At 66.1% G+C, this 40949-nt stretch carries 36 protein-coding genes and 2 tRNA genes; 18 read left to right on the top strand and 20 right to left on the bottom strand.

Annotated elements, in window-relative coordinates:
• Positions 1-773 precede the first annotated feature (773 nt).
• From ABE487_RS15675 to ABE487_RS15660, 4 genes are all read left to right on the top strand, one after another.
• Positions 774-2054 carry an NAD(P)/FAD-dependent oxidoreductase gene (locus ABE487_RS15675; RefSeq protein WP_346452602.1) on the top strand — a complete coding sequence of 427 codons (1281 nt, stop codon included), beginning with the start codon at positions 774-776 and terminating at the stop codon, positions 2052-2054.
• A gap of 57 nt (positions 2055-2111) precedes the next feature.
• Positions 2112-3752 carry an acyl-CoA dehydrogenase family protein gene (locus ABE487_RS15670; RefSeq protein WP_346452601.1) on the top strand — a complete coding sequence of 547 codons (1641 nt, stop codon included), beginning with the start codon at positions 2112-2114 and terminating at the stop codon, positions 3750-3752.
• Positions 3753-3924: 172 nt separating this feature from the next.
• Positions 3925-4224 (top strand): metalloregulator ArsR/SmtB family transcription factor, encoded by a 300-nt coding sequence (locus ABE487_RS15665; protein ID WP_337245790.1) that lies wholly within the window; start codon positions 3925-3927, stop codon positions 4222-4224.
• A 26-nt stretch (positions 4225-4250) separates the two neighbouring features.
• Entirely contained in the window at positions 4251-5726 is a 1476-nt protein-coding gene (locus tag ABE487_RS15660; RefSeq protein ID WP_346452600.1) for a DUF2867 domain-containing protein, read from the top strand.
• On the opposite strand, the gene ABE487_RS15655 is transcribed toward ABE487_RS15660, so the two are convergent.
• From ABE487_RS15655 to ABE487_RS15640, 4 genes are read right to left on the bottom strand one after another with little or no spacing between them, the layout of a single operon-like run.
• Positions 5690-7444, bottom strand: coding sequence for an ABC transporter transmembrane domain-containing protein (locus tag ABE487_RS15655; protein ID WP_346452916.1), 1755 nt, complete (start codon positions 7442-7444; stop codon positions 5690-5692). The genes ABE487_RS15660 and ABE487_RS15655 overlap by 37 nt on opposite strands.
• A gap of 23 nt (positions 7445-7467) precedes the next feature.
• Positions 7468-8058: a YigZ family protein gene (locus tag ABE487_RS15650; RefSeq protein WP_346445509.1), complete on the bottom strand. Its 591-nt coding sequence runs from the start codon at positions 8056-8058 to the stop codon at positions 7468-7470.
• Positions 8059-8065: 7 nt separating this feature from the next.
• Positions 8066-8953, bottom strand: a complete 888-nt coding sequence (locus ABE487_RS15645; RefSeq protein WP_346452599.1) for a hypothetical protein — start codon at positions 8951-8953, stop codon at positions 8066-8068.
• Positions 8950-9516 (bottom strand): RNA polymerase sigma factor, encoded by a 567-nt coding sequence (locus ABE487_RS15640; protein WP_346445511.1) that lies wholly within the window; start codon positions 9514-9516, stop codon positions 8950-8952. The genes ABE487_RS15645 and ABE487_RS15640 overlap by 4 nt, the downstream gene beginning before the upstream one ends.
• 193 nt (positions 9517-9709) lie before the next feature.
• On the opposite strand from ABE487_RS15640, the gene ABE487_RS15635 reads away from it, so the two are divergent.
• A complete protein-coding gene (locus ABE487_RS15635; RefSeq protein WP_346449497.1) occupies positions 9710-12592 on the top strand; it encodes an EAL domain-containing protein in 2883 nt (960 codons plus the stop codon).
• Positions 12593-12605: 13 nt separating this feature from the next.
• Here ABE487_RS15635 and ABE487_RS15630 read toward each other — a convergent pair whose 3' ends face one another.
• Positions 12606-13859: a TIGR03862 family flavoprotein gene (locus ABE487_RS15630; protein ID WP_346452598.1), complete on the bottom strand. Its 1254-nt coding sequence runs from the start codon at positions 13857-13859 to the stop codon at positions 12606-12608.
• A gap of 93 nt (positions 13860-13952) precedes the next feature.
• Here ABE487_RS15630 and ABE487_RS15625 point away from each other — a divergent pair, with 93 nt between their 5' ends.
• Positions 13953-14216 (top strand): DksA/TraR family C4-type zinc finger protein, encoded by a 264-nt coding sequence (locus ABE487_RS15625; protein WP_346449500.1) that lies wholly within the window; start codon positions 13953-13955, stop codon positions 14214-14216.
• Positions 14217-14296: 80 nt separating this feature from the next.
• Complete coding sequence (locus ABE487_RS15620; protein ID WP_346452597.1) at positions 14297-14644, top strand: RidA family protein; 348 nt, start codon at positions 14297-14299, stop codon at positions 14642-14644.
• Positions 14645-14744: 100 nt separating this feature from the next.
• On the opposite strand, the gene ABE487_RS15615 is transcribed toward ABE487_RS15620, so the two are convergent.
• From ABE487_RS15615 to ABE487_RS15590, 6 genes are all read right to left on the bottom strand, one after another.
• On the bottom strand, positions 14745-15362 hold the full coding sequence (locus ABE487_RS15615) for a mechanosensitive ion channel family protein (RefSeq protein WP_346452605.1): 618 nt from the start codon (positions 15360-15362) through the stop codon (positions 14745-14747).
• Positions 15363-15545: 183 nt separating this feature from the next.
• On the bottom strand, positions 15546-16901 hold the full coding sequence (locus ABE487_RS15610; RefSeq protein WP_346452596.1) for a HEPN domain-containing protein: 1356 nt from the start codon (positions 16899-16901) through the stop codon (positions 15546-15548).
• A 575-nt stretch (positions 16902-17476) separates the two neighbouring features.
• Entirely contained in the window at positions 17477-17797 is a 321-nt protein-coding gene (locus ABE487_RS15605) for a hypothetical protein (RefSeq protein ID WP_346452595.1), read from the bottom strand.
• 341 nt (positions 17798-18138) lie between these two features.
• Positions 18139-18747: a hypothetical protein gene (locus ABE487_RS15600; protein ID WP_346452594.1), complete on the bottom strand. Its 609-nt coding sequence runs from the start codon at positions 18745-18747 to the stop codon at positions 18139-18141.
• Positions 18748-19316: 569 nt separating this feature from the next.
• Positions 19317-19391, bottom strand: a tRNA-Val gene (locus tag ABE487_RS15595).
• A gap of 156 nt (positions 19392-19547) precedes the next feature.
• A complete protein-coding gene (locus tag ABE487_RS15590) occupies positions 19548-19820 on the bottom strand; it encodes a polyhydroxyalkanoic acid system family protein (protein ID WP_346445517.1) in 273 nt (90 codons plus the stop codon).
• Positions 19821-19924: 104 nt separating this feature from the next.
• On the opposite strand from ABE487_RS15590, the gene ABE487_RS15585 reads away from it, so the two are divergent.
• Positions 19925-20728, top strand: coding sequence for an FHA domain-containing protein (locus ABE487_RS15585; protein ID WP_346452593.1), 804 nt, complete (start codon positions 19925-19927; stop codon positions 20726-20728).
• Between the two features lie 32 nt (positions 20729-20760).
• Complete coding sequence (locus tag ABE487_RS15580) at positions 20761-20994, top strand: hypothetical protein (protein WP_346452592.1); 234 nt, start codon at positions 20761-20763, stop codon at positions 20992-20994.
• 22 nt (positions 20995-21016) lie between these two features.
• Here the strand turns inward: ABE487_RS15580 and ABE487_RS15575 are convergent, their stop codons facing one another.
• Together ABE487_RS15575 and msrP are read right to left on the bottom strand one after the other, a co-directional pair.
• Positions 21017-21607, bottom strand: coding sequence for a protein-methionine-sulfoxide reductase heme-binding subunit MsrQ (locus ABE487_RS15575; protein ID WP_346452604.1), 591 nt, complete (start codon positions 21605-21607; stop codon positions 21017-21019).
• A 59-nt stretch (positions 21608-21666) separates the two neighbouring features.
• A complete protein-coding gene (msrP, locus tag ABE487_RS15570) occupies positions 21667-22632 on the bottom strand; it encodes a protein-methionine-sulfoxide reductase catalytic subunit MsrP (protein WP_346452591.1) in 966 nt (321 codons plus the stop codon).
• Between the two features lie 131 nt (positions 22633-22763).
• Here msrP and serC point away from each other — a divergent pair, with 131 nt between their 5' ends.
• The 3 genes from serC to aroA all read left to right on the top strand — a co-directional run bounded on the left by serC (position 22764) and on the right by aroA (position 26446).
• Entirely contained in the window at positions 22764-23864 is a 1101-nt protein-coding gene (gene serC / locus ABE487_RS15565) for a phosphoserine transaminase (protein ID WP_346452590.1), read from the top strand.
• Between the two features lie 141 nt (positions 23865-24005).
• Positions 24006-25127 (top strand): prephenate dehydratase, encoded by a 1122-nt coding sequence (gene pheA, locus ABE487_RS15560; protein ID WP_346445522.1) that lies wholly within the window; start codon positions 24006-24008, stop codon positions 25125-25127.
• Positions 25124-26446 carry a 3-phosphoshikimate 1-carboxyvinyltransferase gene (gene aroA / locus ABE487_RS15555; protein ID WP_346452589.1) on the top strand — a complete coding sequence of 441 codons (1323 nt, stop codon included), beginning with the start codon at positions 25124-25126 and terminating at the stop codon, positions 26444-26446. Before pheA ends, aroA begins: the two co-directional genes overlap by 4 nt.
• A gap of 82 nt (positions 26447-26528) precedes the next feature.
• Here the strand turns inward: aroA and ABE487_RS15550 are convergent, their stop codons facing one another.
• Positions 26529-27101: a TonB family protein gene (locus tag ABE487_RS15550; protein WP_346445524.1), complete on the bottom strand. Its 573-nt coding sequence runs from the start codon at positions 27099-27101 to the stop codon at positions 26529-26531.
• A 76-nt stretch (positions 27102-27177) separates the two neighbouring features.
• Positions 27178-27828, bottom strand: a complete 651-nt coding sequence (locus ABE487_RS15545; RefSeq protein WP_346452588.1) for a TonB family protein — start codon at positions 27826-27828, stop codon at positions 27178-27180.
• A gap of 118 nt (positions 27829-27946) precedes the next feature.
• Here ABE487_RS15545 and serS point away from each other — a divergent pair, with 118 nt between their 5' ends.
• From serS to ABE487_RS15520, 5 genes are all read left to right on the top strand, one after another.
• The gene (gene serS, locus ABE487_RS15540) at positions 27947-29227 is read left to right on the top strand and encodes a serine--tRNA ligase (protein WP_346452587.1); all 1281 of its coding nucleotides are present in this window, start codon (positions 27947-27949) and stop codon (positions 29225-29227) included.
• A gap of 134 nt (positions 29228-29361) precedes the next feature.
• Entirely contained in the window at positions 29362-30363 is a 1002-nt protein-coding gene (locus tag ABE487_RS15535; RefSeq protein WP_346452586.1) for a LysR family transcriptional regulator, read from the top strand.
• Between the two features lie 82 nt (positions 30364-30445).
• Positions 30446-30535, top strand: a tRNA-Ser gene (locus tag ABE487_RS15530).
• A gap of 84 nt (positions 30536-30619) precedes the next feature.
• On the top strand, positions 30620-31612 hold the full coding sequence (locus ABE487_RS15525; RefSeq protein WP_346452585.1) for a DUF6538 domain-containing protein: 993 nt from the start codon (positions 30620-30622) through the stop codon (positions 31610-31612).
• Entirely contained in the window at positions 31503-31760 is a 258-nt protein-coding gene (locus tag ABE487_RS15520) for an H-NS histone family protein (RefSeq protein WP_346452603.1), read from the top strand. Before ABE487_RS15525 ends, ABE487_RS15520 begins: the two co-directional genes overlap by 110 nt.
• Before the next feature lie 308 nt (positions 31761-32068).
• Here ABE487_RS15520 and ABE487_RS15515 read toward each other — a convergent pair whose 3' ends face one another.
• The 4 genes from ABE487_RS15515 to ABE487_RS15500 all read right to left on the bottom strand — a co-directional run bounded on the left by ABE487_RS15515 (position 32069) and on the right by ABE487_RS15500 (position 39381).
• Entirely contained in the window at positions 32069-32491 is a 423-nt protein-coding gene (locus ABE487_RS15515) for a DUF4279 domain-containing protein (RefSeq protein WP_346452584.1), read from the bottom strand.
• 3 nt (positions 32492-32494) lie between these two features.
• A complete protein-coding gene (locus tag ABE487_RS15510) occupies positions 32495-33376 on the bottom strand; it encodes an RHS repeat-associated core domain-containing protein (RefSeq protein ID WP_346452583.1) in 882 nt (293 codons plus the stop codon).
• Between the two features lie 2 nt (positions 33377-33378).
• The gene (locus tag ABE487_RS15505) at positions 33379-37236 is read right to left on the bottom strand and encodes a hypothetical protein (protein WP_346452582.1); all 3858 of its coding nucleotides are present in this window, start codon (positions 37234-37236) and stop codon (positions 33379-33381) included.
• A 234-nt stretch (positions 37237-37470) separates the two neighbouring features.
• Complete coding sequence (locus ABE487_RS15500; RefSeq protein ID WP_346452581.1) at positions 37471-39381, bottom strand: hypothetical protein; 1911 nt, start codon at positions 39379-39381, stop codon at positions 37471-37473.
• A 548-nt stretch (positions 39382-39929) separates the two neighbouring features.
• Here ABE487_RS15500 and ABE487_RS15495 point away from each other — a divergent pair.
• Positions 39930-40163: a hypothetical protein gene (locus ABE487_RS15495; RefSeq protein ID WP_346452580.1), complete on the top strand. Its 234-nt coding sequence runs from the start codon at positions 39930-39932 to the stop codon at positions 40161-40163.
• A gap of 298 nt (positions 40164-40461) precedes the next feature.
• Here ABE487_RS15495 and ABE487_RS15490 read toward each other — a convergent pair.
• A partial coding sequence (locus ABE487_RS15490) for an LA2681 family HEPN domain-containing protein (RefSeq protein ID WP_346452579.1) occupies positions 40462-40949 on the bottom strand: 488 nt, incomplete at its 5' end.

Genomic DNA, 40949 nt, shown 5'->3' with positions numbered 1-40949 from the left:
CAGCCTCTTGATCGTCTTCCGGTCGAACATCCCCTCACCCTTGCGCCCTGGAATCAGGCATCAAGCGTAACGGTGGCTGGCAAAGGACTCCCCGCTAATCTGCGAAGAACCCTTTTTTTGAAGTCGGGGGAGCTTGCGTCTGCTCGCTTTATCAGGCCGCCTTCTCCGGCGCGCGTCACGCCGGCCGGGGACTGCTCCCCGGCTCGGTCAGCCCGCTCCGCGGTCCGGCCCGGCGAAGCGCGCCGGGCGTTCGTGTGGGCTGCGCGGCATGCCGCGCGAGCAGCCCGCACTCACCCATGGCTGACTCGCCGCCGCGGGCCATCCCTGGCCCGCTATCGCAATCCCCGACCAGCACGACGCACTGAGGCCGACAGCGCGCGCCTTCTTCAAGCAGGCGACTCCGTATCCAACCGAAGTCGGGTTGCCAATGTCCGCAGCAGCGGACTGACGGTCGGTGGCCGCGTCGAGCGCGCCAGGGACGGCGCGCGCCCGAGTCAAGGCAGGGTGAGCATGGATGGCGTGCGCGGCACTGCCGCGCATCTATGCGAACGCCACGCGTGCTTCGCGTGGCCGGACCGCGAAGCGGCCTTGCCGAGGGAAGAGCGGCTTCCGGCCGGCAGGCCGTTGTCCATCCGAAGTCAAGCGCGCCTTCGACTTTTAAGACAAGTACTTCGTGTGCGCTCGCGCGAAAGGCAGACAAGTGGCGCGTGGTCTGTGAGCCCATCGGTCGTATGCTGTCGCGCCGCGATCGCCCCAGTCGTGTCATGACCGTGATGTCCGTATCCCCGCGCCGACCACTGCGCATCGCCATCGTCGGCTACGGCACCGCCGGCCAGGCGTCTGCTGTGCTGCTCGCGCGCGACGGCCACCGGGTCGAGGTCTACGAGCGCGCGCCGGCGCCCGGGCCGGTGGGTGCCGGCTTCCTGCTGCAGCCCAGCGGCCTGCAGGTGCTCTGGCGCATGGGCCTGTTGCCGCAGGTGCTCGGCCATGGTGCACGCGTGGATCGCCTGTTTGGCGAAACGCCCTGCGGCCGCGCGGTCATGGACATCCGCTACGCCGGGCTCGACCCGCGCCTGTACGGCCTGGGCATGCAGCGCGGCGCGCTGTTCGAACTGCTCGACCAGGCCTGGGGCGAGCGCACCGCATTGCATCCCGGCGTTACGGTCGCCGGCCCGGACGAGGCCGACGACCGCTGGCTGGTCGACGCGACCGGGCAGCGCCATGGGCCGTTCGACCTGGTCGTCGTCGCCGACGGCGCGGCGTCCCGGCTGCGTGCCCTGATCGGCGGTGTGCGCCACGATCGGGTCTATCCGTGGGGTGCGCTGTGGTGCCTGCTGGCCGCACGCGACTGGCCATTCGCCAACGCGTTGCGCCAGCGCTATGTCGCCGCGCGTCGGATGGTCGGCCTGCTGCCGGTCGGCGGGCGGCCCGGCGATCCCGAGCCGCGGTTGAGCTTCTTCTGGAGCCTGCCGATCGCCGGATTCGACGATTGGCAGGCGACCGCGCTCGATCGTTGGCACGACGAGGTCGCCGCCATCTGGCCCGAGGCGGCGGCCTTGCTCGACGCGACCACGACGCATGCCCAACTGGCGCGCGCGAGCTATCGCGACGTCGTGCTACGACGCTGGCATCGTGGCCGCTGGGTGCTGCTCGGCGACGCGGCGCATGCGATGAGCCCGCAGCTGGGGCAGGGCGTGAACATGGCGCTGCTCGATGCCGAGGCGCTGCGCGACGCGTTGCGCTCGCACGCCCCCGCCGACGCACTGCCGGTCTACCAGCAACTGCGCGCGCGGCACGTCGGGATCTACCAATTCTGGAGCCGGTGGCTGACCCCGATCTTCCAGTCCGACCGCGATCTCATCGCGCGGGCGCGCGATGTGGCGTTCCTGCCGATGGGGCGGATGCCCGGTGGACGCGGGCACATGCTGCGCGTGCTCAGCGGCACCCAGCGCGGCGCCTTCGGCGCGCTTGCGTTGGCGCCAGACTTCGTCGAAGCCTTGCAGGCGCCGGTTGACGCGTTCGACGGGGCTGCGGTCGGGTCGTCGATGGCCTGACCGGCGCGCCTGGCATGGGCGAGAATCGGCGCAGGTCCGAGGATGGAGACGCGCGCCATGGCCACAGACGCCACCCACGAGGTCGACAACCAGCCGCCGGAGTTCGCGCCGCGCGACCTCTGGCACGACGATGTCGCGCTGCGCGAGGCCGTGGCCCGCGAAGGTGGCGACGCTTTCGCCGATCGACTGGCGGGATATGGCGTCCTCGCCGGCGATGCGCTCTACGCAGCAGGCTTCGACGCCAACCGCGATCGGCCGCGGCTGCGCACGCACGACCGTTTCGGTCACCGCATCGACCGCGTCGAGTTCCACCCCGCCTACCACCAGCTGATGGAGGCCGCGATCGGTCATGGCGTCGCCGGCCTGTCGTGGGCGCAATCGGTGCCCGGCGCGCACGTGGCGCGCGCGGCGCTGGCGTATCTGCATCACCAGGCCGATGCAGGCACCAGTTGCCCGCTGACGATGACCCACGCCGCGGTCCCGGTGCTGCGTCGCGAGCCACGCCTGCGCGCCTGGGCCGACAAGGTCGCGACGATGCGCTACGACGCCCGCGATGTGCCGGTCGAGGACAAGGCCGGCGTCACGCTCGGCATGGGCATGACCGAGAAGCAGGGCGGCAGCGATGTGCGCAGCAACACCACGCGGGCGACCCCGACGAGCGACGAGGGGGCGTATACGCTGCGCGGCCACAAGTGGTTCTTCTCGGCGCCGATGTCCGACGGCTTTCTGGTGCTGGCGCAGGCCGGCGCCGGGCCGAGCTGCTTCCTCATGCCCAGACGCCTGCCGGGCGGCGAGCGCAACGACTTCCGGCTGATGCGGCTTAAGGACAAGCTCGGCGATTGGAGCAACGCCTCGGCCGAGATCGAGTTCCATCGCGCCTGGGCGCTGCGGGTCGGCGAGGAGGGCCGCGGCGTGGCGACGATCCTGGAAATGGTGATGCTGACCCGGCTCGATTGCATGCTCGCCGCCGCCGCGCAGATGCGCATGGCGCTCGCCCAGGCGCTGCATCACGCCCGCCACCGGCGTGCGTTCGGCCGCGCGCTCGCCGAGCAGCCGCTGATGCGCAACGTGCTCGCCGATCTTGCGATCGAAGCCGAGGCGGCGGTCGCCCTGGCGCTGCGTGTGGCCGGCGCAGTCGATGCTGCGCCGCGCGACCCGGCGCAGGCGGCCTTCGCGCGTGTGGCCACAGCGATCGGCAAGTACTGGCTGTGCCGACGCGCGCCGGCGTTCGTCAACGAGGCGCAGGAATGCCTCGGTGGTGCGGGCTACATCGAGGAATCGATCCTGCCGCGCCTGTACCGGCAGGCACCGCTGAACTCGATCTGGGAGGGCAGCGGCAACCTGCAATGCCTGGACGTGCTGCGCGCGCTCGCACGCGAACCCAAGGTCATGGCGGCGCTGCAGGCGCAGATCGAGGCCGCACGCGGCACGGATGCGGCGTTCGACGCTGCGGCAGACCGTCTTGCCGACCAGCTCGCCGACGCGGCGCGTGCCCCGCAGGACGCCGAACCGCAGGCACGGCGGCTGGTCGAGGCGACCGCGCTGGTCCTGCAGGGAGCGGTGTTGCTGCGCGCGAACAGTCCCGTCGCCCCGGCATTCTGCGCCAGCCGGCTGGCCAGCGCCCATGCGCTGGCGCTCGGCACGCTCGAGCGCGGAATCGATCTCGACGCGCCGCTGGCGCGCGTGCTGCCGGACTGACCCGGCAAGATCAAATGGGACGTGGCGCTGGTGCTCGCGCGTCTCATGGTGTCCCCGGCCATGCCAGGGTGGGGCACGACCGCGGGCAGGTGGCCCTGGGGCATCCCCCAGGGTTGACGACGGTCGTCGATTGGTTCATTAATTAAGTAATTCGTTAACTGATTGGGTCGCTATGGACCGTGTCTTCGAAGCACTGGCCTCGACGCCGCGCCGACAAATCCTTGCCTACCTCCACGCTGGCGAGCTGACCGCCGGCGAGATCGCCGAGCGGTTCGACTTCAGCAAGCCCGCGCTGTCGGGGCATCTGCGCATCCTTGAGCAGGCCGGACTGATCGCCCGCGAGAAACGTGGCCAGTTCGTGCATTTCAGGCTCGTGCCCGAGCGCCTGGCCAACACCGTCTTCGCCTGGGCGTCGGAGCTGTGCCCGGTGGCGCGTCCGCTCAAGCGCGAGCGCCGCAAGGCCGCGGACTGACGCATCTATCCGACAGGAACCTGACGATGCTGCATACGACCGAGGTTTCCGAGACGTTTCCCGGCGTCCACCTGCCGTCGCATAGCGGCGGCCTGCCGGTCGAGGTCACGCTGATCGCGCAATTGGCACCCGGCCAGGGCGATCCGCTGATCGCCGATGCCGCCCGGCGCCAGCGCGGGCATCCAGGCTTCGTCGACGCGCACGACGAACCCTCGTCGCGGATCGGCGCGATGGATCTGGCGCGCGGCGATCCGTCCTCGCTCTACACCTTCAGCGTCGGCCCGGGCGGCCATCCCTTCCACCGTCACGCCGGCAACCGCATGTTCACCGCGGTCTCGGGCAGCGCCGGCGCGCAACTGCGGTTCTCGACCGCATCGCAGGCGCAGCTCGACGCCGATCCGGCCGCGTTCGTGCGTGCGTTGCATCTGGTCGACATTCCGCCGGACTGCCTGTTCACCGTGCGCTTCGGCGGCGGCACCTGGCACCAGTTCGTCTCGCGCAGTCCGGCGCTGCCGCACCCGGCGCTGTTCGCGCTGTCCTGCCATCCCGATGAACTGTCGGGCGAACTGCCGGCCGACGTGCGCCGGCGCGTGCTCGACAACGCCGCCGATATTCCCTCGCTGACCGAACTGCTGCCGCCGGCGGTGCAGGCGCTGCTCGACGCGGCGTTGCGCGCGCCGGCGCGTATTGCGACGACCTCGTTGTCGCTGCACGTGCCGCCGACGTCGCTGGCGGCGCGTGTGTGCGCCGGGGTCCGGGCTTGGACGGGACGCCTGCGTCGGCGGCTGCCGGCGCGGCGCGCCAGCGGGTTCCGAACCGAAAACGTCGGCCGCCGCCAGGTCGACCGAATCGTCCCGCCGCCCGGTTCGCTGCTGCAGGCGCAGCTGCCGGGCGCCGGGCACGAGGACGCGGTGGCGGTCTGCCTGGAGGCTGGGGAGTGCGCCGACGCGCGGCCGGCGACGGCGATGGCCGCGCTGCTCGAAGGATTCGACGCCAATCCGCCGTCCGGTGTGACGCAGCTGATGGCGTTTCGCAACATGCTCGTGCGTCCGTTCGGCCTGCGGACCTCGCCGCTGGGCTGCCCGGCGTCGTCGCTGCTGTCGGACGAGGCGCCGGGCCGCTTCGCCGGGCGTTTCCCGGTGCTGGCCGAACGCGCATCCACCGATGGCGACTGCGTGGAGGTCGTGCTCGGTGCCGACGACCGGCACCTCGCGTTCCGCACCTGCATTCGCGTCGAGGCGTTGCCCGGCGGTGGCCTGCGCTGCGCGATGGCGACGCGTGTGCGCACGCGCAACTGGTTCGGGCGCTTCTACCTGGCGACGATCCGGCACGTGCACATGGCCTACATCGCGCCGGCGATGCTGCAACTGGCGGTCGATCACGCGGTCCGGGGGCTGGGCGTCGGTGCCGCCGCCGGGGGCACGAGTGCGCGGCCCCGCGGGCCGGGCACAGTCGCCGCGCAGCCTCAGTCGATGAACTGCAGTTTGGCCAGTTCCGCGTAGAGGCCGCCCTGGGCCAGCAGTTCGGCGTGCGTGCCCTGGGCGACGATCCGCCCACGGTCGAGCACGACGATGCGATCGGCCTTGAGGATCGTCGCCAGCCGATGCGCGATGACCAGCGTGGTGCGGCCCTGCATCAGGCGGGCGAGCGCGTGCTGCACCGCATGCTCGCTTTGCGCGTCGAGCGCCGAGGTCGCTTCGTCGAGCAGCAGGATCGGTGCGTCGCGCAGCAGCGCGCGGGCGATCGCGATCCGCTGCTGCTGGCCGCCCGACAGGCGCGCGCCGCGTTCGCCGAGCTGGGCGTCGTAGCCTTCGGGCAGGTCGACGATGAACTCGTGCGCCTCGGCCGCGCGCGCCGCGGCCTCGACCTCGGCGTCGGTCGCGTCGAGCCGGCCGTAGCGGATGTTGTCGCGGGCACTGGCGGCGAAGATCGTCGGGTGCTGCGGGACCATCGCGATCAGCTCGCGCAGTGCCGCGGGATCGAGCGTGCGCAGGTCCGCGCCGTCGATCGACAACGCGCCGGTCTCCGGGTCGTGGAAGCGCAGCAGCAGCGACAGCACCGTGCTCTTGCCCGCGCCGGAAGGACCTACGAGCGCCACCGTTTCGCCGGGCGCAACGTGCAGCGTGAAGCCATCGAGCGCCGGGGTGTCGGGGCGGCTCGGGTAATGGAAGGTGACCCCGTCGAAACGCAACGCGCCGCGCGCCGGCTGGACGATCGCGGCGGGCGTGGCCGGTGCCCGGATCGACGGCGATTCGTCGAGCAGTTCGGAGATCCGGCCCATGCCGCCGGCGGCGCGCTGCAGGTCGTTCCAGACCTCGGCCAGCGCACCGACCGAGCCGGCGCCGAACAGCGCGTAGAGCACGAACTGGCCCAGCGTGCCGGCGCTCATCCGTCCGGCGACCACATCGTGCGCGCCCGACCACAACACCACGGTGACCGCACCGAAGATCAGCGTGATCGCGATCGCGGTGATGATCGCCTGCAACCCGATGCGCCGGCGCGCGGTCGCGACCGAGGTGCGCACGGCATCACCGAAACGGCCGCGCTCGTAGGGTTCGCGCGCATGCGCCTGCACGGTGCGGATCGCGCCCAGCGTCTCGTTGGCCAGCGCGTTCGCATCCGCGATGCGATCCTGGCTCTGCCGCGAGACCTTCTCCAGCTTGCGCCCGCCCAGCACCAGCGGCAGCACGAACAGCGGAATGCCCACCAGCGTGTAGGCCGCAAGGCGCGGACTGGTGACCACCAGCATCGTCAGGCTACCGAGCACCATCACCACACTGCGCAACGCGACCGACATGGTCGTGCCGACGACCGAGCGCAGCAGTTCGGTGTCCGCGCTCAGGCGCGAGACCAGGTCGCCACTGCGGTTCTGCTCGAAGAACGCCTGGTCCAGGTCCAGCAGGTGCCCGTAGAAGCGGTTGCGCAGGTCGGCGACGACGCGCTCGCCCAGCAGCGAGACGAAGAAGAACCGCGCTGCGGTCGCCAATGCCAGCGCGACCGCGACGACCAGCAGCAGCGCGAACGCGGTGTCGATCTGATCGCCGCCGGTGAAGCCGTGGTCGATCATGCGTCGCACCGCCAGCGGCAGACTCAGCGTCGCCAGCGACGAGGCCGCCAGTGCGATCAGCCAGGCGACGAACAGGCCGCGCTGGCGCATGACGAACGGCCACAAGGTTTTCAGTGCACCGATGCGCACCTTCGGTTTGCCGGGCTCAGCCACGGTGGAGCGGGATCGGAAGGCCATCAGGCATTGTCGTCGATGCGGATACGGTTTCGGGTGGCATCGCGCAGCCGGGTTTTCAAGTCGGCGACGCGGTCGAGCGGCAATTCGATGCGCAACAGCGCGCCGTCGGCATCGAAACGCTCGTCGAGCTTGTGTGCGTCGGCCGCCGGCAGTGCGGCGTGCAACGTGCCCAGGGTATCGAACGGTGCACGCACCTGCAGAACGCAGGTGTCGATCAGCGGCATGCGGGCCGCGGTGCGCAGGCACTCGGCCGCGCAGCCGCCGTAGGCGCGGACCAGGCCGCCGGCACCGAGCTTGATCCCGCCGAACCAGCGCACGACGACCACCGCCACTCGGTCGAATCCCTGGCCGTCGATCGCGGCCAGGATCGGCCGCCCGGCAGTGCCGGCCGGCTCGCCATCGTCGCTGGAGCGGTACTGGTCGCCCAGCCGCCAGGCCCAGCAGTTGTGGGTGGCATCGGGCACGGCCACCTGCTGCAGGAACGCCGCCGCATCGTCGGCGCCGGTGATCGGCGCGGCATGGGCGACGAAGCGGCTGTGCTTGACCTCGAGGACGTGACTGGCGCTCGCGGCCAGGGTGTCGAGCGGCATCGCGATCTCAGTCCAGCAGGGCGCGCAGGTCGGGCGGCAGCTCGGCCTGCGGATGGCGACGGTGGAACTCGGCCAGGCTGGCACGGGCGGCGCCGATGTCGCCGGCATCGAGCAACTCGCGCACGCGCGCCAGCCAGGCCTCGCGGACTTCCGGCGCGTCGGCCGATGCCGGCGGCGCGTCGTCCTCGGGCAGGTCTTCGATGATCGCCATCGCCTGGGGTTGGGCCCGCGCGGCCATGGGCCGGGCCACCGATGCCAGGTCGGCTTCGGCGGCCGCATCGCGTTGCATCGATGCCGGCTCGGTGGTCGTCACGCGGTTGCCGTAGGCCGTGGCCGCGGATTCGGCGCCGCGCGTCGGGCCCCAGCCCGCGGCCTGGCGCGCGTCCGGCGGCGGCAGTGCCGCGATGGGGGGCTCCGCCTCGCGGGCGATGGCGGCGGGCGCCTCGACGGGGGGCGAGGCCTTCGGCTGTGGGGCGTCCTGGGCGGGGACCGCCTCGGGCTCGTGCATCCGGGCCGGCACCTGTGCCACGGCAGGGGCCGGTGCGTCGTGGGCCGCTGCCGGCGCGGCCTCCTGCACGGCGTCCGCGCGCTCGGCCCAGGCCGCATGCGGCGCTTCGGGCACCGGCCGCAGTTGCCAGGCGACGCCGACCGCGACCGCCAGTGAGGCTGCGGCACCGAACGCCACCGGCCAGCGGCGACGTCGGCGCTGAGCCGCCCGTGCGGGCGCCTGGGACGCCACGGCCTGCGCCGGCCCGGCCGCGTCCTGCGCCGCGTCGCGCGCGGCCGCGAGAATCGCGGCATCGACCGCCGGGGACGGCGCGGCCTGGCCCGAGGCCAGACGGTCGGCCAGCCACTGCTCCTCGGGCGTCAGCGGTTCGCGGTCGGGGCTGTTCATGAGGTCAACGTCGCGCGCAGTTTGTCCATCGCATAGCGCAGCCGCGATTTCACCGTCTCGCGGCCCACACCGGTGATCCGGCCGATCTCTTCGAGCGTGAGCTCGTGTTCGAGCCGCAGCAGCACGACTTCGCGCTGCTCGTCGGGCAGCGCATCGAGCGCAAGCTGCAGACCGCGCCGCTGCTCGAACTGCGAGAGCTGCCGCTCCGGATCGTCCGGATCGACGATGCGTGCGGTCCGCAGCTCGGCATCTTCGGGGGGCGGCGGGCGATGCTGCGCCGCGCGCCAGTGGTCGGTCAGCCGATTGTGGGCGATGCGGTAGAGCCAGGTCGCGAACAGCGCATCGGGTCGCCAGCCCTCACGCGCCGCGATGACCCGCTGCCAGACATCCTGGAAGATCTCCTCGGCGAGCGCGGGGTTGCGCACCTGACGCACCAGGAAGCGATAGAGCTTGTCGCGATGGCGCCGATAGAGCGTCTCGAACGCGGCGACGTCGCCCGCGGTCCATGCCAGCATCAGGGCGTCGTCGCCGGGGGGCTCCTGCTGGCTGGCGACATCGTACATGCGTCGCAGAGTACGTGGCGCGGCGCCGGGCGTGAAGCCCGCACGAGCCGTGCGGCGGGGGCGGGCGAGGGCGGACATGCCCTGGACAACGCGCGGACGCGGCCAACGGGGTTGCGTCCGCGGCAGTCGACGCGCTTTTGGGTATGCTGCCGCGGGATCCAAATCGTCGAGCACCGTGCCTGCCTGCCATCGCATGAACGCGGCCGTTGCCGCCGACGACGCCGAAGCGCCACTGCGCGCCGTCATCGCGACGGCGCCTGCGGGTGCGGCCGTCGCGGTGACGTGGGCCTCCCACGCGTCGGGCACCGGTGTGCTGATCTCCGACCAGGCGCCCAGCGGCCTGGCTGCGCTGGCGGACGCGACCCTGCGCGCAGGCGCCGAGGGCGACACGACGGCGCCGGCGGGGTTGCGGCGCCGCGCCCGCGCGATGGTGCACGACGATGACCGGCTCGCGATCGCGATCGAGGTCGCCGCAGGCGATGACGCCGCCGCCGCAGCCTGGTTGCCCGCGGCCGTGCACGGCGTGGCCGGGGTGCTGGCCCTGGCACGCGCCGAGCGCCGGTTCGAATCGATGCGCCGGGCCGAACGGTTGCAGCAGGCGCTTTACGAGATCGCCGAACTGGCCAGTTCCACGCTGGACATGGACGAGGTGCTGGCGCGCATCCATGCCGTCGTCGGCCGGCTGACCACGGCCGAGAACTTCTACATCGTGCTCTACGACGACTTGCGCGAGACGCTGCGCTTTTTGTACTTCGTCGACGAACGCGATCCCTGGCAGGCCGATCCGCAGCGCGAGTTGTCCATCGCGCAGATGCCCGACAGCCTGACCACGGTGTTGCTGCGCGAGGGACAGCCCATGCTGGGGCCGTCGGCCGTCCTGCGCGCGCAGTATGGCCTCCCGGACAGCGATACCCTGCACGGCCCCGACAGCGCCGACTGGCTCGGCGTACCGCTGCGCCGCGACGGGCGCATCTGCGGCGCGCTCGTGGTGCAGAGCTACGACCAGCCCAACCGCTACCGCGACGAGGACCGGGCGCTCCTGGAGTTCGTCGCCCAGCACATCCTCACTGCGCTCGATCGCAAGCGCGCCCAGGCCGAGCTCGAGCGTCGGGTCGCCTCGCGCACGCAGGAACTGCAGACCGCCAACCGCGGGCTGCAGGCGCAGATCGTCGAGCGCGAGCGCGCCGGGACGTTGCAGCGTGCACTGTACCGGATCAGCGAGCTGTCGGCCGCGCCCGGCAGCCTGGAGCGCTTCTACGCGGACCTGCATGCGATCGTCGGCGAACTGCTGTACGCGCGCAATTTCTATATCGCCATGCTCAGCCCCGACGGCTCCCGGCTCGAGTTCCCGTACTCGATCGATGAGCGCGATGCGATCCGCCGGGCCCGGCCTCGCGGCGACGGCTTGACCGAGTACGTGATCGCGACCGGCGCGCCGTTGCTGGCCATGCACGAGGACATCAGACGGCTGGAGGCGGCGGGGGCGCTGCGCAGTCACGGCAGTCACGCGCAATGCTGGCTGGGCGTGCCGCTGGGCCGCGATGGCCGGCCGGTCGGGGTGATCGCGGTGCAGAGCTACGATCCGCAGATTACGTTCTCGCCCAACGACCAGGCACTGCTGACGTTCGTGGCCCATCACATCGACAGCGCGATGGACCGCAAGCGGGCCCAGGAACAACTCAAGGCCGCGCACACCGAACTGGAGTTCCGTGTCGAGGCGCGCACTCGCGAATTGGAGCGCGCCAACCGCGAGTTGCGCGCACAGATCAGCGAGCGCATCCGCGCTCAGCAGCGTCTGGTCCATCAGGCGCGCCACGACCCGCTGACCGGGTTACCCAATCGTGTCCAACTGCTCGAACGTCTCGATGCTGCGCTGTCGCCGCTGCGCGAGGGCGGACGGGCGGCGTTCGCGGTGCTGTTCCTCGATCTGGACCGCTTCAAGCTGGTCAACGACAGCGTCGGCCACGCGGCCGGCGACGCGATGCTGGTGGAAATCGCCCAGCGCATCACCGCCTGGCTGGGCCCCGACGACCTCGCGGCCCGGCTGGGCGGCGACGAGTTCGCGATCCTGCTCGGTGGCGTCGACGATCCGGAGGTCGCCGACCGGCGGGCAAGCGCGCTGCTGGCGGCCCTGGCCAAACCGGTGTGGGTGGCCGGGCGTGAGTTGTTCCCGTCGGCGAGCATCGGCATCGCGATGTCCCATCCCGAGTACGTGGACGGCGACGGCGTGCTGCGCGATGCGGACGCGGCGATGTATCGGGCCAAGGCCTGCGGGCGCGATCGCAGTGAGCGCTTCGACGAGGCGATGCGGGCCGAGGCCATGCGCCTGCTGGACCTGGAGGCCGACCTGCGCCGGGCGATCCTGCAGGATGCGTTCGAGCCACACTTCCAACCGATCGTGCGTCTGGCCGATGGCGCAGTGGTGGGATACGAGGCCTTGCTGCGCTGGCGGCACGAGGTGCACGGCCTGCTGTCGCCGGCCGAGTTCATCGGCGTCGGCGAGGACAGCGGGCTGATCGAGCAGGTCGACTGGCTGATGTATCGCCATGTGTTCCGGCGCATGGCGACCGATGCCGGGACCGGCTATATCTCGATCAACGTCTCGCCACGGCACTTTCGCTCCGAGGACTTTGTCGAGCGGCTGTTGCGGCTGATCGACGAGGCGGGCGCCGATCCGCGCCGGCTGCGGATCGAGATCACGGAGGTCGCGCTGCTCGACGATGCGCCGCGTGCGCTGCGCATGCTCAATGTGCTGCGCAGTCATGGCGTGCTGGCGCTGCTCGACGACTTCGGCACCGGCTTCTCGGCGCTGTCGTATCTGCACCGCTTCCCGATCCAGGCGCTGAAGATCGACCAGAGTTTCGTGCTCGGGCTGGGCGGGGAAATGCATGCCGAAAGCCTGGCGCTGGTGCGCGCGATCCTGGCGCTGGCGGCGACCTTGGGCATCGACACGATCGCCGAAGGCATCGAGACCGGGCAGCAGCGCGATCTGCTCGTTGGGTTGGGGTGCCAATACGGCCAGGGGTTCCTCTACGGGCGACCGGCGGCCGCCGAACGCGAAACCGGCGTCGACTGAGCGGACCGCGCGATCAGCGCGCGCGCTGCAGCCAGTCCAGCGCGCCCTGCGCGGCGCGCCGGCCGCTGGCGAAGCAGGCGGTGAGCAGGTAGCCGCCGGTCGGTGCTTCCCAGTCGATCATCTCGCCGGCGACGAAGGTGCCCGGCAATGCGCGCAGCATCAGCGCCTCGTCGAGCGCCTCGAAGCGGACCCCGCCGGCACTGGAGATGGCCTCGGCCAGCGGGCGCGGTGCGCGCAGGCGCAGCGGCAGTCGCTTGATCGCCGCCGCCACACGCGCGGCGTCGTCCAGTGCATCGCGATCGAGCCGCTCGAACAGCAGCGCGGTCTTGGCGGCATCCAGGCCGGTGGCCCGGCGCAGGTGCTCGCCGATGCTGCGGCGCCCGCGCGGGCGCTCAAGATCGCGCTGCAGACGCGCGGCGTCACGCCCCGGCGCGAGATCGAGCTCGAGCACGGCATGGCCGTCGCGCGCGATCGTGTCGCGCAGCTCGCCCGAAATCGCGTAGATCGCGCTGCCTTCGATACCGGTCGCCGTGAGCACGCACTCGCCCTGCAGCGCCTGGGGCGCGCCGTCGGCCGCGCCCCAGTGCAGGACCACCGGCTTGAGCGGCGCGCCGGCATGGCGCTGCGCCAGGTGCGCGCTCCAGCCGATGTCGAAGCCGCAATTGGCCGGCACCAGCGGCGCGACCTCGATACCGCGCGCGGCGAGCAACGGCTGCCAGGTGCCATCGGAGCCGAGTTCGGGCCAACTGCCGCCGCCCAGGGCCAGCAGCACCGCGCCGGCCGCATGCGTATGCAGCCCCTGCGGCGTTGTGAAGGTCAGGCGGTCATCGGCATCCCAGCCGGTCCAGCGATGCTGGACATGGAAGCGCACGCCGTCCTCGCGCAGTTGCCGGATCCAGCCACGCAACAACGGCGCGGCCTTGAGATCCTCCGGAAACACCCGGCCGGAACTGCCGACGAAGGTCGGCACGCCGCGTGCCTTCGCCCAATCGCGCAGCGCCTGTGCATCGAAGGTGTCGAGCCAGCGCCCGATCGCGTCCGCTCGCGTGCCATAGCGTGCGTCGAAGGCCGGCCGCGGCTCGGAATGGGTCAGGTTCAACCCGCCCTTGCCGGCGATCAGGAATTTGCGCCCCACTGAACCCTTGGCATCGAACAGATCGACCTCAACGCCTGCGGCGCGGGCGACTTCTGCGGCGAACAGCCCCGCCGGGCCGCCGCCGATGATCGCCAGGCGGGAGGGGGCAGGGGAGCGGGACGCATCGGACATCGCGCCATTATGCCGGCCGGCGCCACTCATCCCCCAGCCACACGCGCATTGCTAGGCTGCTTTGGCAGGCATTGCCAACAGCAGGAGTCGGCCATGGCGACCGGGTGGGCAGGTGACGGTGCGGTCCAGGACCAGATCGATGCGACCGTCAAGGACGCGATCGAGCGTGCGCGCAGCCAACTGCGTCGCGGCCCAGGCCTGACCCATTGCGAGGAATGCGACGCGTCGATCCCCGAGGCGCGTCGCGTCGCCGTGCCCGGCGTGCGGCTGTGCGTCAACTGCCAGGCCCAACACGACGAGGACCGGGCATCGGCCGGGTACAACCGCCGCGGCAGCAAGGACAGCCAGTTGCGCTGAGCGTGTCGGCCGATGGTCCGAACTTGCGGCCGGCCGCCTGCGATCGCTACCGTGGGCGGCCTTCACGTCAGGAACGCTCCATGATCCAGCGCATCGACGCCGGCCCGCGCATGTCCGAGGCCAGCATCCACAACTGCATCGTCTATTGCGCAGGGCAAGTGCCCGAAACCCCCGGCGCCGATATCGGCATCCAGACCCGCGAGGTGCTCGAAGCGATCGACACGCTGCTGGCGCAGGCCGGCAGCGACAAGACCCGGATCCTCCAAGCGCAGATCTACCTGGCCGACATCGGCGACTTCGCCGGCATGAACGCCGAGTGGGATCGCTGGGTGGTCGCTGGCCAGGCGCCGTCGCGCGCAACGGTCGAGGCGCGGCTGGCCGATCCGGGCTGGCGGATCGAGATCGTCGTGTCGGCCGTCGTCGGCTGACACCCGGCACGAGGGGCGGAAACCGGGGTCAGAGTGCAATTTCATCTCGCGGAATTGCACTCTGACCCCGGTTTTCGCGGTTTGCGTCTGGCGCGCCGGGTCACACGTCGAGCGGATCGCCCCGCTTGGCGCCCGCGCCCTTGGGTTCGGGCAGCGCACCGCCGCGCCAGCGCCGCAGCGCACGCTGGAAGAACAGGCTGTTGGGCACCTGCAGCACGGTGCCCGCGCCGTCGCCGTCGTCGGTCTCACGCAAGGTCGTGTAGACCAAGTTGATATCCACCACCTGGCCGCGCAGGCCCGGCTTCTCGCCGTTCTCCAGCAGCTCGACATGGTCGTAGAGCCGGAACGGCCGCGTGGTCAGGATCAACATCGTGCAGAAGATGTTCGACAGCACGCTCCATGCGGCGAAGAACGCCACCGCGCCCACTGCCGCAAAGCCGGTGAACGCGGTCCACAGCACCGTGCCCGACACGCCCAGGCGCTCGAGCGCCATCAGCAGCGCAGCGGCGTAGATCAGGAAGGTCATCACCCGGCGTGCGCCGACCACCGCCTCGGGCGGCAATGTGTAGCGGCGTCCGACGCGGTCGAGCAGGCGTCGCCCAAGCAGCCGCAGCAGCCAGGCCGCGAGCAGGATCAGCAGGATCTGGCCGCCCGGCACGACGATGTCGAGCCAGTCATGCAGCCAGGGAGGAAGACGATCGGTCAAGCGCACACCCACTTCGCACAAGGCGCCCGCGGCGCCGTTGCGGGCATTCTACGCGGGGGCCTCTTAGGGCGTCCGGCGCGCAGGCGGGTGCACGATGCCGTTGCGCTGCGATCGATGGACGCCTGCGTACCTTCGCCCCAGCATATGCATGCCCGCGCTGCGACATGCGGGATAGATCTAGCTAATGAATCACTTCTACCTGCGGATCCCTTCGATCTGCATGAGCTTTGCGATCTGTTGGTCATATGACCAGATGAAGCTGGCAAGACGGTGCCCCGCGCCTTTATGTCGGGCGTGCCATGAGTGGGCGTCCCAACCACAGTCAATGAGATCTGAGGCTTCGAAAATGAACTCAAGGCAATCAGTCAAAAACGACAGGTGTGGTTCTATGGGGCCATAGTCGAACGATTTCTTGGGCCCATGTACTAGATGATTTCTGCACGACACTGCAGCGTGAACAGCGTCGCTGAGGTTTGGTAGCGAGCCTTCTCGAAGCGCTTCGTGGATAACGTCTGCGCGCGCCAAGATCTTCTCTCGAAGATGTTCGGTAGAGGCGGGGTATGATTCCTTTGGCAGGAGATCGAACATGTTAGCAGCTGCGACGATGCGATCATAAGAGTAGCGCCCGCCCTTCTTAGTACAGCCCTCGTGACGCAGCCGGGCTTGATGGCGTTTCTCATCCAGATTTAGCCATCGTTGCACCGAAACAACGAACTCCTCCTTTCTTCTAATCGGATCCAAAGGAACGTCCGCAATGTGTGGAGCGCTTCTTGTGTAGCGTGGTTTCCCGCGCTTAGGCGAGTGGCTCCAGTAGACCTTCAATCCTCTATCGATAGGTTCTCGCTTACCGGATAAAAAGAGCCGAAGTCCTTTGACAGCTTGAGGCCGGCCAGCAAGCACAGACAGCAGACGGGCGAGGGTGGCGATATGATCAACAGCTGCCTCAAACGCTATAGGGAACTTGGGCTTCAGATGGAGCCGCACCTTGTTTGTGATAGAAGCACCTTCGGCCCCGCCCATCGATATGCGAGGGTGGTTGCGGATGCAGACCTGGCCCAGCGCTGTTTCTAGCTCGATGACGATCATGTTCCCAGTAAAGTACGCGACCTGAGGCCAGTCGCCAACGGGTATGTCTGCATGCTGAGGACGATCTTTGAGGATTGATCCTATGAGGTCTTTCGCATCCGTAACGATGCCGAAGGCGTGGTGATCCTCGAACAGCGATGAAAGGTCTGTGGTGCTGAAGCGGATCTCTCGTATGCAGTTCGTGCTGACATTGATGTGGTCACTTCCGATTGTCACGTAGTGCGGGAAGAAGCGCCTTTGATGGAAGGCCGTGGGCTTGCCGGTGGCGCTTCCAGCTAACTTAGTACTAGTTCCAAGAGAAACGCAGTCAATGCACGTAATCTTGTGCCCGTCGCCTGTCGTTCCAAAAATGATCGCATCCTCTTGAGCAATGGCTTGTGCCTTGCTGTCTAGTTTCAGCTCTGTATGTTCTTTCCTGATAACTAGGTGCCCAGCCGCGGCGCCCTCTGCAGGAACTTGGAACACTCCGTAGAACTCTCGATTGACTCGGTTCGACCTTTGCACTGCGTCACCACTGAATGATAGGCATGTAAATTTTCATCTTGTTTCAGGAGAGAGCAAGAAGCCAGCGCTTAGCTTCTCTTTCGCTTTGCTCTGGTGTAGACGATGGCCGCGTCGGCCGCTATGGGCATGAGCGGTGGACGCGCGCCGACAACGCGCTGAGTGGTACCAAGGCCGTTACGCTCGCGATACCGCGTAAGAACTACGCGGGCACAAAAGTGTTCCTAGTGGACGTGATGAATCTTGAAGGCTTGCCTATCGCAGTGCGTGCGCATGCACCAAGCATCTGCTGCCGTCTCAGCATGCGCGCAAAGGCGAGACTGGGAAGAAGGAAGCTGCCACCAGCGCTGCGAGCACCATCGCCAACAGCGACAGCGCAGCCCGCTCCATAATAATCACCGCCACGCGGAGGCGTGAGCATCAGCTAACAACCGGTGCAGACGGTCGGGTGATTCTGACGATCGGGAATTAGCCACTGGTGCCTCGCCTTAAAAAGCGGCAGCAATTGCGGAGCTTCTTGTGGAGTCTTGAAACTGTATTTAGGCGGTGCGGGTTTGAATGTCAACTTCTCTAGGATGCATACAGTTAGGTAGAGCTTGGCACACATCTAGAAAATTAATACTTCTCGCTGGATCGTTCGCAACATGTGCAATCAATTGTGCGGCAATATAGGAAAGCGAATTTGTCGTCCTTAGCATCCACGCCAACAACTCTTCTTCAAAGCCTTCAAGCGACCTAATAATCAGACGAAGACCGCCGTGCGTATACGAGTTCAGAGCATTCCACGCCTTCTCTTTCAATGCTAAGAGCGACTTGGGTAGGGCGGGCTCCGCAGAGGACGCAGCCAGGTCATTGAGCATCTCGAAAACTCTTGGGAAATGTACTGGTTCCCAGCCTGAGCCGCGTGCGGGTGGAGATGCGAGCTTCCTGACCCATGGGTCGGTGGCAGCGTAGAAAATTCAAGTGCCTCGCAAGACGGCTTCGTACTGTAATCGCACAAGAGCTAAGGCTGACGTTGGATTGTCTATTGAAAGAAGATGCTGGAAAGCTGAGCCATGCTCTAAAGAAATGCGCCCGTACGAGAATGCAGAGTTGGTACGCGCGCTAATCGGAGTCGCTCGTTCTTGATTGCCCTGTAGCACCAATCGCAAAGCGTTGTGGAAGGTGTCAGAGCTATCTAGCAAGCTCTGAAAATATGCACTCATGCTGGTGTTCCAGCGATGCCTTCTGGATCAAGAACCGCCATGTGCGCTGCGCTTCGCACATAAAGAGTGAATTGCCCCCCGTTCGTAACGTACGGGGTGCCGAACGCAAGAAGGTACTTGCCGACTAAGTTGGAGATGTTTGGAACTCGAAAGCGTGCGCATACTGCAGGAATCAGGTTCTGCCCAATGTTGAGAGCGATTTTATCGCCGTCGCGACCAGCAAAAGTGTTGAGATACTTTGATCCATCACGCCGCCACGTTGATGAAGCGACGGGAATTCCCCAAAAGCCATGATAGTTGTGCGCATGTAGTTCCGGGGTAGCACTGTCAAAGTTGACAAAAAACCTATTGGCGGGCGAAACGCTCCCATCTGGCAGCACAATTTCGACGGTGCTTGTGCGAAACGCGCGGGATACAACCAGTAAGTTCAGCAATCGCTTAGGGCCTCGTTGAACGGTGGTTCCGACAGGTGCGCCACCGCCGATGTGCCTATTTCCGCCCCGTTGCTCGCGCGCAGCACCGTCACCTCCTTCACCTGGCTCGTCAGCATCATTCGCAAGCGCCAATTTGATTCTCTGACGGTCAGCCTCCCAGCGCTGGACCACGTCGTCGCCCTCCGGCCCCCACGGCCCCTCGCCACGAACCGCCAATTCGCAGTCGGGTGCGTGCGGTCGCCCGGCAAAGCAGGCGTCATGTCCGTTACTACTCGCTTTCCTGAAGTGCGCAGGCCCACCGCACCCGAGACAGGTGAAAGAACGCCGTTGGGCAGAGATGGTGACAGGAGGGAGGCGCGAGAAATCCCAAGCCGTAGTAGTCAGGCCGGTGACAGTTGACCTTGCTTCCTGCATGGCTTCGTCTCTGACGCGCGCTGTTCTACTCAGTCTGCCACGGAAATTGGAGCAATCAAGATGCGATGCCAACGGAGTCAATCCCGGTCGCCAGTAGCCACGCTTCCGGCGGTGGCTCATGCGCGCGAATGACTCCGGTGGGACGTCGCACGTTGCTGGCGTGGTCAGCGATGCGCGCAGCGTGGCGCATGACAGTCAGAAAAGATGCGCAGCCGAGGGTAGAAGTGACCAACACCAATGCAGTTGAGATGCTGTTAGCGTCAGCGGTGAGCATGGCTGTGAACGGCGCCGGCAAAAAAAAGCCCTGTAAAAACAGGGCTTTAAAGTGGTGGGCGGTGCAGGGTTCGAACCTGCGACCCTTGCCGTGTGAAGGCAATGCTCTACCGCTGAGCTAACCGCCCGAAACACTGTCGCCCGGACTTGGGAACGTCGCCGCTCCGGTGTCCGCATCGCCGGGGTCGCAAGGCCGCCGGTGCGATCGGGACGCGCATTCTACGGTCGAATCGATGCGCCGACAAGCTGTACGTGCAGGCGTGTGGCCGGCGCCGTCGGTGCGCTCAGAATCGCTCCGACAGCACGCGGCGGATCTCGGCCTCGATTGGGCCGCGCATCGCCGCGAGCAGGAAGCCCAGCTTGGCGGTCACGTGCAGGCTGTCGGGCAGCAGGGCGATCGCGCCATCGACGCCGGAGCGGTTGAAGTTGAGCGTGTCGCCGCTCCACGTGTACTTCATGTCGAAACGCTCGGCCAGGGTCCGCGCGACGTCTTCGACGGCGCTGCGCGCCTGCGCCTGCGGCAGGGAGTGGGGATGGGTGATGTCGATACCGGACATGTCGGTCGCTCTGCCTGGGTTGGGCGCACATTCTGCGGTGCCGCGGCGCATCGACCAAGTGAGGGATGCGGCGCGCGCCGCCGCTCGTGCTAGATTTCCGCCGCATGACTGCGCTCAAGCTGCGATTTCCCGGCTCCTCGACCGATGATCTGCCTCTCGATGCGGGCGAGCTCGGGCTGGGTCTGCGCGCCGACGGCGCCGGACTCGGCCCCGTGACGACCGACGCGGCCTGCGTGCGCGTGTGCGTCGATCGCCGCGGCGTCTGGCTGACGGTGGGCGAGGAGGCTGGCGGCGTGCATGTCAACGGGCGGCGCATCCAGCGCGTGGCGATGCTGCGCGCCGGCGATGCGATCTTCGTCGCCGGCCACGAGCTGCGCCTGCTTCCCGAGCAGCCGCCCGCGCCGCCGTCGGCGGCGGACGCGCCGCAGGGCGATGGGGCTGACCCCGATCCGCGCCTGGTGCTGCGCGGTCTGGGCGGTCGTTATCACGGGCGCTGCTTCACGCTCGACCGCGCGCGCCTGATCGGTCGCCAGTCCGATGCCGACATCCGCATCGACGATCCGGGCTTCGCCGATCGCCATGCGCGCCTGGAGCGAGTAGGCGAGCGGGTGCGGCTGATCGACTTGGGCTCGGCGGAGGGCAGTGTGGTCAATGGCCAGACCGTGCGCGATGCGCTGCTGCAGCCCGGCGATCAGATCGTGTTCGATGCCCACCATCGCTTCGTCGTCGAAGCGCCGGCCCGCGGCGGCGTGGTCACCTTCGGCCATGGCCCGGCGGACGAATTCGACGATGGGCCCGATCCGTTCGATGTTCCGGCGGCCGGGCGCCTACGGTTGCCCTGGCTGCTGCTCGCGGCGGTGCTGCTGGCCGCGGCGCTCGGCGCGCTATTCCTGTTCGGGGCCGGTTGAGCCGGCACGCGTTTTTTCGAGGAGCGATCAATATGTTTGCCTTCAGCCTCTGGCACCTGCTTATTCTGTTGTTCCTGGTCGCGATCTTCGCCGGTGTGGTCGGCCTCATCGTCTGGGCGATCGTGCGCAGCCAGCGCAGGCCGCCGCCCGCCCTCGACGAGGGATTGGTGGCGCAGGTGGCCGCGCTCGACCGCCTGCATCGCGAAGGCGCGATCGACGCGACCGAACACGCACGTCGCCGCGCGGCCTTGCTGTCGGGCCGCTGACGCCTTCGGCTGCGGATGACCGTCAGCGCACCGCAGCGCGTCGCCGCGCCAGCGCCTTCCATACCCGCCAGCCCAGCAGCAGCGCCAGCAGCCCGGCATAGAGCGCGGGCTCGCGCCAGTCGGATTTCACGATCCACCAGAAATGCAGCACCGCCAGTGCGGCGATCGCGTAGACCAGGCGGTGCAGGCGGCCCCAGTTGCGGCCCAGCCGGCGCATCCAGCCGAGCGTCGAGGTCACGGCCAGCGGCACCAGCAGCAGCCATGCCAGAAAGCCCACGGTGATGTAGGGCCGGCGCGCGATCTCGGTGGCCACCTGCGACAGGTCGCCGACCAGGTCCAGCGCCAGCCAGGCCGCGAAATGCAGGCTGGCGTAGGCGAAGGCGTACAGCCCGAGCATTCGCCGAAAGCGCAGCGGTGCGGTCCATCCCGAGATCTGCCTGAGTGGCGTGATCGCCAGCGTGATCAGCAGCAGGCGCAGGGCGCCGATGCCCAGTTCGTGCTCGATCGCCACCACTGGCTCGGCGCCGAGCGCATCGATGTTGCCGCCCCCGAGCACGCTCCACACGCGCCAGCCCAGCCAGGCCAGCGGCGCGAGCGCCAGCGCGTGGACCATCGCCTTGCCGGCGATGATGCCGGGCGGCGTCTCGCGGCGCTTGGGGACGCGCGCCGGGCTCAATACCACTTGCGCAGATCCATGCCGGCGTAGAGCGAGGCGACCTGGTCGGCGTAGCCGTTGAACGGACGGGTGTCGATACGGTTGGCGAGCAGCCGGTTGGTGCCGGCAATCCGGCGTTCGGTCTTCTGGCTCCAGCGCGGGTGGTCGACCGCCGGATTGACGTTGCTGAAGAACCCGTACTCCGACGGCTGCAGGTCGTTCCACGCGGTGCTGGGCATGCGCTCGACGAACCGGATCTGCACGATCGACTTGATGCTCTTGAAGCCGTACTTCCACGGCACCACCAGCCGCAGCGGCGCGCCGTTCTGCTGCGGCAAGGCCTTGCCGTATAGACCGGTGGCCAGGAACGCGAGCGGGTGCATGGCCTCGTCGATGCGCAGACCCTCGCGATATGGCCAGCGGATCGAGCGGAAGCGCAGGCCCGGCATCTGCTCGCGGTCGGCCAGCGTGGTGAAGGCGACGTACTTGGCTTTGGCGGTGGGCTCGAACCGACGCAGCACCGCGGCCAGCGGCACGCCGGTCCACGGGATCACCATCGACCAGCCTTCCACGCAGCGCAGGCGATAGATGCGTTCCTCGCTGGCGATGCCGCGCAGCAGGTCCTCCAGTGCGATGCGCCCGGGCTTGGCACATTCGCCGGCCACCTCCACGCGCCAGGGCGTTGTGCGCAGGGTCTTGGCCGCGCGCGAGGGATCGGCCTTGCCGGTGCCGAACTCGTAGAAGTTGTTGTACGAGGTGATGTCCTCGTAGCGAGTCAGCGGCTCGTCGGTGCGAAAGCCGCTGCGCGCCTGCGCCGGGGTGACTGGGGCCGTGCTGGGCGGCGGTGGCTCGGCATCCGCGCAGCCGGCCAGGCTGAGCGCCGGGGTCGCGGCCAGCAGGGCGAGCAGGCGACGGCGGTCGCGATAGACCGCCTCGTCGGTGATGTCGGACTCGGGGATCCGCAAGGCGTCGCGCAAAGACATCGCTGGCTCCTGGCGCGTGCGCGCCGTAGATGGGGCAACGCGGAATACGTTGCCATCGCAACCATTGCCCGCGCGTCAAGGCTGCTGCACTGCGGCATACTTGCCGGCCTGCAAACGAGCGGAGTCGAGCGATGGCGCGAGCCTACAACTTTGCCCCTGGACCTGCGGCATTGCCTGAAAGCGTGCTGAAACAGGCCCAGGCCGACATGCTCGAGTGGGGCGATGCCGGCGCCTCGATCGTCGAGATGAGCCACCGCGGGCCGGAGTTCATGGCCGTGGCCACGCGCGCTGAAGCCGATCTGCGCACGCTGCTCGCGGTGCCCGACGATTACGCGGTGCTGTTCCTGCAAGGCGGGGCGACCACCCAGCAGGCGCTGATCGCGCTGAACTTCGCGGCGCCCGGCGACACGCTCGACTACGTCGTCAGCGGCCATTGGGGACGCACCGCGCTGCGCCAGCTCACCCCGGCGGTCGCGGTCAACATCGCCGCCAGTGGCGAGGCCGATGGCTTCCGCACGATCCCGGGGCGCGAAACTTGGCGCCTGACCCCGGGCGCGGCCTACGTGCACATCACCGCCAACGAGACCATCCACGGCGTCGAGTTCCGGCCTGCCTGGGGGGCGCCCGCGCCCGACACCGGCGATGTCCCGTTGTTCGCCGACTTCAGCTCCAGCATCGCGTCGGAGCCGATCGACATTAGCCGCTATGGCCTGATCTATGCCGGTGCCCAGAAGAACCTCGGGCCGGTCGGTCTTTCGGTCGTGGTCGTGCGGCGCGACCTGCTCGAGCGGGCGGGCCAGCCGCGCGCCGACATCTTCAACTACGCCTCGCACCTGGCCAACGACTCGATGCTCAACACCCCGCCGACCTGGAACTGGTATCTGGCCGGCCTGGTGTTCCGCTGGATGCTCGACCAGGGCGGCACCGCCGAGTTCGACCGCCGCAGCGACGAGAAGGCCGGACTGCTGTACGCCGCCATCGATGGCTCGGACGGCTTCTACCGCAACGAGGTCGCGCGCGATGTGCGCTCGCGCATGAACGTGCCGTTCTTCCTGGCCGATTCCGCGCTCGATGCCGACTTCCTGGCCGGCGCGCGCGAGGCCGGGCTGATCGGGCTCAAGGGCCACCGGGTACTCGGCGGCATGCGCGCGTCGATCTACAACGCGATGCCGGTCGACGGTGTCCGCGCGCTCGTCGCCTACATGCAGGATTTCCAGCAGCGGCGGGGGTGAGCGGCCACGTCCTGCCATTAGGCATCGCAGTGTCCGCGAACGCCCGGCGATGGAGGGCCGGGCAGCGAGCTGGACCGACGACATCGCGGCGCCGCCGCGCTGCACGACCGTAACCAAGCCCCGATTTTTGAGAGACCATTGATGGCCGCCAAGCCGAAGAAGAAAGCCGCCGACAAGCCCACGCCGCCGCCCGATCTGGCTGCCGTGCGCGCGCAGATCGACGGTATCGACCACCAGATCCAGACCCTGATCGCCGAGCGCGCGCAGTTCGCGCGCCAGGTCGGCAAGGCCAAGGGCAAGCTCGCCGCCGCCGTCGACTATTACCGGCCCGAGCGCGAGGCCCAAGTGCTGCGGCGCGTGGTCGACCGCAACGACGGCCCGCTGTCGGACACCGAACTGGTGCGGCTGTTCCGCGAGATCATGTCGGCGTGCCTGGCCCAGCAGGAACCACTGAAGATCGGCTACCTGGGGCCGGAAGGCACGTTCTCCCAGCAGGCGGTACACAAGCAGTTCGGGCACTCGGCGATGGGCCTGCCACTGGCGAGCATCGAGGAGGTGTTCGACGAGGTCGCCGCCGGCCATGCCGATTTCGGCGTCGTGCCGGTCGAAAATTCCGGCCAGGGCACGATCCAGTCCACCCTCGACCTGTTCCTGACCTCACCGCTGCGCATCTGCGGCGAGGTCGAACTGCGCGTGCACCAGTATCTGCTCTCGCGCACCGGCCGGCTCGATGAGATCGAACGGGTGTATTCGCACGGGTTGTCGCTGGCGCAGTGCAAGGGCTGGCTGCGCCAGAACCTGCCGCAGGCCGAAAAACACGCGGTGGTCAGCAATGCCGAGGGCGTGCGCCGGGCGCAGAAATCTGACGATGCCGCGGCAATTGCCGGCGAGAACGCCGCGCACGTCTACGGCATGAAAGTCATCGCCGGGCCGATCGAGGACCGCAGCGACAACACCACGCGCTTTCTGGTCATCGGCCGCGGCGCCTTCCCGCCGTCAGGCAACGACCGCACCTCGCTGATGGTCTTCATCCGCGACCAGCCCGGCGCGCTCTACCGCATCCTCGAGCCGCTGGCGCGGCGTGGCATCAGCATGAACCGAATCGAATCCCGGCCTGCGCACGGTGCGCTGTGGCAGTACGCCTTCTTTATCGACGTCGCCGGCCATGTCGACGAGTCCCCGCTCAAGGACGCGCTCGGCGAGATCGACGCCTTTGCCGGCGATGTCCGGGTGCTGGGGTCCTACCCGGTGGCCGTGCCATGACCGCCGCACGCTGGATCGCCACCGCCGGCGCGCCGCTGCGCGGCGAACTCGACGTGCCCGGCGACAAGTCGGTCTCGCACCGGGCGATCATGCTCGCCTCGCTGGCCGACGGCACCTCGCGCATCACCGGGTTCCTCGAGGGTGAAGACGCCCGCGCCACCGAGGCGATCTTCCGTCGTCTCGGTGTGTCGATCGAAACCCCAACCGTGGGGGCGCGTGTCGTCCATGGCGTCGGCATCGACGGTCTGCGCGCCGCCGACGGCCCGCTCGACTGCGGCAATGCCGGCACCGGCATGCGCCTGCTGGCCGGCTTGCTCGCCGGCCAGGCCTTCGATAGCGAACTGGTTGGCGATGCGTCGCTGTCCAAGCGGCCGATGCGGCGCGTCACCGAGCCGTTGGCACGCATGGGCGCCCGCATCGACACCGGCGAAGGCGGTGTGCCGCCGCTGCGCGTGCACGGCAAGCAGCGCCTGACCGGCGTCGAGTACGAGAACGCGCTCGCCAGCGCACAGGTCAAATCGGCGCTGCTGCTCGCCGGCCTGTATGCCGAAGGCCAGACCGTGGTTCACGAGCCCAGGCCCACCCGCGACTACACCGAGCGCATGCTCGCGGCGTTCGGCTGGCCGATCGAGTTCTCGCCGGGGCTGGCGCGGCTGTCGGGCGGGCATCGCCTGCGCGCGACCGACGTGCACGTGCCCGCGGACTTCTCGTCGGCGGCGTTCTTCCTGGTCGCCGCGTCGATCGTGCCCGGTTCGGACCTGTTGCTGCGCCGCGTCGGGATGAATCCGCGCCGCACCGGCTTGTTGCATGTGCTGCGGCTGATGGGCGCGGACATCGAAGCCTCGAATGCCGGCGAGCAGGGCGGCGAGCCGGTCGCCGACCTGCGCGTGCGCCACGCACCGCTACACGGTATCGATGTGCCGGAAGTGCACGTGTCGGACATGATCGACGAGTTTCCGGCGCTGTTCGTCGCCGCCGCCTGCGCCGATGGGCCGACCCGCGTGACCGGCGCCGCCGAACTGCGGGTCAAGGAGTCGGACCGCATCGCGGTGATGGCCACCGGACTGCGCACGCTCGGCATCGCGATCGACGAGGCGCCCGATGGCGCGACGATTCCTGGCAACGCCGGGGCAGGGGCCGTGTTCGGCCGTGGTGAGGTCGAAAGTCACGGCGACCATCGCATCGCGATGGCGTTCGCGGTCGCCGCGCAGCGTGCCGTCGGCGAGGTCGCGATCTGCGATACCGCCAATGTTGCGACCTCGTTCCCCGGGTTCGTGCCGTTGGCGCGCGGGGCCGGGTTCGGGCTGCTGGGCGACTGAAGTATTGGCGGCGTCCAGCCGCCCGCTGTGATTGAAGCCTGCTCCCCGCATAAGGAGGAGCAGGCCACAGCCAGGAAGGCACTCAGTTGCGTGCGGTGGTGCCCGGCTGGTCTTCGAGGGTGAAGTCGACCGGGACCCGGACTGAACTCGCCTCAGGCTTGCCGTTGCGGATCGCCGGCTCGAACGTCCAGTTCCGCGCTGCTTCCATCGCGGCGCGGTCGAGATCGCGCGAGCGGCTGCGTTGCTCGACGCTGATGTCGGTCGGCTTGCCTGCGGCGTCCACCTGGACGAGCAGCGTGACCGAGCCTTCTTCTCGATTGCGCAAGGCTGCGGCCGGATAGGCGGGGCGCGGCTGGTCCACCACGCGGGCCGGCCGATCCGCTGGCGCGGTAGGCGCCGAGAGACGTGACGTCCGTTCGGGCGTCCGCGCAGGCTCGCGCTCGGCCGGCGGCGTAACGCCATCACCGATTGCCGGTGGCGGCGGCAACGGCTCGCTCTGCGGCATGTCGCGCTTGCTCAGCAAGTACCAGCCCAGCGCCACCAGCGCCACCAGCAGCAGGATCCAGATCAGCGGGCTGGAGCCTTTGCGTGGCGGCTCGGGCGGTGGGGCGGCCGGAGGGGGCACATCGTCGGGACGCCGCATCGGATCGCTCATCGTCATCGCTCCACGCCGGAAGATGCGCTGAGCCTCCCACCGCCGATGTCGAGGCCTTGTCAGTGCCGACCGGGGCTCAGGAATCGTTTGCGGGCGAGAACGCGATCGGCACGCGCACCTCGCCGGGGACCGGCCGACCGGCGCGCATCGCCGGTTCGAAGCGCCAGCGCCGCACCGCGCTGACCGCGGCGCGGTCCAGGCGCGCGTGCCCGCTGCCGGCGATCACATCGATGCCCGCCACGCGGCCATCGGCGCCCACCTGGACCCGCAGCATCACATCGCCGGTTTCGCCCCGCCGCAGCGATGCGCGGGGATAACGAGGCTGCGGCGTGGACAGTGGCCGCGGTGTGCTGTCGGCGGCCTGCGCGGTCGCCTCCGGCGGTGGCGTCGTCGGCGCAGGCGCCGGCCCGCTCGCGACCGGTGGCGAGATCGTCGCAGGTGCGCCCTGAGGCGCGCCGTCCGACGGGCCGAAGCGCCCGCTGGCTCCGTCCGCACTGGCCGGCAGCGGCGCCGGCAGCGGCGTGGCAGCGCGATCGGACGCGTCCGGCGGACCGTCGATCGCGATGTCGCCGACCGACGCGCGCGTGTCGCGCTGCTGCCACCACAGCCATGCGAACAGCAGGCCGCCCAGCGCGCAGGCCGCCGCGATCATCAGCCACGCGCGGCGGGTCGGCAGCCACTGCCGGAACGCATGACGGGGGCGCGGGGCGGGCGAGGGTGCGGACACGGCGGGCTCCAGCGAACAGGGCGCCCGATTCTGTCACACGCCCGCCGCGCAGCCGCCGCTTCGGCGCATCGCCGATCCGGGCGATAATGCCGCTCCCGCTTTCGATGACGACGCCCCGATGCTCGATCCCAGCCTGCTGCGCCAACACCTCGCCGACACCGCCGCGCGCCTGCGCGACAGCCGCGGGTACGACCTGCCGGTGTCGCGTATCGAGTCGCTGGAGGGCGAGCGCAAGCAGATCCAGGTCCGCACCCAGGAGCTGCAGAACCTGCGCAACACGCGCAGCAAGGCGATCGGCCAGGCCAAGGCGCGCGGTGAGGATGTTGCCCCGCTGCTGGCCGAGGTCGCCGGCTTCGGCGACGAACTCAAGGCCAGCGAGTCACGGCTGGACGGCATCAAGGCCGAGCTCGAAGCGTTGACCTTGAGCGTGCCGAATCTGCCCGATGCCAGCGTGCCGGTGGGGCGCGACGAGGCCGACAACGTCGAGCAGGCGCGCTGGGGCACACCGCGCAGCTTCGACTTCCCGGTCCGCGACCACGTCGAGCTCGGCGCCCGCGATGGCTGGCTCGATGCCGAAGCTGCCGCCAAGCTCAGCGGCGCCCGCTTCACCGTGCTGCGTGGTCAACTCGCGCGCCTGCACCGCGCGCTCGCCCAGTTCATGCTCGACCTGCATACCGGCGAACACGGCTACGAAGAGACCAGCGTGCCGGTGATCGTCAACGCCGACAGCCTCTACGGCACCGGCCAGTTGCCCAAGTTCGAGGAAGACATGTTCGCCACCGCGCTGGGCGAACAGACGCGCTATCTGATCTCCACCTCCGAGATCTCGCTGACCAACCTGGTCCGCGACGAGATCGTCGAGGCCGAGCGGCTGCCATTGCGCATGAGCGCGCATTCGCTGTGCTTCCGCTCCGAGGCCGGCAGCCATGGCCGCGACACCCGCGGGATGATCCGCCAGCACCAGTTCGAGAAGGTGGAGATGGTCTCGGTGGTGCGGCCGAGCGACAGCGACGCCGAACTCGAGCGCATGACCCGGTGCGCCGAGACCGTGCTCGAGCGCCTTGGGCTGCCGTATCGCCGCATGCTGCTGTGCAGTGGCGACATGGGCTTCGCCGCGCGCCGCACCTACGACCTCGAGGTCTGGCTGCCCTCGCAGCAGACCTACCGCGAGATCTCCTCGTGCTCGAACTGCGGCGACTTCCAGGCCCGCCGCATGCAGGCACGCTGGCGCAATCCCGAAACCGGCAAGCCCGAACTCGTGCACACCCTCAATGGTTCGGGCCTGGCGGTGGGCCGCACGCTGATCGCGGTCATGGAGAACTTCCAAAACGCCGACGGCACGATCGAGGTCCCCGAGGTGCTGCACCCGTACATGGGCGGCGTGACCCGCCTGGGCTGACGGGCGTCGGGGCCGGGCGCCGTCACTACAGGGCGCGATGAACCGCCGGGAAAGCCGCCCGGCGGAATTCGTTGTGGAAATAGGATGGAAGTGGTCCAATATCGCCTATTGTCCTGATAGCAAGGCGGCTCCCCATGCAGGATCTCAACGATCTCTATTACTTCGCCATGGTGGTCGAGCATGGCGGCTTCGCCGCGGCCGAGCGGGCGCTCGGGATCCCGAAGTCCCGGCTGAGCCGGCGCATCAGCCAGTTGGAAACCGAACTGGGCGTGCGCCTGCTGCAGCGCTCGACCCGCCGATTCGCCGTCACCGACGTCGGCCAGAGCGTGTTCCGCCATGCGCAATCGATGTTGGCCGAGGCGACCGCCGCGCGCGAGGTCGTCGACCGGCTCAGCGCCGAACCGCGCGGCCTGGTCCGCGTCAGCGTGCCGGTGAGCATCGCCCAACAGTCGATTCCGCAGATGCTGCCCGAGTTCCTGGCCCGCTACCCGCAGGTGCGCGTGCAGTTGCACGTGAGCAATCGCCGCGTGGACGTCATCAACGAGGGCTTTGACGTCGCCGTGCGCGTGCGCGCCAAGCTCGACGACGACGGCAGCCTGGTCATGCGCAGTTTCGGCCAGATCCAGGAACTGCTGGTCGCCAGCCCCGGCTATCTCGATCGCATGGGCCGCCCGAAGGACCCGGACGAACTCAGCCAGCACACCACGATGAGCATGGGCGAGGACGAGGTGAAGCAGCGCTGGGACCTGCAGGCCGCCGACGGCACCACCCGCCGCGTGGAGCTCAAGCCCCGCGTCGCCGGCTTCGACTTCCCGATGCTGATGGCGCTGGCCAAGCAGGGCCTGGGTATCACGATGCTGCCCGAGACCCTGTGCGCCGAAGCCGTGCGCAATGGCGAACTCGAGGTCGTGCTGCCCGACTGGCACCTGCCGCAGGGCATCGCGCACGCCGTGTTCGCCTCGCGCCGCGGCCTGCTGCCGGCGGTCCGGGTGTTCATCGACTTCCTGGCCGAGAAGCTGCCCCCGCTGATCGAAGCCTCGAGCCTGGATTGCCGCAACTGCGACCGCAAGGGTCGTGATGGCATTTCGGTGCCCGCACCGCGCATCGCACAAGGCGCGCGTGCGACAATGGCCTGAGCCGGCGCCTGGGCCGCAAGTCCAGCGCCGGTCTGGCACGACCGCGCAATGCGTGGTGCCGTGAGGACGTTTCACCCCAAATGGAGAGATGGCCGAGTGGTTTAAGGCAGCGGTCTTGAAAACCGCCGAAGGGTCAAACCTTCCGTGGGTTCGAATCCCACTCTCTCCGCCAATCCCTTGCAAGTCGTTGTAATAAAACGGCTTTTTCGGTGTATTCGAAATCGAAGTCGGGACACAGCTCGGGACACATCCCGACATGCGCATCCCGCACTATCTGATCAAAGGCCCTAGCGGCAACTTCGTGTTCCGCCAGCTGGTCCCGAGGCGCCTCCAGGCGATCCTCGGTCGGCGCGTCATCAAGCATGCGCTCCGCACGTCCAATGTTCGATTGGCGCAGCAGCGGGCGCTCGCGTTCGCCGAGCGGTATGCTCAGGCCTTCGAAGAGATCGGATGGCAGGGAATGCCGAAGGCACCGAGCGCAGAGGACGTGCTGGCGAGCGTGGCCGGAAGCGGCCTCTCGCGCTACGAGATTGACCTCTCGACCGGGCGCATTCGCGTCGACGGGCCGGACGATCATGCTTTGTCGATGGACGCTCTGGCGAAGATTGGAGCGGTGGGTCTGCTGCGGCCCATGCCGCCTGCCTCAGTGTCGACGCTCGCCGCTGCAGAGGCTGAGCCGAAATCCTCGGTGCCTGCGCCTATCTCGATGAAGCTCGCAAAGGCGGCGTGGCTGAAATCCTTGGAGCCGAGCACGACCAAAAAGACCTTGATCATCAAGGGCTCGGCGATTGAGGATCTCGTGCGCTTTGTGGGCGAAAGCCGCGGACTCCACACGCTGACCCGTGCGGACCTTGCTGGCTGGTATCATCACCTGCGCGACCAAGGCATCTCGACCCCGACCCTTACGAACAAGCAGTTTTACGTGGGCGGGCGTAATGGATTCTTCGCCTGGGCAATGGCGTCGGGGCACTACCCAACCGGGGATAACCCCGCGAAAGGCCACATCTCGTTACGGCGAACGAGAAGCGGAAGCGCCGCAAGTTCGGCTTCAAGGCGTTTACTCGCGAGGAGATCGCGGTCCTTTTCGCCCCTGAGCACATTCGACGTCGCGCCGCAAGCAGCTCAAGAAGCGCAAGCCAATCGGAGCTGTTCGGGCAAAGATCGAGGCGGCGGCGAAGGCGGCGGGCTATACGATCGAAGAGCTTTTCGGCGCGTCCGGGAAGTCCGCGCCAGCTGCAAAGGCGAGTAAGAAGTCGACGGCCGGCTCCAAGGTTTCCCCGAAATATCGCAATCCCCAGAACGCGGAGCAGACGTGGTCGGGCCGTGGCCTCAGGCCGGTCTGGCTGCGCGACGCGATGAGCGCAGGCGGGGCGAAGCTCGAAGACTTCGCGATCTGACGATTGCCTGTCGCCGAGAGCGTGCCTCGGCGTCGTGATCACCATAATTGCCCTAGGTTCCGGGCGGATCGACTTCGCCATTACAAGGGAGCGGCGCTCCTCGATCCTGGTTAAGCCTCGCTTCCCCTAAGCAGGCGTCCCGGAGGACAGCTAGTGTTCGTCAGCGCTGCTTCTGCTGGAACGGATCCGAAAAGAATTTCGAAGTTTAAACCGTAAGCTCGGCCGCCTAGTCCCGATTCTCGCCACAATGAGCGCAGCCAAACGTGAACCGGAGGGTTCACTAGCCCAAGCGAAGGTGGCCGCAGGACCTACGCCGCTACGACGGCCGCCGTGAACTCAAAAGGCAGTCCGAGCTCAGCTAGCGCTGAGATCGAAGTGACGTCGAGCTGAAATGCGCAATCACCGCCGCCTTCCTCATTCGCCTCGACTAGAACAAGCAAATCCACATAGGCAATTTCCACTCCGGGAAGTCGATCTAAATCCACATCAGCTCGCAGCAGCCTCTGAGCGATCGAAGCGATCGCGGATCCGATGCCTTCGATGGCTTCTCCCTTAAACGACAGCACCCAGATCCCCGTCTTCTCTACCACCTCTGCACCGCTCTTAGTCGTCCAGCGCTTTCCTTTCTTGTGCGCGCGATCAGACTCCACCATCAGCAGCCTCGAGATCTGCTCGGGGTCGATGTGGTCTCCCTTCAAGTAAACAGAAATCTGAAACGACTCGTTGCTCATGACCTAGCTCTCATTCAAATTTCCAACCACTTCACCCTGGGGATTGACCACATCACCAGTCTCTGGGTTAGTCCCGTAGTTGTCCTTGCCCTTGCCCCCGCCTTGACCCTTGTCTTTTTGCTTGATGTCATGGAATCGTCGGCGACCCTCTGCCGCGCTCTTGCCGTTTCGCCGCCCCCACTCTTCCGCGCCTCGATCGCCTGCCCAGTACCCAGGCGCATGCGCTCTTGACTCATAGTCAAACCTATTTTCACCACAGAGCTCACCCCCGCAGGGATGCGGCGAGAAAAGATACAAGAATGGACCCGATGCCAGCGCTCCGCCCGCTGCAGACAGGCTGAGCCCCCAAGGAACGCCTCGAGTGGCGGGGACCGTCACCGGGATCTGGATCGGGCGAACACCATAGACTTGGACTGACGACAGGCGGGTTGGCTCGTCGCCCTCATCACTAGTGCCGCCCATTGTTCCTGCAACGCCTGAGAGGCGACCGTCTGGATCGACGAGCGTGTAAGGGTTACTGCTTGCGTATCTGTACCTATGGAACTGATCGATAGAGCCAAGGTAGGCGGTAACTGGGTCGACCGACAAGAACAGCCCGAGTTCGGGGTCGTAGTAGCGCTGCTGCATGTAAACAAGCCCAGTCGCCGTGTCTTGCGCGTGCCCTCCATAGCCAAGCCCATCATTGGGAGCCACGCCTAGCCGCTGACCGAATGGCTCGTACTCTACCTGCAGGACAATGGTTCCGGCAGCATCAGTCTCAGCGACGACGCTACCGAGCTCGTCGGTATGAACGTAAATAACTGTCTGTGCTTGAACAGAGCCCATCCCTACAAGTAAGAGTGCAGTGAGACAAGAGCGGCGGATAGCAGCCGCGAAGAAGCTCATTCTCATCCTTGGTTCTCCGACGACGTATCTTGATCCGAATAAGGCCTGATCGGTCCCGGGCCGGGCTGAGGACCGCCAGGGGGCGGAATCATTCCTTGGATCGTCTTGATCGCAGACCAACCACCACAGCCAAGCGCGTTGCAATAGCGAACTCGGTAGGAGAACGAGGTGTAGAGATCGCGCATCGTCATAGCACGATTTGTCTGCGGCCCGTAGTAGGCACTCGTCCAAGCCCCGTTGTTGGCACGCTCCATCAACTCGTAGTTGAAGTCGGTCGCCGACCCAGAGATCTCAGACCAGCTCACGATGAAATCACCAGGAGCCCGCGATGTCGGCACGGTCAAATTGGGAGCCGCGGACTGCACCACAGTGATTGCAGCAATGCCCGACCACGTGCCACACGCTGACTCATTACAGGCCCGAGCGCGATACTGATATTTGCCGCTTGCCCTATCTCCTACAACTAGCTGTCTCTGCGCGCCCTGGTAAGCAGGTCGCCAAGCGGAGTTGTCGGCGAGCTCCTCAAGTTGATAGGAGCTCGCACCAGTCGACTCCGTCCAGCTGACGGTATACGTGCCATTGATCGATCGGTTTGGCAGTGTGACTGTTGGCGCGGAGGGCAGATCTGCGGAAACTTGTACGCTCGCGATGCTTGACCAGTTTCCACAACCTGCCAAGTTGCACGCTTGCACACGGAAGTCATACGTGCCGCTTGCCTGTCGGATGAGCATTTGGCTGAGGCCAGGCGCGTCATGCGCGACGGACCAGGCACCTTGCCCCAGACGCTCTTGTAGGAGGTAGCGACTTGCGCCCGGAGCTGACGTCCAGCTCACTACAATGTTGGGCGATCCTGCAACTAAAGATGCGGTGAGCTGCGGGGCGGACTGCGGCGTGACGACCAAAGAAGCAACCGCTGACCAGTCGCTACATCCCCGGTCGCTACACGCTCGCACGCGGTAACTGTGAGTTCCACCGATGCGCCCTGAAACAGCAATTGAGTTTTCAGATCCTTGGTGAATAAGCGCCCAGTCCGCACCCACGAGCCGTTCTTGAAGCTCGTATCGCTCTGCCAGCGCAGAGCTCGTCCAAGAGACGTCAAAGCTGCCCAATCCACTGCTCGATGGAATCGTCAACGCGGGAATACCTGGAAGCGCCAGCGCGACAACGATCTGCTGCTCAGTCGACCAAACGCTACACGTCGTCATGCAGTGACGGACACGATAACGGTAGATACCGTTGGCGCGGCCAGAAAACGCTCGCTCCTTGGCCGGTCCCGTGTAGACGTCCGCCCACGAGCCGCCTTCGAACGACTCTTCCAGCCCGAATGTGCCGCCGCTAGCACCAGCACTCCAGCTTACTAGGTAGCTACCCGAGGCACTGCCAGCGGGCACGGTAAGATCAGGTGCCGGGGGCGGCGGAATGGCGACTTCCACCCACCCTTCGTTAGACCACCCACCGCACACAGTCGCGCAGCCGCGCACGCGGTACCCATAAACGCCGCTCGCATGTGTCAGATCTATGCTGAGACTCGCCGTATCCGAGATACGATTCCAAGGCCCTTCGCCGCGCCACTCTTCCAGCTCGTACCGCGATGCAAAGCGAACCGAACTCCAGCTCACGGCGAAGCTCCCGGTCGTGCTCAGTGCGGGGGCCGCCAGCTGGGGGACATCAATCTGGATGGGCGTCTCGACGCGAGCGATCTGCTTTCCCGAGAGGTAGATGATTTCGCTCGTCACGCCTCGGTGTTCGTCCCGCTGAAATCGCAAAACGCCGTCATGTCCGTAGATCGAGTAGATGCCTTTCCCGGCCCTAATGGATTGAACGCGTCGACCGTGTCCGTCGTAGCGGTACTCGTCGGCGCCGGCTACAGAGCGCAGGCGGTTGCCATAGTCAAACTGGAAGCTTCTCCCATCCTTCGAAGCGAGGTTTCCCTGAGCGTCGTAGCTAAGCGACGACACAGAGCTCCCGCCAGGCGTCGAAAGCGAGCTGAGCTTGTTGCTTGCGTCATAGTGGTATACATGCTGCCTTGCATTCGGCCCACCACTGACGCTGAGGCTCCGGATGTTGTCGAGCGCGTCGTAAGAGTAGGACGCCGTGCCGAACATTGGAGATGTAGTATGGATAAGGCGGTCAAGCGCGTCATACTGCATCGTCCGATCACCGCGATTTCCCGCGCGAGCATCGCTAATTGCTGCGACGTTTCCGTTCGCGTCATAGTCAAGACTGTCATCACGAACTACTGACGCCCCCATCAGATCTTGACTGCGATCGACAAGTCCACGCGTGTTTTGGGTCATCGAATGGCTGACGCCGTTTCCGTAAACGAACTGCTTTAGCGCCCCATTCGGATGGTAGTGCGCGCCTATTGCAAATGCGCTTGCCTGAGTGGCTTGCCCTAAAGCATTGGGGAAATAGTCGATGCGCATCGCGGTGAGAGAATGATTATGACTGGCTAAGTGACCGTTTGCGTCAAATCCATAACCAAGACCCCAGGCGACCTCACCGACTCCCATTGCCTCACCCGTGACCATTCCGCGCTTGTTTCGGGTGTAGACAGTCGTAGCCACTCCTGCGCCACCGTTGTCCACGACGGTTTGAGACAGCAGGCCTGTTGGCGTAAACGAATTGTCGGTGTTTCCGAGGCCGTCAGGAAAGCGTACCGAAATTTCTCTACCCCTCGCATCGTACGCGCGCTCAACCCTTCTACCCCCGCTATAAGCTTCGGCAGTATTGCACTGCCCTGTGTCGGCGAGCTCATGATGACCAGCTGCATGCCACGCGACGTTTCCCGAAAGGTCGTAAGCTATTACTGTCGCGCCGGTTTCCGGCTCAACGATCTTACAAAGCTGCTGATATTGGTCATAGACGAACGAACGCCTGACGGAATGGGTGCTGCCGAAGCCTCGGCGCGCGATTGACGTAGGCCTTCCGAAGCTGTCTCGCGCTGTTTCCTCAACGATGTGTTCGAGGGTCCCGTATCCGATGTTCTCTACAACCGGATAGCTGTATGTCGGCTCCGACCACGCGCGGTAATCGGTGATCGTAACCATGCCGCGGGCGTTGACACTCCGGCGCTTGAATCCAGGCAAGTACTCATACGTGGATACGAGGGGACCATGTTCAGTATCTGCAGTAATCGAGGTCGGACGAGAGATACTGTCGTAAGTCGTTCGGACCCCTGCAGCCGCGCTCGCCCCGTGGCTAGGGTATGAAGCGAAGGATGTAGAGCCATTCCACTTAAAGCTCTTTCGAACAAATCGCTGCGTGCCGATCTCATTTCCTGCGTCGAACTCCCTCACCAAGACAGGCCGCAGGAGCGCGTCGAAGTAAGTGATCTTCCGGCCGTTTCCGGTGGAAGTGACTTGCCTCCAGTGGCCAGGCGCAATGCCCCACTCATCGGCCCATACCTGCTCGTGAAGGTGCTGCGTGGCGTTCCAGCTCGTTGAATCTCCCGATGGATAATCAATTCGCGAAAGCCGCCCAGCCGCATCGTAGGAGTAAATTGTCGTCGCCCCGAGTTCATCGACCACTTGATCGATCTGCCCAGTATCTCCAACTTGAATTGAGACCGAGCTACCTGAGGGCGAATCCGGCGTAGCGGGGTACGAGATCAGCTGAGGGAGGCCACGCTTCCAGTTCGAGTAGCTTGTCTGATGATTGCCTCCATCGCGAATCGATTGAATCGTGCCGTCGTTATTGTAGGCAAGCGTTCTCACTACGCGGCCAGACTCCCGAACAACAGAAGGGCGCGCTGATCCGTCGTAGTCAACGGCTGAGATGTCAACGCCATCGATCGAGACTTTCGATTCTTGGCCCAACGCCCAGAGCGCTGCGTTATCGTGATACTCGATCTGCCTCACCCGCGATGCTTGAGCCCACGCCGAAGAGGGCAAAATGACCCCAACGGCTAATGACACCCCGAGAAGCCGTCGTGCCAACGCAGGCCGCGCACAGCGCTCTGAGCGCGCGCACGCGCGGCTTGCCGAAGATCCGTAATCACGGATGCTAGAATTCATGACGTTTTCCCTGGTTACTGCGCCTGCGACGCAACCAAACAGATGACGACTGGTGGTCGCCACATCGCTTACGACCAATCAGTTTGCTGAGGAGCTCTCTTCTATCCGCAGCGGCCGCGCGAACTGATCAAAGTGCGTGGTGAGCGCAGAGAATCGAACACCGTCTTGAATCACTTCCCGCCTTACTAATGGCCAATGGAGCTCCCATTGCCTCGGCGAAATCGCGTTATAGCTGCTCCGCATGTTTCCAATGCGAGATGGATATGCGCCCGTGCTAGGACCATAGGTGTAAACGGTCGACCGCACGGGGGCGCCGAAGGTCTCGTCTGCGAACGTGTCTTCCCGTAGAAGCTTGTTTTCATATTCATGAAAGCCGACATACCCCACGCTAATCCGACTGACGGTTGCATCCGGATTAACGGTATAGAGAGATGCGTGGGCAGGCATCTCATAGAAGTAGAACACAGGTGGTATGGGAACGATCTGAGACAGGCCGGGCCAAGAGTCAAAGACATCCGACGTGTAGTGATAGCGCCAGTTATCGTCTACACCAGGGCCAAACACTCGCTTGCCAATGAGCTGATAGGCGCCATAGCGCCTAGAGCTCTCGACGACCTCATACCCGTTCCAAGAGTCGGCGCGCGCGAATCTCTCTGCCTGCGGGCCCGCCAGCCCGGCCCTGAGGGTAAATTCTGCAGTTGCGCCGTGGGGAGACGTTATCTGTCCTGAGACCGTAGGAAGCGGCGCTCCTGAATTCTGGTATGCAGTGATTGCGTGCGCATACAGCCAGCAATCTTCGTCTACATGTGATTTTGTATCACAGACGTTGCTAAGCAAATCCAAACGAAGGTCCCAAGCGCTCTGATCCGGAAGCGTGACTTTCCTGAGGTTGACCGACATCGTATCGAAGGTGGTGCGGCTTCTTCCGTTAGAATGCTTAGCGTAATCATAGCTATAGACCCGCCTCAACGCGCTATCTGGCTGAATTACGACTTGGCTTACGTAGCTGTTCGTAACACTTGTTGGGGAATAGCTGTTCCCATTCAGCACGCGATGGGTCATCACGCGTGGCGACCATATGATTTCTACCTCTCGACCATCGCTCGCAGTTATTCTACGTAGCATCCTGCCGGCATAGGTGAGCGTGAGATAGTTACCGCTTTTATCTTCAATCCGTGTCGGAAAAAGCTTGCTTTCGACTACCGAGAACACCTGGTACTCAGGGGTAGGGATAAAGCCACCTCCCTCACCATAATTGATACTCTTCCGAAACGGCGCATCGGACACCAGCCAATCGAACCAGTACTTTGTGCCATCGGTGTCGACGACCAAGAATCCCTCGCCGCCTTGCCCGCTCTTTATGCTCGGCAGGCACCCTACGGCCAATCTTTCTTTTGTGGTCAAGGGAAAACTTGCGACGCCTCCAATCGTGCCGGTGGGCGACGACGGATTCTCAGCGCCGCGCGCAAGCAACTTTTGGGTAGGCCTGCCGGGGATGTTGAGATTGACACCTGGCCACCATATTCCAGAGGTTGTCGGCGGTGGCGCTCCCATCGCTGAGCATCGCAAGCCAGGCGTCGTGCCGGAAGCGATCCAAGTCGCGGAATTGTTCGGCCACACGCCTTGTGAGGCGTTCGCAGGCATTTCAGTAGATAGATGCGGAACATCGAGCTGCCAATCTGCGAACGCCTTCGTGCGAAGCCAGTTTGCCGGCGACCTCGATAGCACGTCGAAGCTGCGTGATATTTCGATCGTGGGTCCCGTTCCGGGGTAAACCACGTCCGTCACGCGAAACGATAGGTTTCCATCTGCCGGACTGACTGAATCTCCAAAAGCAGTCTGTCCAGAGGTGGCCGGCAGCGCCTTTTCCAGAGCGCGCTGCGTCAGCTCATAGCCCGGGTTCAGCCGTTCAGCGAGCGCCGGCGTGATGAGCGCCATCTGCAAGGAAAACGTTGCAGCTACAGAAGCTGCGAGTCCTTTAAGTGCCATGTCTCTCCTTCCAAACGCGGCAATGCATCGCGAAGAGAACTTGAGACGCCGCCAACCTGAGCCATGCCAACGGCATGCTCAATTCGCTCAGCAACACAGTCTCCCCCTGTCGTGCGTTGCTGAGAACTTGGCTAGCACCGTTGCAGCTTAGTGCAACCTGAACAGAGATTGCAAGCGCTCGCGGGCTGCTGTCGACACTTGCGACCACTGCACGGGGCTAGGCATAAGAGCCTAGGTGCCCCTATCGCCCCCGGAGCAGCTTGACGTGGATGTTCGAGGGGAGAACCACAGGAATCTTGATCTGCGATTGATTCGGGCCGGACGGACTGCGCTCGCAGACCGCTTGAGTGCGCTGTTGCGATGCGAAGCTCACGGCACAGGCCAACGGGCGCAACTGCTTCTGCCCGGACGCGCGCTCAGCAATCCGGCACTTGGAGCGACCGCTACCCACGCGTTCGCTACGCAGAAGTGAATTCTGGTAGGGCGCACGATTGACAGCGCGCCGAAATGCCCTAGGAATCGTGCACCAAGAAGCGGAGCCGTGCGCCATGGAATACGACGAGGATGATAGCTTTGTGGACGAGATCGACTTGGACCACATCGACTTGGACGACGAGTTCGCTCTGCGCACTGCGATCGTCGAGTCGGCAATCGCCAGGACCGAGGCGCTGGGCTATTCGATCGGGCACCGCCTGAGGTCTCTGAGTGATTGCTACATTCTGCGCGATCTCACTGACGACGAATTCCAGGCTCAGATCGTGCCAGTCAATTCACGACATTGAGCCACTTGCTGGGTGGCCCGCTGAGCGGGACCTACCGCGTGGCTATCGCTTCCAGTCGTCATCGAACGTGCCCAGGTGCATCGGCATCGTGAGGCCCTCCCGCGATCGCGTTCGCTCCTCATGGTGCATCGCGAGGGACAGGTAGATCAGAGCAGACCTGGCAAGTTGGAGAAGGCGCAGCGTGCGTCGCTCCAAGTCCCCCCCGACTGATCGCCGGCACCTCTGCATCGCTGCCATTTGGGATCGAAAATCCGTCTTCCAAGACGCGTAGGAATCGGTGTTCGATCAGATTTCGTAGTTAAGCAATCCGTCTTGCGTCCGGCTCCAGAAGATCCTGCGCTCCTTCTTCGAAGAGATCCTTGCTGAGCCAGTAAAGCCCTCGCAGTGGCCAGTTCTTGGAGCCTGCAATGCGCGATCTAAGCGCCTTGTTCTTGCCCTCAGTCCACACGGCGCGGAAGTTTACCTGACGTGGCCCCATACCAAGAGCAAGATATCGGTTGAGGAAAAAAGCAATCTTGTCGAAGATGGAATAGGCCACGCGAAACGCCATCTTGAGTTGCTCGGTTGCGAGCCCGAAAGCGGGGTAGTCGAGCGTGTTGAGGAGTAAGACGTCGCGATCTGAAAAGTGAGCTTCCTCGCTTTTGCCTGACTCCCAAAGCATGAACCTAGCGGACACGGCAGACTCAACTTCCAAGTGCAACACCCGGCGGAGTGTAGGGTGTCGCGATGGGAAAACAGTACAGCCACCTGAGCGCGGAAGAGCGCGCAGTGCTTCAGGTCGAGCGC

Source organism: Luteimonas sp. TWI596 (genome assembly GCF_039674105.1).
GTDB lineage: Bacteria > Pseudomonadota > Gammaproteobacteria > Xanthomonadales > Xanthomonadaceae > Luteimonas.
This window is presented reverse-complemented; position numbering and strand designations above follow the sequence as displayed.

Bases quoted from the DNA above. Each gene is read 5' to 3' on its own strand.
- ABE487_RS15500 (WP_346452581.1), bottom strand. From the start codon at position 39,381: ATGGCACTTAAAGGACTCGCAGCTTCTGTAGCTGCAACGTTTTCCTTG.
- ABE487_RS15640 (WP_346445511.1), bottom strand. From the start codon at position 9,516: ATGTACGATGTCGCCAGCCAGCAGGAGCCCCCCGGCGACGACGCCCTG.
- aroA (WP_346452589.1), top strand. From the start codon at position 25,124: ATGACCGCCGCACGCTGGATCGCCACCGCCGGCGCGCCGCTGCGCGGC.
- ABE487_RS15495 (WP_346452580.1), top strand. From the start codon at position 39,930: ATGGAATACGACGAGGATGATAGCTTTGTGGACGAGATCGACTTGGAC.
- ABE487_RS15620 (WP_346452597.1), top strand. From the start codon at position 14,297: ATGATCCAGCGCATCGACGCCGGCCCGCGCATGTCCGAGGCCAGCATC.
- ABE487_RS15575 (WP_346452604.1), bottom strand. From the start codon at position 21,607: ATGGTCCACGCGCTGGCGCTCGCGCCGCTGGCCTGGCTGGGCTGGCGC.
- ABE487_RS15525 (WP_346452585.1), top strand. From the start codon at position 30,620: ATGCGCATCCCGCACTATCTGATCAAAGGCCCTAGCGGCAACTTCGTG.
- ABE487_RS15515 (WP_346452584.1), bottom strand. From the start codon at position 32,491: ATGAGCAACGAGTCGTTTCAGATTTCTGTTTACTTGAAGGGAGACCAC.
- ABE487_RS15645 (WP_346452599.1), bottom strand. From the start codon at position 8,953: ATGAACAGCCCCGACCGCGAACCGCTGACGCCCGAGGAGCAGTGGCTG.
- serC (WP_346452590.1), top strand. From the start codon at position 22,764: ATGGCGCGAGCCTACAACTTTGCCCCTGGACCTGCGGCATTGCCTGAA.
- ABE487_RS15535 (WP_346452586.1), top strand. From the start codon at position 29,362: ATGCAGGATCTCAACGATCTCTATTACTTCGCCATGGTGGTCGAGCAT.
- ABE487_RS15650 (WP_346445509.1), bottom strand. From the start codon at position 8,058: ATGCCGCTCGACACCCTGGCCGCGAGCGCCAGTCACGTCCTCGAGGTC.
- ABE487_RS15675 (WP_346452602.1), top strand. From the start codon at position 774: ATGTCCGTATCCCCGCGCCGACCACTGCGCATCGCCATCGTCGGCTAC.
- ABE487_RS15660 (WP_346452600.1), top strand. From the start codon at position 4,251: ATGCTGCATACGACCGAGGTTTCCGAGACGTTTCCCGGCGTCCACCTG.
- ABE487_RS15605 (WP_346452595.1), bottom strand. From the start codon at position 17,797: ATGCTCAATGACCTGGCTGCGTCCTCTGCGGAGCCCGCCCTACCCAAG.
- ABE487_RS15670 (WP_346452601.1), top strand. From the start codon at position 2,112: ATGGCCACAGACGCCACCCACGAGGTCGACAACCAGCCGCCGGAGTTC.
- ABE487_RS15510 (WP_346452583.1), bottom strand. From the start codon at position 33,376: ATGAGCTTCTTCGCGGCTGCTATCCGCCGCTCTTGTCTCACTGCACTC.
- msrP (WP_346452591.1), bottom strand. From the start codon at position 22,632: ATGTCTTTGCGCGACGCCTTGCGGATCCCCGAGTCCGACATCACCGAC.
- ABE487_RS15625 (WP_346449500.1), top strand. From the start codon at position 13,953: ATGGCGACCGGGTGGGCAGGTGACGGTGCGGTCCAGGACCAGATCGAT.
- ABE487_RS15550 (WP_346445524.1), bottom strand. From the start codon at position 27,101: ATGAGCGATCCGATGCGGCGTCCCGACGATGTGCCCCCTCCGGCCGCC.
- ABE487_RS15635 (WP_346449497.1), top strand. From the start codon at position 9,710: ATGAACGCGGCCGTTGCCGCCGACGACGCCGAAGCGCCACTGCGCGCC.
- ABE487_RS15585 (WP_346452593.1), top strand. From the start codon at position 19,925: ATGACTGCGCTCAAGCTGCGATTTCCCGGCTCCTCGACCGATGATCTG.
- ABE487_RS15665 (WP_337245790.1), top strand. From the start codon at position 3,925: ATGGACCGTGTCTTCGAAGCACTGGCCTCGACGCCGCGCCGACAAATC.
- ABE487_RS15630 (WP_346452598.1), bottom strand. From the start codon at position 13,859: ATGTCCGATGCGTCCCGCTCCCCTGCCCCCTCCCGCCTGGCGATCATC.
- ABE487_RS15580 (WP_346452592.1), top strand. From the start codon at position 20,761: ATGTTTGCCTTCAGCCTCTGGCACCTGCTTATTCTGTTGTTCCTGGTC.
- ABE487_RS15590 (WP_346445517.1), bottom strand. From the start codon at position 19,820: ATGTCCGGTATCGACATCACCCATCCCCACTCCCTGCCGCAGGCGCAG.
- serS (WP_346452587.1), top strand. From the start codon at position 27,947: ATGCTCGATCCCAGCCTGCTGCGCCAACACCTCGCCGACACCGCCGCG.
- pheA (WP_346445522.1), top strand. From the start codon at position 24,006: ATGGCCGCCAAGCCGAAGAAGAAAGCCGCCGACAAGCCCACGCCGCCG.